At 65.9% G+C, this 56,827-nt stretch carries 57 protein-coding genes and 1 riboswitch (2 of these 58 running past the window's edge); of the genes, 34 read left to right on the top strand and 23 right to left on the bottom strand.

All coding sequences use genetic code 11. The annotated features are described in order from the left end of the window. The 4 genes from G6N42_RS17780 to G6N42_RS17765 form a co-directional block, all read right to left on the bottom strand. A protein-coding gene (locus G6N42_RS17780) for a transglycosylase family protein (RefSeq protein ID WP_163730814.1) crosses the window boundary here: on the bottom strand, positions 1 to 985 show its 5' portion. 500 nt of this gene lie to the left of the window's left edge; 985 of the gene's 1,485 nt are visible here — the first part of the coding sequence; the start codon lies at positions 983 to 985; the stop codon falls past the left edge of the window. 10 nt (positions 986 to 995) lie between these two features. Further along, positions 996 to 1,176: riboswitch (cyclic di-AMP (ydaO/yuaA leader) on the bottom strand. 253 nt (positions 1,177 to 1,429) lie between these two features. Further along, the gene (locus tag G6N42_RS17775) at positions 1,430 to 1,714 is read right to left on the bottom strand and encodes a MoaD/ThiS family protein (protein ID WP_163730812.1); all 285 of its coding nucleotides are present in this window, start codon (positions 1,712 to 1,714) and stop codon (positions 1,430 to 1,432) included. A 2-nt stretch (positions 1,715 to 1,716) separates the two neighbouring features. Continuing rightward, entirely contained in the window at positions 1,717 to 2,766 is a 1,050-nt protein-coding gene (gene moaA / locus G6N42_RS17770; RefSeq protein ID WP_163730810.1) for a GTP 3',8-cyclase MoaA, read from the bottom strand. Beyond that, positions 2,763 to 3,179: a YccF domain-containing protein gene (locus G6N42_RS17765; protein WP_163730808.1), complete on the bottom strand. Its 417-nt coding sequence runs from the start codon at positions 3,177 to 3,179 to the stop codon at positions 2,763 to 2,765. The genes moaA and G6N42_RS17765 overlap by 4 nt, the downstream gene beginning before the upstream one ends. A gap of 145 nt (positions 3,180 to 3,324) precedes the next feature. Between G6N42_RS17765 and G6N42_RS17760 the strand changes: the two genes are divergently transcribed. Then, complete coding sequence (locus tag G6N42_RS17760) at positions 3,325 to 3,735, top strand: cold-shock protein (RefSeq protein WP_163730807.1); 411 nt, start codon at positions 3,325 to 3,327, stop codon at positions 3,733 to 3,735. A gap of 25 nt (positions 3,736 to 3,760) precedes the next feature. Next, a complete protein-coding gene (locus G6N42_RS17755) occupies positions 3,761 to 4,765 on the top strand; it encodes a glutathione S-transferase family protein (protein WP_163730805.1) in 1,005 nt (334 codons plus the stop codon). Here G6N42_RS17755 and G6N42_RS17750 read toward each other — a convergent pair. Further along, the gene (locus G6N42_RS17750; RefSeq protein ID WP_163730803.1) at positions 4,750 to 5,244 is read right to left on the bottom strand and encodes a DUF2771 domain-containing protein; all 495 of its coding nucleotides are present in this window, start codon (positions 5,242 to 5,244) and stop codon (positions 4,750 to 4,752) included. The two genes, G6N42_RS17755 and G6N42_RS17750, sit on opposite strands and share 16 nt — an antisense overlap. Next, positions 5,241 to 6,833 carry an MFS transporter gene (locus tag G6N42_RS17745; RefSeq protein ID WP_163737723.1) on the bottom strand — a complete coding sequence of 531 codons (1,593 nt, stop codon included), beginning with the start codon at positions 6,831 to 6,833 and terminating at the stop codon, positions 5,241 to 5,243. The genes G6N42_RS17750 and G6N42_RS17745 overlap by 4 nt, the downstream gene beginning before the upstream one ends. A gap of 202 nt (positions 6,834 to 7,035) precedes the next feature. On the opposite strand from G6N42_RS17745, the gene G6N42_RS17740 reads away from it, so the two are divergent. Continuing rightward, positions 7,036 to 7,833 carry a DUF3027 domain-containing protein gene (locus G6N42_RS17740; RefSeq protein ID WP_163730801.1) on the top strand — a complete coding sequence of 266 codons (798 nt, stop codon included), beginning with the start codon at positions 7,036 to 7,038 and terminating at the stop codon, positions 7,831 to 7,833. Here the strand turns inward: G6N42_RS17740 and G6N42_RS17735 are convergent. Both G6N42_RS17735 and G6N42_RS17730 read right to left on the bottom strand, forming a co-directional pair. Further along, entirely contained in the window at positions 7,830 to 8,285 is a 456-nt protein-coding gene (locus G6N42_RS17735; RefSeq protein WP_163730798.1) for an SRPBCC family protein, read from the bottom strand. The two genes, G6N42_RS17740 and G6N42_RS17735, sit on opposite strands and share 4 nt — an antisense overlap. A 41-nt stretch (positions 8,286 to 8,326) precedes the next feature. After that, the gene (locus G6N42_RS17730; protein ID WP_163730796.1) at positions 8,327 to 8,566 is read right to left on the bottom strand and encodes a DUF2530 domain-containing protein; all 240 of its coding nucleotides are present in this window, start codon (positions 8,564 to 8,566) and stop codon (positions 8,327 to 8,329) included. 60 nt (positions 8,567 to 8,626) lie between these two features. Here G6N42_RS17730 and G6N42_RS17725 point away from each other — a divergent pair, with 60 nt between their 5' ends. The 3 genes from G6N42_RS17725 to G6N42_RS17715 are packed head-to-tail and all read left to right on the top strand — an operon-like array spanning position 8,627 to position 10,179. Further along, positions 8,627 to 9,058, top strand: coding sequence for an Rv0880 family HTH-type transcriptional regulator (locus G6N42_RS17725; protein ID WP_163730795.1), 432 nt, complete (start codon positions 8,627 to 8,629; stop codon positions 9,056 to 9,058). Positions 9,059 to 9,094: 36 nt separating this feature from the next. Next, the gene (locus G6N42_RS17720; RefSeq protein WP_163730793.1) at positions 9,095 to 9,910 is read left to right on the top strand and encodes a TrmH family RNA methyltransferase; all 816 of its coding nucleotides are present in this window, start codon (positions 9,095 to 9,097) and stop codon (positions 9,908 to 9,910) included. Beyond that, a complete protein-coding gene (locus G6N42_RS17715; protein ID WP_163730791.1) occupies positions 9,907 to 10,179 on the top strand; it encodes a DUF2537 domain-containing protein in 273 nt (90 codons plus the stop codon). The genes G6N42_RS17720 and G6N42_RS17715 overlap by 4 nt, the downstream gene beginning before the upstream one ends. 31 nt (positions 10,180 to 10,210) lie before the next feature. Here G6N42_RS17715 and sepH read toward each other — a convergent pair whose 3' ends face one another. Both sepH and serC read right to left on the bottom strand, forming a co-directional pair. Continuing rightward, positions 10,211 to 11,026: a septation protein SepH gene (gene sepH, locus G6N42_RS17710; RefSeq protein ID WP_163730788.1), complete on the bottom strand. Its 816-nt coding sequence runs from the start codon at positions 11,024 to 11,026 to the stop codon at positions 10,211 to 10,213. Positions 11,027 to 11,111: 85 nt separating this feature from the next. Then, complete coding sequence (gene serC, locus G6N42_RS17705; RefSeq protein ID WP_163730786.1) at positions 11,112 to 12,224, bottom strand: phosphoserine transaminase; 1,113 nt, start codon at positions 12,222 to 12,224, stop codon at positions 11,112 to 11,114. A gap of 180 nt (positions 12,225 to 12,404) precedes the next feature. On the opposite strand from serC, the gene G6N42_RS17700 reads away from it, so the two are divergent. Beyond that, complete coding sequence (locus G6N42_RS17700; RefSeq protein ID WP_232076181.1) at positions 12,405 to 12,860, top strand: CAP domain-containing protein; 456 nt, start codon at positions 12,405 to 12,407, stop codon at positions 12,858 to 12,860. Between the two features lie 6 nt (positions 12,861 to 12,866). On the opposite strand, the gene map is transcribed toward G6N42_RS17700, so the two are convergent. Next, complete coding sequence (gene map, locus G6N42_RS17695) at positions 12,867 to 13,631, bottom strand: type I methionyl aminopeptidase (RefSeq protein WP_163730783.1); 765 nt, start codon at positions 13,629 to 13,631, stop codon at positions 12,867 to 12,869. Positions 13,632 to 13,764: 133 nt separating this feature from the next. Here map and G6N42_RS17690 point away from each other — a divergent pair, with 133 nt between their 5' ends. The 5 genes from G6N42_RS17690 to G6N42_RS17670 all read left to right on the top strand — a co-directional run bounded on the left by G6N42_RS17690 (position 13,765) and on the right by G6N42_RS17670 (position 19,356). Next, positions 13,765 to 14,793: an AurF N-oxygenase family protein gene (locus G6N42_RS17690; protein ID WP_163730781.1), complete on the top strand. Its 1,029-nt coding sequence runs from the start codon at positions 13,765 to 13,767 to the stop codon at positions 14,791 to 14,793. A 7-nt stretch (positions 14,794 to 14,800) separates the two neighbouring features. After that, the gene (locus G6N42_RS17685; protein ID WP_163730779.1) at positions 14,801 to 16,492 is read left to right on the top strand and encodes an FAD-dependent oxidoreductase; all 1,692 of its coding nucleotides are present in this window, start codon (positions 14,801 to 14,803) and stop codon (positions 16,490 to 16,492) included. A gap of 72 nt (positions 16,493 to 16,564) precedes the next feature. Continuing rightward, complete coding sequence (locus G6N42_RS17680) at positions 16,565 to 17,848, top strand: HNH endonuclease signature motif containing protein (RefSeq protein ID WP_163730777.1); 1,284 nt, start codon at positions 16,565 to 16,567, stop codon at positions 17,846 to 17,848. A gap of 240 nt (positions 17,849 to 18,088) precedes the next feature. Next, positions 18,089 to 18,304, top strand: a complete 216-nt coding sequence (locus tag G6N42_RS17675; RefSeq protein ID WP_163730775.1) for a hypothetical protein — start codon at positions 18,089 to 18,091, stop codon at positions 18,302 to 18,304. A 113-nt stretch (positions 18,305 to 18,417) separates the two neighbouring features. Continuing rightward, a complete protein-coding gene (locus G6N42_RS17670) occupies positions 18,418 to 19,356 on the top strand; it encodes a hypothetical protein (protein WP_163730773.1) in 939 nt (312 codons plus the stop codon). A 352-nt stretch (positions 19,357 to 19,708) separates the two neighbouring features. On the opposite strand, the gene G6N42_RS17665 is transcribed toward G6N42_RS17670, so the two are convergent. Beyond that, positions 19,709 to 20,161: a VOC family protein gene (locus tag G6N42_RS17665; protein WP_163730771.1), complete on the bottom strand. Its 453-nt coding sequence runs from the start codon at positions 20,159 to 20,161 to the stop codon at positions 19,709 to 19,711. An 84-nt stretch (positions 20,162 to 20,245) separates the two neighbouring features. Between G6N42_RS17665 and G6N42_RS17660 the strand changes: the two genes are divergently transcribed. Further along, a complete protein-coding gene (locus G6N42_RS17660) occupies positions 20,246 to 21,823 on the top strand; it encodes a glycosyltransferase family 39 protein (RefSeq protein WP_163730769.1) in 1,578 nt (525 codons plus the stop codon). Position 21,824: 1 nt separating this feature from the next. On the opposite strand, the gene G6N42_RS17655 is transcribed toward G6N42_RS17660, so the two are convergent. The 3 genes from G6N42_RS17655 to G6N42_RS17645 form a co-directional block, all read right to left on the bottom strand. Next, a complete protein-coding gene (locus tag G6N42_RS17655) occupies positions 21,825 to 22,670 on the bottom strand; it encodes a glycoside hydrolase family 16 protein (protein WP_083127926.1) in 846 nt (281 codons plus the stop codon). A gap of 85 nt (positions 22,671 to 22,755) precedes the next feature. Continuing rightward, the gene (locus G6N42_RS17650; RefSeq protein ID WP_434059622.1) at positions 22,756 to 23,361 is read right to left on the bottom strand and encodes a maleylpyruvate isomerase family mycothiol-dependent enzyme; all 606 of its coding nucleotides are present in this window, start codon (positions 23,359 to 23,361) and stop codon (positions 22,756 to 22,758) included. 2 nt (positions 23,362 to 23,363) lie between these two features. Then, the gene (locus tag G6N42_RS17645; protein WP_163737720.1) at positions 23,364 to 24,482 is read right to left on the bottom strand and encodes a citrate synthase 2; all 1,119 of its coding nucleotides are present in this window, start codon (positions 24,480 to 24,482) and stop codon (positions 23,364 to 23,366) included. A gap of 126 nt (positions 24,483 to 24,608) precedes the next feature. Here G6N42_RS17645 and pdxH point away from each other — a divergent pair, with 126 nt between their 5' ends. The 5 genes from pdxH (at position 24,609) to G6N42_RS17620 (ending at position 29,480) form a co-directional block, all read left to right on the top strand. Next, positions 24,609 to 25,268 (top strand): pyridoxamine 5'-phosphate oxidase, encoded by a 660-nt coding sequence (gene pdxH / locus G6N42_RS17640; RefSeq protein WP_434059621.1) that lies wholly within the window; start codon positions 24,609 to 24,611, stop codon positions 25,266 to 25,268. A gap of 140 nt (positions 25,269 to 25,408) precedes the next feature. Further along, a complete protein-coding gene (locus G6N42_RS17635) occupies positions 25,409 to 26,059 on the top strand; it encodes a TetR family transcriptional regulator (RefSeq protein ID WP_163730764.1) in 651 nt (216 codons plus the stop codon). A gap of 105 nt (positions 26,060 to 26,164) precedes the next feature. Beyond that, complete coding sequence (locus G6N42_RS17630; RefSeq protein ID WP_163730763.1) at positions 26,165 to 27,460, top strand: citrate synthase; 1,296 nt, start codon at positions 26,165 to 26,167, stop codon at positions 27,458 to 27,460. A gap of 165 nt (positions 27,461 to 27,625) precedes the next feature. Next, entirely contained in the window at positions 27,626 to 29,062 is a 1,437-nt protein-coding gene (locus G6N42_RS17625) for an MFS transporter (protein WP_163730760.1), read from the top strand. Next, positions 29,052 to 29,480: a MarR family winged helix-turn-helix transcriptional regulator gene (locus G6N42_RS17620; RefSeq protein ID WP_163730759.1), complete on the top strand. Its 429-nt coding sequence runs from the start codon at positions 29,052 to 29,054 to the stop codon at positions 29,478 to 29,480. Before G6N42_RS17625 ends, G6N42_RS17620 begins: the two co-directional genes overlap by 11 nt. 10 nt (positions 29,481 to 29,490) lie before the next feature. Here the strand turns inward: G6N42_RS17620 and G6N42_RS17615 are convergent, their stop codons facing one another. Together G6N42_RS17615 and G6N42_RS17610 are read right to left on the bottom strand one after the other, a co-directional pair. After that, positions 29,491 to 31,053, bottom strand: coding sequence for a phytoene desaturase family protein (locus G6N42_RS17615; RefSeq protein ID WP_163737717.1), 1,563 nt, complete (start codon positions 31,051 to 31,053; stop codon positions 29,491 to 29,493). Then, complete coding sequence (locus G6N42_RS17610; protein WP_163730757.1) at positions 31,050 to 31,298, bottom strand: DUF2630 family protein; 249 nt, start codon at positions 31,296 to 31,298, stop codon at positions 31,050 to 31,052. The genes G6N42_RS17615 and G6N42_RS17610 overlap by 4 nt, the downstream gene beginning before the upstream one ends. 22 nt (positions 31,299 to 31,320) lie before the next feature. Between G6N42_RS17610 and G6N42_RS17605 the strand changes: the two genes are divergently transcribed. Then, positions 31,321 to 31,704, top strand: coding sequence for an FKBP-type peptidyl-prolyl cis-trans isomerase (locus tag G6N42_RS17605; protein WP_174262099.1), 384 nt, complete (start codon positions 31,321 to 31,323; stop codon positions 31,702 to 31,704). 10 nt (positions 31,705 to 31,714) lie between these two features. On the opposite strand, the gene G6N42_RS17600 is transcribed toward G6N42_RS17605, so the two are convergent. Both G6N42_RS17600 and prrA read right to left on the bottom strand, forming a co-directional pair. Further along, positions 31,715 to 33,055: a sensor histidine kinase gene (locus tag G6N42_RS17600; protein WP_163730753.1), complete on the bottom strand. Its 1,341-nt coding sequence runs from the start codon at positions 33,053 to 33,055 to the stop codon at positions 31,715 to 31,717. 4 nt (positions 33,056 to 33,059) lie between these two features. Then, positions 33,060 to 33,770 carry a two-component system response regulator PrrA gene (gene prrA / locus G6N42_RS17595; RefSeq protein WP_163737715.1) on the bottom strand — a complete coding sequence of 237 codons (711 nt, stop codon included), beginning with the start codon at positions 33,768 to 33,770 and terminating at the stop codon, positions 33,060 to 33,062. A gap of 150 nt (positions 33,771 to 33,920) precedes the next feature. Here prrA and G6N42_RS17590 point away from each other — a divergent pair, with 150 nt between their 5' ends. The 6 genes from G6N42_RS17590 to G6N42_RS17565 all read left to right on the top strand — a co-directional run bounded on the left by G6N42_RS17590 (position 33,921) and on the right by G6N42_RS17565 (position 40,984). Next, a complete protein-coding gene (locus G6N42_RS17590) occupies positions 33,921 to 34,910 on the top strand; it encodes a phospholipase D-like domain-containing protein (RefSeq protein WP_163730752.1) in 990 nt (329 codons plus the stop codon). Further along, the gene (locus G6N42_RS17585) at positions 34,903 to 35,472 is read left to right on the top strand and encodes a chromate transporter (protein WP_163730751.1); all 570 of its coding nucleotides are present in this window, start codon (positions 34,903 to 34,905) and stop codon (positions 35,470 to 35,472) included. Before G6N42_RS17590 ends, G6N42_RS17585 begins: the two co-directional genes overlap by 8 nt. A 10-nt stretch (positions 35,473 to 35,482) precedes the next feature. Beyond that, complete coding sequence (locus G6N42_RS17580; RefSeq protein WP_163730750.1) at positions 35,483 to 36,028, top strand: chromate transporter; 546 nt, start codon at positions 35,483 to 35,485, stop codon at positions 36,026 to 36,028. Positions 36,029 to 36,093: 65 nt separating this feature from the next. After that, the gene (locus G6N42_RS17575; protein WP_163730749.1) at positions 36,094 to 36,972 is read left to right on the top strand and encodes an ion transporter; all 879 of its coding nucleotides are present in this window, start codon (positions 36,094 to 36,096) and stop codon (positions 36,970 to 36,972) included. Between the two features lie 236 nt (positions 36,973 to 37,208). Then, positions 37,209 to 39,164: an ABC transporter ATP-binding protein gene (locus G6N42_RS17570; protein ID WP_163730748.1), complete on the top strand. Its 1,956-nt coding sequence runs from the start codon at positions 37,209 to 37,211 to the stop codon at positions 39,162 to 39,164. Next, positions 39,161 to 40,984, top strand: coding sequence for an ABC transporter ATP-binding protein (locus G6N42_RS17565; RefSeq protein ID WP_163730747.1), 1,824 nt, complete (start codon positions 39,161 to 39,163; stop codon positions 40,982 to 40,984). The genes G6N42_RS17570 and G6N42_RS17565 overlap by 4 nt, the downstream gene beginning before the upstream one ends. Positions 40,985 to 40,999: 15 nt before the next feature. On the opposite strand, the gene G6N42_RS17560 is transcribed toward G6N42_RS17565, so the two are convergent. Together G6N42_RS17560 and G6N42_RS17555 are read right to left on the bottom strand one after the other, a co-directional pair. Continuing rightward, on the bottom strand, positions 41,000 to 42,376 hold the full coding sequence (locus tag G6N42_RS17560) for an NAD(P)-binding protein (protein ID WP_163730746.1): 1,377 nt from the start codon (positions 42,374 to 42,376) through the stop codon (positions 41,000 to 41,002). Positions 42,377 to 42,384: 8 nt separating this feature from the next. After that, positions 42,385 to 43,518: an epoxide hydrolase family protein gene (locus G6N42_RS17555; RefSeq protein WP_163730745.1), complete on the bottom strand. Its 1,134-nt coding sequence runs from the start codon at positions 43,516 to 43,518 to the stop codon at positions 42,385 to 42,387. Between the two features lie 99 nt (positions 43,519 to 43,617). Between G6N42_RS17555 and G6N42_RS17550 the strand changes: the two genes are divergently transcribed. Further along, positions 43,618 to 45,246, top strand: coding sequence for an AMP-binding protein (locus tag G6N42_RS17550; protein WP_163730744.1), 1,629 nt, complete (start codon positions 43,618 to 43,620; stop codon positions 45,244 to 45,246). A gap of 30 nt (positions 45,247 to 45,276) precedes the next feature. After that, positions 45,277 to 45,678 (top strand): hypothetical protein, encoded by a 402-nt coding sequence (locus tag G6N42_RS17545; protein ID WP_163730743.1) that lies wholly within the window; start codon positions 45,277 to 45,279, stop codon positions 45,676 to 45,678. On the opposite strand, the gene G6N42_RS17540 is transcribed toward G6N42_RS17545, so the two are convergent. Then, the gene (locus tag G6N42_RS17540) at positions 45,656 to 46,792 is read right to left on the bottom strand and encodes an FAD-dependent oxidoreductase (protein ID WP_163730742.1); all 1,137 of its coding nucleotides are present in this window, start codon (positions 46,790 to 46,792) and stop codon (positions 45,656 to 45,658) included. The genes G6N42_RS17545 and G6N42_RS17540 overlap by 23 nt on opposite strands. A gap of 101 nt (positions 46,793 to 46,893) precedes the next feature. Between G6N42_RS17540 and G6N42_RS17535 the strand changes: the two genes are divergently transcribed. The 5 genes from G6N42_RS17535 (at position 46,894) to G6N42_RS17515 (ending at position 53,940) form a co-directional block, all read left to right on the top strand. Next, positions 46,894 to 47,436, top strand: a complete 543-nt coding sequence (locus G6N42_RS17535; protein ID WP_163730741.1) for a TetR/AcrR family transcriptional regulator — start codon at positions 46,894 to 46,896, stop codon at positions 47,434 to 47,436. A gap of 12 nt (positions 47,437 to 47,448) precedes the next feature. Then, entirely contained in the window at positions 47,449 to 47,898 is a 450-nt protein-coding gene (locus tag G6N42_RS17530) for a hypothetical protein (protein WP_163730740.1), read from the top strand. 67 nt (positions 47,899 to 47,965) lie between these two features. After that, positions 47,966 to 48,139, top strand: coding sequence for a hypothetical protein (locus G6N42_RS17525; RefSeq protein ID WP_232076178.1), 174 nt, complete (start codon positions 47,966 to 47,968; stop codon positions 48,137 to 48,139). A 141-nt stretch (positions 48,140 to 48,280) separates the two neighbouring features. Then, complete coding sequence (locus tag G6N42_RS17520) at positions 48,281 to 48,529, top strand: hypothetical protein (protein WP_350310127.1); 249 nt, start codon at positions 48,281 to 48,283, stop codon at positions 48,527 to 48,529. Between the two features lie 224 nt (positions 48,530 to 48,753). Beyond that, positions 48,754 to 53,940: a cadherin-like domain-containing protein gene (locus tag G6N42_RS17515; RefSeq protein ID WP_163730739.1), complete on the top strand. Its 5,187-nt coding sequence runs from the start codon at positions 48,754 to 48,756 to the stop codon at positions 53,938 to 53,940. A 7-nt stretch (positions 53,941 to 53,947) separates the two neighbouring features. Here the strand turns inward: G6N42_RS17515 and G6N42_RS17510 are convergent, their stop codons facing one another. Then, the gene (locus tag G6N42_RS17510; RefSeq protein WP_163730738.1) at positions 53,948 to 55,417 is read right to left on the bottom strand and encodes an acetyl-coenzyme A carboxylase carboxyl transferase subunits beta/alpha; all 1,470 of its coding nucleotides are present in this window, start codon (positions 55,415 to 55,417) and stop codon (positions 53,948 to 53,950) included. 26 nt (positions 55,418 to 55,443) lie between these two features. Here G6N42_RS17510 and G6N42_RS17505 point away from each other — a divergent pair, with 26 nt between their 5' ends. Together G6N42_RS17505 and G6N42_RS17500 are read left to right on the top strand one after the other, a co-directional pair. Beyond that, positions 55,444 to 56,178 (top strand): enoyl-CoA hydratase, encoded by a 735-nt coding sequence (locus G6N42_RS17505; protein ID WP_163730737.1) that lies wholly within the window; start codon positions 55,444 to 55,446, stop codon positions 56,176 to 56,178. Next, a protein-coding gene (locus G6N42_RS17500) for an MBL fold metallo-hydrolase (protein ID WP_163730736.1) crosses the window boundary here: on the top strand, positions 56,178 to 56,827 show its 5' portion. The gene runs 460 nt beyond the window's last position; only the first 650 of its 1,110 coding nucleotides appear in the window; its start codon is at positions 56,178 to 56,180; its stop codon lies off the right edge, out of view. Before G6N42_RS17505 ends, G6N42_RS17500 begins: the two co-directional genes overlap by 1 nt.

Here is a 56,827-nt window from a genome sequence, read left to right as displayed (position 1 = left end):
GCTGAAGCGGTGCGTCGGCGTGCAACGCCCACATCTGAGGCTGATCGGCAGGCACGGTGCCCTCGGCGACATCCCAGTCCGCCAGCTGCTGCGCGACGTCTGTAGACGGGGCCATCGGGTCGACCGGCGGCGGCGGAGGAACCGGTGCGGCCAGCGCGTCGATCGGTGCCGGGGGCGGCGGGGCCATCGGGTCGACCGGCGGCGGAGGCACCGGTGCGGCCAGCGCGTCGATCGGTGGTGGCGGCGGCGGGGCCATCGGGTCGGCCGGCGGTGGCGGAACCGGGGCGGCTAGCGCGTCGGCCGGGGGTGGCGGGGGCAGTGGTGCGGCCGGGGGTGGTGGCGGCGGAATCGGGGCGGCGAGCGCGTCGGCCGGGGGTGGCGGCGGAGGCAGTGGTGCGGCCGGGGGTGGTGGCGGCGGAATCGGGGCGGCGAGCGCGTCGGCCGGGGGTGGCGGCGGGGGCAGGGGTGCACCCGGAGGCGGCGGCGGAGGAGCCGGTGCGGCCAGCGCGTCGAACGGCGCGGGTGGCGGAGGAGGCGGCGGGGGAGCGAACGGGTTCGGCGGCGGAGGCGGCAGCAGGTTGTTCAGGTCGGCGATCGCGTCGTCGACCACATTGCGCGGCGTGGGGCCGGACAGCGGGCCACCGCACGACGGCCATGCGCCCTTGCCCTGACCGGCGAGCACACGCTCGGCGACGGCAATCTGCTCTTCCTTGCTGGCCAGGTACGCGGCAGGCGCAAACTCGCCGCCGCCGTGGCCCGACCAGGTGCTCGGGGAGAACTGGAGTCCACCGTGGTATCCGTTGCCGGTATTGATCGCCCAGTTGCCACCAGATTCGCACCTGGCGACCTGATCCCATTCGCCGTCGGTGGCGGCGTTGGCGTGTCCGGCGAGGGCAATGCCCCCAGTGCCGATGACAGCGCCTGTGAAGGCGATCTTCGCGACGTTTACGGCCGATGCAGTGGGCTTACGATGCCGTCCACTCATAGGTGCGTTGGTGTCCTCTCTTCAAGCGCCCGCGAGGTCAGCTGTCGGGTTCGGGCTGGAGAGGTTGCCCGGCCGGCGGCGTCGAGACGACGCCGGCTTCACCCCAAGGAGCCGAAATCTGCTCCAGGTCCTTCCGTTTCGGTGGACCGGTGGGTCCCCCGCCTCCGTCCAAAGTTGTTCGTTGTTGACTGGGTCCCGACTGGACGGAGCTCGGCGCGATCGGGGCACAGCGGGTCACCCGATTGAGGTCGAGGGACTTGGGAGTCGACGGTAATGGGTATGCCCGCGAGCGTCATCTTTTGCAGATAACGGCGTTTTCCCCTTGGGCAAATCCTAAAGGAGCTCTAAACCCGCAGGAGATTCTGACGTTCTTGCAGGTGCTTTGGACGCTCCACCTGTCCGTAGCCAGTCTGTGATCATTTCGTTATGTGATGCAAATCACCATCACCCGCCGGCGAAGGGCGGAAGAACGTCGATGGTCGCGGCGTTTGTCAACGCCACGTCGGCGTCGCGCACGGCCACGCCGTCGCGCAGAAACGAGCAGCGCATCAATACTTTCGCGAGATTCTGGTCGCGCGCGCTGAGTTGCGCGACCAACTCGGCGAGCGTCGTGTGCGGACGAAGCCGGATCGTCTCCACTTCGTTACCTGCGGCGGCCCTCGCGGCGGCGAAGAACCGAACGGTCACCTCGATATCGGTGGGCCTAGTGGTCCTGGAGGTAGAGGTCACGCCTACCCGCCGATTGCGCTCATCGGACGATCCGGCTGGACGAAGCCAGGGTCATTGATGCCGTGCCCGGCGGCTTTGGCCCACATCGCGGCGCGCCAGGCGGCTGCCAGGCCGTCGTCGTCGGCGCCCGTCCGCATCAGGTGACGCAGATCCGTCTCCTGTCGTGCGAACAGGCAGTTGCGAACCTGGCCGTCCGCGGTCAGGCGGGTACGGTCGCACGCCGAGCAGAACGCGTGCGAGACCGAGGCGATGACGCCCACCAAGCCGCGGTCACCGTCGACCCGCCACAGTTCTGCGGGCGCCGAACCCCGCGGCTCCGTGTTCGGCGTGAGATCGAAGTGGCGGCGCAACACGGCGAGGATGTCATCCGCACTCACGGCCCTGCCGCGCTGCCACTGATGGTCCGCGTCGAGCGGCATCTGCTCGATGATGCGCAGCTGGTATCCGTGGTCGATACAGAACCGCAGCAGTTGCACTGCATCGTCCAGACCGGTGTCCGGGTCGAGCACCGCGTTCACCTTGACCGGGTTGAGCCCTGCGGCCTTTGCGGCCGCGAGGCCGTCGAGCACGTCGCTGAGCCGGTCGCGGCGGGTGATCCGGCTGAACCGTGCGGCATCCACGGTGTCTAATGACACATTGATCCGGTCCAGCCCGGCGTCCTTCAGCTTCGCCGCGCGCCGGGCAAGCCCAATGCCGTTGGTGGTCAACGTGATCTCGGGCCGCGGCCGCAGTGCGGCGGTGGCGGCGACGATCTCATCGAGATTCTTGGCTACCAACGGCTCGCCGCCGGTGAAGCGCACGCTGGTGATGCCCAGCCGCGTCACGGCGATGCGTAGCAGCCGGATCAGCTCCGCCGGTGCCAACAGCTGATCGCCCGGCAGCCAGTCCAGCCCATCGGCGGGCATGCAGTAGGTGCAGCGCAGGTTGCACCGGTCGGTCAACGACACGCGCAGGTCGGTGGCGATCCGCCCGAAGGTGTCGACGAGTGGACCGTCTGTGGGCGCGGGATCGGCCGGGCCCAGCGACGGCACACCCAGGTCGACGACCGTCATGCGGCGGCTCCGATCGACCGGTTCGCCCCGCCGTTGAGGCTGTCAACCGGAACGATCTCCTTGCCCAGCGGCAGCAACGAGATCGGAATCATCTTGAGGTTGGCCAGCGCCAGCGGAATGCCGATGATGGTGATCGCCATGGCGGCTGCACTGACGAGATGGCCGATGGCCAGCCAGATGCCGCACAGGATGACCCAGATGATGTTCCCGATCAGCGCACCCGGACGCGTACCCGGCATGTCGACGACGGTTCGGCCGAACGGCCACAGCGCGTAGGACGCAATGCGCAACGATGCGAAGCCGAACGGGATCGTGATGATGAGGATGAAGCAGATCAACGCTGCCAGCAGATAGCCCAACGCCAGCCAGAGACCGCCGAAGACCAACCATATGACGTTCAGGATCAGGCGCATCTTTTCCCTCCAGCGGTCGTTCCAGCCTACCGAGTAAAGGGGGTGAGGGCGGTTCGAGGTCCGAGTAGGATCACCCGAGACGCGTCCCTGCGCACGGGACGCTTTCCTTTTGTTGGGCGCTTCAGAAGACAAGCAGGTGAGACCAGTGCCGACCGGCCGGGTTAAGTGGTACGACGCCGAAAAGGGATTCGGCTTTCTGTCGCAGGAGGACGGTGAGGACGTCTACGTCCGCTCGTCCGCGCTGCCGTCGGGCGTCGAGGGGCTCAAGGCCGGACAGAAAGTCGAGTTCGGCATGGCCGCCGGTCGTCGCGGCCCGCAGGCGCTGAGCGTGAAGATCATCGACTCGCCGCCGAGCCTGACGCGCACCCGTCGTGAGGCGGCTGCCGCCGAGCACAAGCACACACCGGACGAGCTGCACGGCATGGTCGAGGACATGATCACGCTGCTGGAAGGCGCGGTTCAGCCCGAGCTACGTAAGGGCCGGTACCCCGATCGCAAGGTCGCACGACGAGTGTCCGAAGTGGTGCGTGCCGTCGCAAGCGAGCTCGACGCCTGAATTTTCCTTCGGGCATGCTGGAGACATGAGCTATGTCGCCAGCGGTGGCGATTTCAACCGCGACACGAACTACATCACCACGCGAATCACCGCCGACGGTCGCGACGGGTATCCCGTCGAGGCCGGCCGGTATCGATTGGTCGTCGCGCGGGCCTGCCCGTGGGCCAACCGCACCATCATCGTGCGACGGCTGTTGGGGCTCGAAGACAGTCTCTCCATTGGCTTTTGCGGTCCCACCCACGACCAGGACAGCTGGACGTTCGACCTGGACCCCGGCGGCGTCGACCCGGTGTTGAAGATTCCGCGCCTCAAGGACGCCTTCCTCAAGCGGTTCCCCGACTACGAGAAGGGCATCACCGTGCCCTCGATCGTCGACGTGCCGACGGGCGAGGTGGTGACCAATGACTTCGCGCAGATGACGCTGGACTTCTCCACCGAGTGGACGAAGTTCCACCGCGAGGGCGCGCCGCAGTTGTACCCGGACCATCTGCGCGACGAGATCGACGAGGTCGCCAAGCGCATCTACACCGAGGTGAACAACGGCGTGTACCGGTGCGGATTCGCCGGCTCCCAGGACGCCTACGACAAGGCCTACGACCGGTTGTTCACCGCGCTGGACTGGCTCTCCGAGCGGCTCGAGAATCAGCGATATCTGGTCGGCGACACCATCACTGAGGCCGATGTGCGTCTCTTCACGACGCTGGCCCGTTTCGACCCCGTCTACCACGGCCACTTCAAGTGCAACCGCAACAAGCTCTCCGAGTCGCCGGTGTTGTGGGCCTACGCCCGCGACCTTTTCCAGACCCCCGGCTTCGGCGACACCACCGATTTCGTGCAGATCAAGCAGCACTATTACATCGTGCACAAAGACATCAACCCGACGCAGATCGTGCCGAAAGGCCCGGATCTGTCCAACTGGTTAGCCCCGCATGGGCGGGAAGCGTTGGGCGGCAGGCCGTTTGGCGATGGCACGCCGCCGGGTTCGACGCGCGACGGCGAACGGGTGCCCGCCGGTCATTCAGCGGGCTGAGGCCAGACGGTTCGCACCGACCACTCCGCATGCCATGCCGGCAACTCGTTGCCGTCCTGGTCGACGACGATCGTGGGCAGTTGCACGACGAAGCCGGTGAGCTTTCCGCGATGCGGGTCGACGGTGGGAATGGTGACCGCGAGCGTGCTGCCCGGGGTGAACTCCTCGAGCACGTCGGAGCCCTCGTACGTGCGGCCGAGTAACCAGGGTGCGTCGGAGATCGCCGACGGCACCGACAGTTGCACCGGGTGCCGCCCGTCGACGGCGAGTTCGCCTATCGTTTGCGGGGTTTCGCAGTCGTTGAGGTTCACCACGTCGCAATAGCTGTACGGCCCGATCCGTACGAGCTGTCCGTCGGTGTAAGCACTGATCTCCGGGTGCTTGGGCGGAGGGTGCTGGGCCAGCCGCCAGATCAACACACCCGTGGCCGCGGACGCGATGACGACCACGACCGCCAGGACGGCGAGAACGCGTTTCACTCCGGCGCCACCGCCGCATTGTCCGGGCGGCGTCCGCCCTCCTGCTCGGCCAGGACCGGACGGTTACCGCCGAGGCCGGGGATCAGCGAGTCGCCGCGATAGCTCACCACCGTCTGCGCGAGGCCCAGGATCAGTACCGCACTGACACCGGTGAAGCCGACCCACAATTGGGTGTAGATCAGCACGCCGATCGCGCCGCCGGCGACCCAGGCCAACTGCAACAACGACTCTGAACGACCGAAGGCGGACGCTCGGGACCGTTCGGGGAGGTCGTCCTGCAACGACGCGTCGAGCGACGCCTTCGCGATCGCGCTCGCGCCCGACGTGATCAGCGTGCCGATCGCAGCCACCAAGAGATTGCCTGCGATGGCGGTCGCCAGCGCGCTCGCGGTGACCGCGATGGTGCAGCGCACGACCATCTGGGCCGGGTGGCCGAGCTGCATCCGCGCGCTGGCCAAGTTGCCGATGAAGTTTCCGATGGCGGCGGCCGCGCCGATCATGCCGAGAATACGCAGCTGTTCCCAACCGCTGGCGTCGTGCGATTTCGCGTAAAAGGCCGGGTAGAGGAAGAGGAAGCCCACCATCACCTTGATGGTGCAGTTACCCCACAGCGCGGTGATCGTGTTGCGGCCCAACGGTTGTCGTGCCGGGGTCCACTTCTGGGGTGCTGGCTCGCGGCGCAGCTCACCGGTGCGACCGTGGTAGCTCAGCGTCGCGGGCACCTCACCCTCGGTCACCTCGACCCACTTGGGGATCCGCATCGCCAGCGCTGCGCCCGCCACCGAGACGGCGACGACGACGTACAGCGCGCCGGGCAGTTCCAGTACGCGGAAGAGATACTGGGCCGCAGCGGCAACCGCGCCGCCGACCATCGTTCCGCCAAGCAGACCGAACATCGTCAGCCGAGAATTCACCCGGACCAGGTCAATGCTCGGCGGCAGCACCCGCGGGGTCACCGCGCTGCGCAACACGCTGAATGACTTGGACAGCACCATCATTCCCAATGCACACGGGTAGAGCACCCACGGCGGGAAGCTGCCGGTGGCACCGTCGAAGTTGGCGATCAACACCACCACAAGCGCGGTGCGCAGGATGAACGACGTGGCGAGTGCGACCCTGCGCCCGTGCTGCAGCCGATCCAGTGCGGGTCCGATCAGGGGAGCGATGACGGCGAACGGCGCGATGGTGATGAGCAGGTACAGCGCGACCTTGCCCTTGCTCTCGCCGGAGGCCGCTGCGAAGAACAGCGTGTCGGCCAGTGCGACGGCCATCGCCGCGTCGACCGCGAAGTTGGCGACCACCGGCCACGTGAGCGCGGTCAGCCCGGACTTGTCGGCGCCGTCGGCCGTAGCGGCGCGGTGCACCAGGCCGTACATCTTGGAGCCCATCTCGCGGCTGCGTTGTGCGGCCGCTCTGGTCACCGTGATCCGTTCGCCCGCCCCGGCGCCGACGGAGCCGCGCGGGGGTACGGATGCGCGTGACCGTGCCGAATCGTCGAGCGGTGGCAGCCACCGGTTGGCACTCGGAGTGGGATTCGGCCGCGCCCGGCGGTGGCCGCCGTCGCCGGGATCACTGGGGTAGTTGGCCATCCCCGGGTGTTCCTGGCCGCCGGCGGGCGGGCGCGGCGGGTAATAGCTGGGCGGGCGACCGCCGAACTCACGCGAACCCGCTCGATCCCTGTTGTCACGACGCGGTCCGGTCACAGAAAAGATTCTCCCCCATCGAGGCCACAGCGCACGTGCAGCCGACCGGTGTGGCTACTTGTCGGCGGCTACGGCAAAATCAATGCCAATGGACAGCGTGACGGAATCCGCCGAGAACGGCGTGGCCTCCCCTGACGGGGATGCCGTGCCCCGGCCTGACCTGGAGACGGTGCTCCTGGGCTCCGTCGACGACGCGCGTGCCGCGATCGTCGAGTTCAGTGGTGAGGACACCGTCGGGGAGTATCTCGGCGCCGGCTTCGACGATCCGACCGCGGCCACCCACAGGTTCCTCGCCGACATGCCCGGTTACCGCGGCTGGCAGTGGGCCGTCGTCGTGGCCGCGTGCCCGGGCGCCGATCACGCCACCATCAGTGAGGTCGTGTTGGTGCCCGGTCCGACGGCGCTGCTCGCACCGAAGTGGGTGCCCTGGAACGAGCGCGTCAAGCCTGGCGACCTCAGCCCCGGCGATCTGCTCGCTCCCCCCGCCGACGACCCCCGGCTCGTACCCGGCTTCATGTCCAGTGGGGACCCCGAGGTCGACGAGGTAGCCGCGGAAGTGGGCTTCGGCCGCAGGCAGGTGCTCGGTCCGTGGGGTCGCGCCGACGCCGCGCAGCGCTGGCACGACGGCGAGTACGGGCCCGGTTCCGCGATGGCACGGTCGACGCGCCGCGTGTGCCGCGACTGCGGGTTCTATCTCCCGGTGTCAGGATCGCTCGGGTTGATGTTCGGAGTGTGCGCCAACGAGATGTCCGCCGACGGCCACGTGGTCGACGCCGAGTACGGCTGCGGTGCTCATTCGGATACGCCCCAGCCGCCGGGCAGCGGTTCGCCGCTCTTCGATCCCTACGATGACGGCGTCCTGGACCTCGCCGAACCGGCCGACTAGCGTTCGGCCGCGGCCTTGATCCGCGACAGCGACTCGTTCATTCCTTCGACGAGTTCGCGCTCGAAGTTGGGCACGCCACCCATCAACGCGTTCACCGTCGCGTTGGACAACGGCTTCACGCCGTTTTCCGCATGCCGCGTTTCGATCAGCCGGGTTCCGGTTTCGGTGGGTTCGAGCTCGTAGCTCCAGATCGTCCCGTTCTCGTTCACCCGGAAGGCCAGCTTCTTGTCGGGAATGAATTCGGTGATGCGGCTGGTGGTCGGCCACATGAGGTACTTGCGCCGGTTGAGGTTGATTGTCCGACTGCCTTGGCGCAGTGGACCGCCCAGAGTCTTCATCAGCCGGCACTGCGGGCTCCACTGCGGCATCTTGCTCAGATCGGAAACCAGCGACCAGACCTTCGTCACCGGAGCGTTGATTTCAACTTGAGCTTGCAATAGCGGCTCTGCCATCGCTACCTCCTTGGGTGTCAGACCTTGGGTGTCAGACGAATTCAGTCGAGTCCGCTCTGCGCGCCGCGCGACCCGCGGCGCACCGCCCGACGCTGCCACAGAAAGATCGATGTGCCAAGCACGCCGACGCCGAGCCCGGCGATCGCGAATGGCCGACAGCCGTGCAGTGCGGGCACCGTGAAGGCCAGCAATGTCGCGATCAGCCAGCCCGTCGTGATCACAGCGATCACCGGCCACGGCTTCAGCAGGGCAGGCGGCAGGGCGGGTGGTTGCGGGGTCATCGATTGAAACCTAACCCATAACCTTCCTTTTCTTCAGCACTGCTATGTACTCTTTGCCTCGTGAAAGAACCCGACGGTCGCTTGGCGAGCGATCTGTCGCTCGCGGTCATCCGCCTGGCCCGCCAATTGCGCTTCCGACGACCGGATTCGCATGTATCGCTCTCTCAGCTGTCGGCGCTGTCGACCCTTGCCAAGGAGGGTCCGATGACGCCGGGCGTGTTAGCCGAGAAGGAACGCGTGCGTCCACCTTCGATGACTCGGGTGATCGGAACGCTTTGCGAACTAGGCCTCGTCGCGCGGATGGCGCATCCCGACGACCGGCGCCAGGTCCTGGTGTCGGTGTCGCCGGCGGGGGTCGAGTTGATCGAGGCCGAGCGCCGCGCGAGCCAGGAGTGGCTGTCGAAACGGCTGGCTAAACTCGCTCCGGAACAACGGGAGGCACTGCTGACCGCCGCCGACCTGATGTCGGCGATAGTCGACGAAAGCGCGTGAGCGGTATCCGGCGGGCACGAGCGTAGCGAGCGGGGATTGTCAGAAGTAATCGACGTCTCCGACCCCGCCGATCCGCGGCTGGACGACTTTCGCGATCTCAACAGCGTGGACCGCAGACCCGACCTGCCGACCGGGAAGGGCTTGGTGATCGCCGAGGGTGTGCTGGTCGCGCAGCGCATGCTCGTTTCGCGGTTCACGCCGCGGGCCCTGCTGGGCACGGACCGGCGCCTGGCAGAACTGGCCGCCGACCTGGACGGCGTCGCGGCACCGTACTACCGCGTGAGCGCCGACGTGATGGCCGACGTGGTGGGTTTCCATCTCAACCGCGGAGTGTTGGCATCGGCGTCGCGCCCACCCGAGCTGACGGTGTCGCAGGTGATCGAGACCGCCAGGACGATCGCAGTGCTCGAGGGCGTCAACGATCACGAGAACCTCGGATCGATTTTCCGCAATGCCGCCGGCCTCGACGTCGACGCGATCGTGTTCGGCATGGGGTGCGCGGATCCTCTGTACCGACGTGCCGTCCGCGTGTCGATGGGACACGCCCTGCTGGTGCCCTACGCGTGGGCGGCTGATTGGCCCGGGGATCTGGAGATGCTGCGGGACAGCGGCTTTCGGCTGCTGGCGATGACACCCGATCCGTCGGCTCGCACACTGTCCAACGCGATGACCGATATGGCCGATCATCGCGTAGCGGTGCTCGTCGGCGCGGAGGGACCGGGGTTGTCAGAACGTGCGATGCGGGCCAGTGACGTGCGCGTGCGCATCGCGATGTCGCGCGGCACCGACTCGCTCAACGTGGCCACCGCCGCGGCGCTGGCCTTCTATGAGCGGGTTAGATTGAACCGGTGACCGACGATTCGACTCCGTGGGCGATGGGCCTGACGGTGTCCGCGTTCGTCGCCGCGGTTGTCGGTGCCGCCATCGTCGTGCTGAGCGTGGGACTGATGAGGGTGCACCCGATGTTGGCCGTCGGCCTCAATCTGGTCGCCGTCGGTGGGCTGACGCCGACCGTGTGGGAATGGCGCAAGCGACCCGTCTGGCGCTGGTTCGTTCTGGGTGCCGCCGTCGGGGTGGCCTGCGCATGGATCGGCGCCATCGCTATCGGCCTTGCGGGATAACGGGATTCACCACGGAAGGTGAGGTCAAGCGTCAGCGCTGGCCGCTGGACCGCACGCCGAGCAGCACGTCCTCCCACGCGGGCACTGCCGGCTTGCCCTTGCGTGCGCGTGGCTTCGGCGCGGCAGGCTGTGTCGGCTCGGGCTCTGGCTCGGACTCCGGCCTGAGGTCGAGCTCAGGTTCGGCGACCGGCTCCGGCTCGTCCTCCTGCTCGAAGTGTGGCACCGCGGCGACCGGTCGCAGCGGACGCGCGAAGTTCGGGTCGATGAGTTCGGATGCCGAGTCGTCGGCCGCAGTCACCGTGCCGCCGTGTGCGCCCGGGGTGAACCGGAAATGCGCAACGTTGTCGGACAGGCCCGCTTTCCATGCCATCTGGACGGTCCAGCGTCCGTCTTCGTTGCGCCAGGCGTCCCAGTTGGTGGCCTCGGCGCCCAGACCGCGGGCGATCAGGGACGTCGTCACCGTCTCCAACAGCGTCAGCACCGAGGGGCCGTCGGCCAGCACCGGGTGCGCGGCCGTCGCCAGCTCGGCCGCTCTCGACCGCTCCAGCAGGACCGGATGAGCAAATCGCTCGACGCGGCTCAAGTCGACGCCGGAGGCCGCGGCGACCTGCTCGACGGAAGCACCTGCGCGGATCTTGGCTTGAATCTCTTTGGGACGCAGCACGCTTGGACCCTCGTCGTTGGTTTGAGAAGTTTCCCGGGATGGCGTGGACCCGGTCTTGTCGCCGCGCGCGGCGGCCCGCAACCGGTCATCGGGGACCAGGAGGAACTTCTCGCCGGAGTCGTCGGCCTCGCAGATGATTTGTCTGCCGTCGACGTCGAGTCCAACGACTTTGAGTTTGCGCATGTCGACCTCCTCCGGACGGATACGATGCCCGATCAAGCGACCCTACTGCGTTATCCGCCTGTTACCAGGTAGACACGCGGGCAGGTCAGAGGCGTTCGACGACCCAATCGATGCACGCGGTCAACGCGCTCACGTCGTCCGGCTCGACGGCCGGGAACATGCCGACGCGCAGCTGGTTGCGACCGAGTTTGCGGTAGGGCTCGGTGTCGACGATGCCGTTGGCTCGAAGTGCCTTCGCGATCGCTGCGGCATCGATCTCGTCTGTGAAATCGACGGTGCCGACGACCTGCGACCGTAGCTCGGGGTCGGCGACGAAGGGCGTGGCCACCTTCGACGCCTCGGCCCAGCTGTACAGCCGCTGCGACGAGTCGGCGGTGCGCTTGACCGCCCAGTCCAGGCCGCCGTTGCCCAGCATCCATTCGAGCTGATCGGCAAACATGATCAGCGTGCCGATCGCCGGGGTGTTGTAGGTCTGGTTTTTGAGGCTGTTCTCGATCGCGATCGGGAGCGACAGAAACTCGGGCACCCAGCGGCCCGACGCCGCGACGGCCTCCACGCGGGCGAGCGCAGCGGGGGAGAGGATCGCGATCCACAGGCCGCCGTCGCTGGCGAAGTTCTTCTGCGGTGCGAAGTAGTAGGCGTCGGCGTCGGCGATGTCGACGGGCAGGCCGCCGGCTGCGGAGGTGGCGTCGATGGCAATCAACGCGCCGTCTGAGCCTTTGGGTCGCTGCACGGGAACCGCTACGCCCGTTGATGTTTCGTTGTGCGCCCACCCGATGAGGTCCACCGACGGATCCGACTGTGGTTTGGGTGCGCTGCCTGCTTCGGCCTTGATGACGACCGGGTCCCCGACGAACGGATTCTTGGCCACCGCCGAGGCGAACTTGCTGCTGAATTCGCCGTAGGTCAGGTGCAGCGAGCGCTTGTCGATCAATCCGAACGCGGCCGCGTCCCAGAACGCGGTGGTGCCGCCGTTGCCGAGGATGACCTCGTAGCCGTCGGGCACCGAAAAGAGTTGACGCAGCCCGTCACGCACTCGACCGACGAGGTTCTTGACCGGCGCCTGCCGGTGTGACGTCCCGAATACGTCGCCCGCTGCGGCGAGGGCCTGCAGCTGTTCGGGGCGCACCTTGGACGGTCCGCAGCCGAAGCGGCCGTCGCGAGGTTTGAGGTCGGCGGGAATCGTGAGGTCGGCCATGGGGACAAGAGTAGTGACCCCCGCTGTGCGCTTTCAGCGGGGAGGGGATGCAGAAAATGCTGAAAAAGTGGGTAAAGAACACACAGTGGAACCAATTTGTATCCATAATGTGATCTGTCGGGGACTGAGCCCATTGGGGGGCACGTGATCAGTCATGGGAAATTTTCGACCCTCATGCCGATGTGTGCTGCGGCGATGGTGGCGTTCGGTTCGATAACCGCTGCGGCGCCGGCGCAGGCCTCCGGAGACGAGGGCGGCGCGGTGCTCAACGAGATCAACGCGACGCGCGCGGCGAGCGGATGCGGTCCGGTGGCGCCCAATCCGCAGCTGACTGCGTCGGCGGCCCGGCACGCCAACGACATGCTCAGGAGCGGAGTTCAGGCGCATACCGGTTCGGACGGCTCCTCTGTCGTCCAGCGCGTCACCGACGCCGGCTATACGTCGTTCGAGGATCTCGGCGAAATCGTGTTCTGGGCCAATGGCCCCGGCGGTTCGCCTGCTGCCGCGGTGAATTGGTGGATGAACAGTCCGGGCCACCGCGCGGTCATCACCGACTGTGACATGACCGATGCGGGATTCTCGGCCGTCAGAAGCGGCAGCATGTTGACAGTGGCTGGCGACTTCGCGAAGAGGTAGCTGTCGCTAGTTGGTCAGGATGCGAGCCCCGTCGGGGGTGACGGCAACGGTGTGCTCGCTGTGCGCGGCACGCGCGCCGGACAAGCTTCGGAGTGTCCACCCGTCGGGGTCGTGGCGGTATTCGTCGGTGCCGTCGCCGATCAACATGGGCTCGATCGCGATGACCAAACCGGGAAGTAACTTCATTCCCTTGCCGGGACGGCCTTCGTTGGGTACGTCCGGGTCCTCGTGCATGGTGCGGCCGATTCCGTGCCCGCCGTGGTCGGCGAGCAGACCGAAGCCCCTCTCATGCACCGTCGTCGAGATCGCATGGCCGACGTCTCCGAGCCTGTTGCCCGGCCGCGCCGCCGCGATGCCCGCCGCGAGCGCGGCGTCGGCGGCCTCGATCAGCGCGGCGTCCCCGTCGCGCGGGGTGCCGACGATGAAGCTGCGCGCCGCATCACCGGTCCAGCCGCGCAGGGTGGCGCCGAAGTCGACCGACACCAGATCGCCGTCGGCGAGTACGTACTCATTGGGGATGCCGTGCACAACGGCGTCGTTGACGCTGACGCACAGCACGCCGGGAAACGGGGTCGGCGCCCACCGCGGGTGGTAGTTCAGGAACGGTGACGACGCGCCGTGCCGCGACAAGACCTCAGCGGCGATGCGGTCCAGGTCCAAGGCGGTCATCCCCGGCTTCGCCTGCTCGATGACCGCGCTCAGCGCCTCGGCCACGACGGCGCCCGCGTCGGCCATCAACTCGATTTCGTCTCGGGTCTTCAGCTCAACCATGTGTGGCCTCCGTCACAAAACTAGGTTCCGGGCCCGGTGTGCCACATGCCGGAAAGGGGTATTCACGGTATGCGATACCTGCGGTACCGTGTTTGACAATCAAGGCTCGTAGACCTCACCGAGGAGGTGTCGAATGGCAGTCAAGGAAGCCCGGACACGCATGGTCCGGCGCTGGCGGCGCAATATGGATGTCACCGATGACACCGCATACGTCGACATGCTCACCACATTGTCCGAGGGGTCGGTGCGACGCAACTTCAATCCGTACACCGACATCGACTGGGACTCGCCGGAGTTCAAGGTCGTCGAGAATGACGAGCGCTGGATCCTGCCGGCGACCGACCCGATAGGAAAGCACCCCTGGTATCAGTCGCAGCCAAAAGAGCGCCAGATCGAGATCGGCATGTGGCGGCAGGCCAACGTCGCGAAGGTCGGTCTGCACTTCGAGTCCATTCTGATCCGCGGGCTCATGGAGTACGCCTTCTGGACGCCCAACGGCTCCCCGGAGTACCGGTACTGCCTGCACGAGGCGGTCGAAGAGTGCAACCACACGATGATGTTCCAGGAGATGGTCAACCGCATCGGTGCCGATGTGCCCGGTATGCCGCGCTTGCTGAAATGGATTCAGCCAACCATCCCGCTCGTCGCGGGGCCGCTGCCGATCCCGTTCTGGTTCGGCATTCTGGCCGGCGAGGAGCCCATCGACCACACCCAGAAGAACGTGCTGCGCGAGGGCAAGACGCTGCATCCGATCATGGAGCGCGTGATGGCCATCCACGTGGCCGAAGAAGCGCGGCACATCTCGTTCGCGCACGAATACCTGCGCAAGCGAGTTCCTGACCTGCCGCGGCGGAAGCGGTTCTGGTTGTCGCTCTATGTTCCGGTCGTGATGCGCGTGCTGTGCTCGGCGATCATCGTGCCGCCGCGGGCGTTCTGGAAGGAATTCGATATCCCGCGGTCGGTCCGCAAGGAGATCTTCTTCAAGTCACCCGAATCGCGGCAGATGCTGCGCGACATGTTCGGCGACGTCCGGATGCTTGCCCACGACACCGGGCTGATGAACCCGCTCGCGAAACTGATCTGGCGGATGTGTCGGATCAGCGGCCGCCCCAGCCGGTATCGCAGTGAGCCTGCCCGCCAGCATCTGGTGTCGGCCGCGTAGGGCACCCATGCCTCACGTGATAACCCAGTCGTGTTGCAGCGACGGGTCCTGTGTCTACGCCTGTCCGGTGAACTGCATCCACCCGTCACCGGACGAGCCGGGCTTCGCCACCGCCGAGATGCTCTACATCGACCCGATCGCGTGCGTCGATTGCGGCGCGTGTGTGTCGGCGTGCCCGGTCGGCGCGATCGCACCCGACACCAAGCTCGAACCCGAGCAGCTGCCGTTCATCGAGCTGAACGCGTCGTTCTATCCCAAACCCGAGGGGAAGCTGCCGCCAACGTCCAAGCTGGCGCCGGTGCTCGAGGCGCCGTTGGTCCGGCCACGCTCCGGTGGACCGTTGACGGTCGCGATCGTCGGCTCGGGGCCGGCGGCCATGTACGCCGCTGACGAACTGCTGACGCAGCGCGGTGTGCGGGTCAACGTCTTCGAGCGGCTGCCGACCCCGTACGGGCTCGTGCGTGCCGGGGTGGCCCCCGACCATCAGAGCACCAAACGGGTGACAGCGCTCTTCGACAAGGTGACGAAGCTGCCGGGCTTCACGTTCTATCTGAACGTCGACGTGGGATCGGATGTCACGCATGCCGATCTGCTGGCTCACCATCACGCCGTGCTCTACGCCGTCGGCGCGCCCAACGATCGCCGCCTCGAGATCGACGGCATGGGCCTGCCCGGCACGGGAACCGCCACCGAGATGGTTGCGTGGATCAACGGCCACCCTGAATTCACTGATCTGCCAGTCGATTTGAACCACGAGCGGGTGGTTGTCATCGGCAACGGCAACGTGGCGTTAGACGTCGCTCGCATCCTGACCACCGACCCCGATGTGCTGGCGCGCACGGACATCTCCGACCACGCGCTGGCCGCGTTGCGCGGCTCGAAGGTCAACGAGGTCGTCGTCGCCGCCCGGCGAGGTCCGGTGTACTCGGCTTTCACACTTCCGGAACTGATCGGGCTGACCTCGGTGTGTGATGTGGTGCTGGACAGCGCAGATCATGATCGGGTCATCAGCGACCTCGCGACGGTCACAGATCCGTTGACGCGCAACAAGCTCGAGATCCTGTCGAAGCTCGGGGATTCTGGATCGTGCGGGCGGCCGCCCGCGCACAGACCCCGCATCCGGTTGGCTTTTGAGTTGACGCCGGTACGCATCCTCGGTGAGCAACGCGCGACGGGAGTCGAGTTCGCGGTGACTGGTACCGACGAGGTTCGCCACATCGACGCCGGTCTTGTGCTGACCTCGATCGGCTACCGCGGCAAGGCGATTCGCGGCCTTCCGTTCGATGACGACGCTGCGGTGGTGCCCAATGACGGCGGCCGGGTCATCGATCCGGCGTCGGGTGAGACCGTGCGCGGCAGCTACGTGGCGGGCTGGATCAAGCGTGGCCCCACCGGCTTCATCGGCACCAACAAATCGTGTGCCGGCGAGACGGTGCACAACCTGGTCGCCGACTACAACGCGGGCTTACTCGCGGATCCGGCGGGCAAGCCGGCCGCACTGGACAAGCTCGTGCGTAGCAGGCGGCCCGACGTGATCGGCGCTGCGGGATGGAAGGCCATCGACGACGCGGAGATCGCGCGCGGCGGCGAGCATCGGCCCCGCGACAAGTTCACGACGGTTGCCGACATGCTCGCCGCGGCGGCCGACGCACCCGCGCGGTCGATGCGGGAGCGTGTGCTCGCTGGCCTACGCCGCTAGGTCCACTAAGCGACGTTGTCGTTAATTTGTTGCGGCCCAGGACTTGTCGGACCCCTCTGTTTTGATGGGGTCATGTCCTCGATCGCCGCCTCCGACGCGGCGGTCGTGCGTCCGAAGGACCGGCTGGAGGTGTTGTTCGGCGAGCTGGGTGAGTTGATGGGTCAGCGCAACGCCATCGACGCGCGCATCGTGGACATCGTGGCCGAGATGGACCACGACAACCTGGTCGGCATGACCGGGTGTCGCTCGCTGTCGGCTTTGGTGGCGTGGAAGACCGGCTCCTCGACCAGAAACGCCGGGAAGATCGCCGCGATTGCGCACCGGGCCCGACAGTTTCCGCTGTGCATGGCGGGCCTGCGCGAAGGCCGGTTGTCGCTGGATCAAGTCGGCATCATCGCCGAGAAAGCCGGCGAGGGTTCTGATGGGCACTACGTGACGTTGGCCGAGGTCGCCACCGTCAGCCAACTCAACACCGCCCTCAAGGCCGAACCACCCCTGCCATCTGAACCCGACCCCTGGCGCGACACCCCACCAGAACGGGAACCCGAGCCGCCGCGGCCCACGATCACCACCATCCACAGCGACGAGCAGACCACCACCTGGACATTCACCCTGTCGCACCTGGACGCCGCAACCTTCGACGCGGCCGTGCAGTCCCATCTGGATGCTGCGGTCGCCGCGTGGAAACGCGACCACGACACCGACACCCTGCCCGCCGCGGTAGCGTCGCCGTTTCCCACCAAGGGTGAGGCGTTCATGAGCCTGGTCGAAGCCGGCTGGGACGCCGACGCTACCCGCCGCCCCCACGGCCAGCACACCACCGTCGTGGTGCACCTCGACATCAAAGAACAGGTGGCTGCCCTGCACCTGGGGCCGTTGCTCACCGACGCCGACCGCCGATACCTCACCTGCGACGCCACCTGTGAGGTGTGGTTCCACCGCAACGGACAACCCCTCGGTGCCGGACGCGCCACGCGCACCATCGGCCGCCGGCTACGCCGCGCCCTAGAACACCGCCACCCCACGTGTGCGGTGCCCGGCTGCGGAGCCACCCGCGGACTGCACGCCCACCACATCCAGCACTGGGAAGACGGCGGCCCCACCGACCTGGACAACCTCGTCCTACTGTGCCCCTACCACCACCGCGCCCACCACCGCGGCGTCATCACCATCACCGGACCCGCCCCCAACATCACCGTCACCGACAGCCATGGCCGAACCCTCAGCCCGGGATCACTCGCCCGCCCACCCACCCGACCCCCACCCGACGCCGCGCCCTACCGCGGACCCACCGGCGAACGCGCCCAATGGAAGTGGTACACCCCCTTCCAACCCACACCACAGAACGACAACTAGGTCTGGCAGTCGAGGCTGAATCATGTTGGCCTAGTGCCGGATCGCGGAGGTCAGCCGATCCTCTGCCTAAAGTTCTGATTCGCACCATTCGGGCATGTCGCGATGCGAGTGGTGAGAAGCGCTGTCCACTCGCTGAGATATCGATCGTCGGGTACTCGCGCCTGCGATCGGCGAAAGGGTGGGGCGAAGCGGGCTCCGAGTATGCCGTCGACACTGAGTGCGGCGAGAGCGGCTGTCCTGGTGGCAAGTGACGGCGCCCAGGCGGCGATCCAGTCGGCGAGTTCAGCGTTCAATCCGTCGATGAGCGCTGCGGATGCGGTGTCAACACGTGCTGATCGGCCCGCAGGTGTGCGTACGGCGATCTGCAGCAGGTCGATTTCCCTGTCAACGATGCGAGCAAGTAACGCCGAGGACGGTGAGTTCCGCTCGGAGACCTCCGAGGTCGGCGAACAGTGACCCGATGTCCTGCATCACGCGACGGCGACCCAAATGACGGTTGATCGCGTCCCGCTAGCGGAGTGTGTTCGAACGGGCTTCCGGATATCAGACTGCGTCTAGCATTCACCGCTATGGCGGTGTTTCCCCTTCAGAACGTTTCAATCTGGTCTGAAGATTACTTGCTGGAAACCTACCCACGCTTGTTACGGCGCTTCTGCCGCCGACCGCTATTCCATGCAGCTTCAGCTGTATTAATCTTGGTGTTAGTATTCGCCATAGCGGGGTCACTATTTGGCGACTTCAGGACGGGCGAACCTGCTAATTTCCCACCAGATCCTGGATTCATCGCTAGCGTAGCTTTTGCATCTACATGTTTCTACTATTACCTCAAGATGCCAACGCATTTCAGTAGTTCCATGAGAACGTTGCGGACCAACGGAATCTTCACTTCTGACGACATCGAGATCAGTGACCGCACGATCGAACTTGCACGAGATCGTCGAATCATCGCGATTCCGTCGATCTCCGCTGCGCTTGCTGGACTCGCGGTCATAGCCACGGGCATCGTCGGTATATCGGGTCCGCCTGAAGTGACCCACTGGTCTCACAGGACGATCATCACGGGCACCCTCGTGGTTTTCAATTGGACGCTGATCTGGCTTGCCTTGTCAGGATTGATCGTGAGCATGGCCGTCGCCGCTGCGGCCCTGAATTCGATCTTCGACAACAACCGGATCGTGGTGCATCGCCTGCATCCCGACAGGGGCGGCGGCTTCAGCCCAGTGGGCGACTTTTCGTTGAAGCTGACCCCGATGGCGATACTTCCCGGGCTCATCATCGGATTCTCCGTCTGGGAATCAATCAATCAAGGGACGTTCCGTTACGACTCTCCGCAATTCATCGTTTCCGCCGCCATTTGCCTCGGAATCATTCCAGCACTGTTCTATCTACCAATTCGCAGTGCACGCAAGGCGATGTTGCGATATCGCGACGGTCTCATCCGAGAGACGTACGAAAGGTACTCCGCCGAGCATCAGTCGAAGCACGAGGCGCAAACGAGGGAGCCTTAAAGAACATCAAGGACTCGGTGGAGCAAATGGATGTTCTCGAGAGGCTCGCGAAACACGAATCGTCATATCCAGTCTGGCCGTTTGGCTATAGATCGCGAGTTGGGGTGTTCCTAAACTCCACGTTTCCGCTCACGTGCACGCTCGCCGGTGTGGTCGTCGACAACATGATCGGAATCTAGCCCCGGCCTCCATGCCGAGTTGAGTCATTAAGAATCGCCTCGGCTTGCAGGTCGAGCGACGGAGGGTATGCGGCGATGATCGCCGTTGATGTCGATGATGGCTGAGCGCAGGGCTTGAGACACCCCGGCGATCCCAGGGGTTCACAGACGCTGCCCTGCGCTCGCCCGAGCCGTTACTGGCTCTGCTTCATCGCCGCTTCGATCTCCTCCATGCTGACCTCGCGCATCGGCTGGCCCATCGACCACAGATGGCCGAACGGATCGCGCACGACGCCGTACCGGTCGCCCCAGAACGCGTCCTCCAGCGGGTGCACCACCGTGGCGCCGGCGTCTATGGCCTGCTGGAATTTGGTGTCGACCTCGGTGACCGTCAGGTGAATGGTCACCGGGCTGCCGCCGAGCGCCTTGGGGGTCGTCGACTTGCCCTCGGTCATCTCAGGGAAGTCGTCGTTGAGCATCACCGTGGAACCGTTGATGTTCAATGCGGCGTGAACGAGCTTGCCGTCGGGGCCCGGAACTCGGCCGTACTCCTGGGCGCCGAAGGCCTTGACGTAGAAGTCGATGGCCGCCGCAGCATCGTCGACGACGAGGTGGGGGGATACGGCGGGCTGGACGTCGATTGCCATGAGCAGTCTCCTAGAGAGTTGAATTTCCCGTGCGGGCAACGAGTACGACTCGGCCTGCGAGCCAAACTCATCGCGCCGGTCCTCATGCAAGCACCGAGCACCGACAAGTGCTTCTGGCAACATAGCGGCGTGCCTGGCCAGGAAGTCCCGACGAAGTCGAGGGTGGCGGTATTCGATCCCCTCGTCGTCGGGGTGTTCGCCGCCGCGCTCAGCATCGTCGGCGCCGGCCGCCCGTCCTTCTGGTACGACGAGGCGGCGACGATCTCGGCTTCGTACAGCCGCTCGCTGGGTCAGCTGTGGCACATGATGGGCAACGTCGACGCTGTCCACGGGCTGTATTACGTGCTCATGCACGGCTGGTTCACGATCTTCCCGCCGACAGAGTTCTGGTCGCGCGTGCCCAGCGGTCTGGCCGTCGGCGGTGCGGCGGCGGGCGTCGTGGTGCTGGGCAGACAGTTCTCGTCGCGCACTGTCGCACTGAGCGCCGGTGTCCTGTGTGCGATCCTGCCGCGCGTGACATGGGCGGGTATCGAGGCCCGTCCGTACGCGCTGACGATGCTGGCCGCCGTGTGGTCGACTGTTCTGCTGGTCCACGGTGTGCGCCGCAACAACGACTGGATCTGGCTCTGCTACGCGGCGGCCATGGCGGCGTCGATTCTGCTCGACGTGTACCTCGCGCTGATGTTCCTGCCACACGCCGTCTTCCTTTGCTTTCATCGTCCGGCCCGGACCGTCGTCGTGCGGTTCGCCGTCACCATGGTGTGCACGTGTCTGGCAGTGGCGCCGTTCGTGCGGCTGGCCGTCGGTCAGGCGCACCAGATCATCTGGATCTCACCGGTGGGCAGCCGGACCGTCGAAGACGTGGCCGTTCAGCAGTACTTCGAGAGAAGTCCGTTGTTCCTGATCGTCTCCTGCTGTGTCGTCGTCGCGGCGATCGTCTTGTGGCGCTTCACGTCTGCGAAACTTTCCGGGCCGGATCGTCAGCTGTTGGCCATGGCGATCGCATGGCTGGTGGTCCCCACCGCGTTGATCCTCGGCTGGTCGGCTCTGGTAAATCCGATCTACACACCGCGGTATCTGTGCTTCACCGCACCGGCGATGGCACTCGTGCTGGGGGTGTGCGTTGGCGCGTTGGCGGTCCGGCCGTGGGTAGTCGCCGTCGTGCTGGTCGTCTTCGCGGCTGCGGCAGCACCTAATTATCTTCTGGTGCAACGCAGTTCGTATGCGAAGTACGGAATGGACTACAGTCAGGTCGCCGACCTCATCGAAGCGAAGTCCCAGGGAGAGCCGGGTGAGTGCCTGCTGGTGAACGACACCGTGACCTTCATGCCCGCGCCGATGCGTCCCCTGCTCGCGGCCCGCCCCGACGCCTACGACAAAGTCGTCGACATCAGCCTGTGGCAGACGGCGGTCGAACGCGACGACGTCTTCGACACCAACCTCATACCGGAAGCGTCGGTAGGTCCCCTGAACGTCTGCCGCGTGCTGTGGATCATCACGCAGGCCGACCCGACACGGCCTGCCTCCGAACAGAATCCGGCGATGGAGCCGGGCCCGCTATTCGGCGGCACCCCGGCCTTCGCCATGACGCGTGAAACCGGCTACCGGCTGGTGGAACGCTGGCAGTTCAACCTGGTTCAGGTCATCAAAGCGCAACGATGAGTTACCAGACGCGGAGATAGTCGACGAGCATGGACGCCGGGAACACACCCGCGGCCGGGTTGCCGCCACCGGGCCCACCGACCGCGAGGGTGAACATCGGCTGCATCCAGTAGCCGGGAATGCTGAAGGGCCACCTGAGGTCACCGGGCCGGCCCGACACGGGGATCGGGTTGGGCGGCACATGGAAGTACGGTTCGGCACCATCGACGTAATCCCGCCAGAACGTGAAACCGTCCTCGCCCCAGTGCATTCGCCAGGTGTGCCAGGCGGTGTCGACCATGCCTGGGATCGACTTGCCCTCCCAGGTCTTGCCGTTGGACGCCGCGTGCACCGTGGTGCCCGGCGGCCATTGGTTGTTGCCGTACCACTCGAAGACGTCGACCTCACCGTCGGGCAGCGGGTCCTCGTTGACGGCCCAGAACGCCGGCCAGCAGCCGGGGGTCAGGCAGTCGAGCTTGATCCGCGCTTCCCACGTCTGGTTGATCATGCCGCGCCAGATACCGCGCAGCTTGGCGCCGTAGTAGGTGCCCATCTCGTTGGTGGCCATCATCACCAGATTGGAGTTGCCGTCCTGGAAGATGTTGCGGCGATCGTTGCGGTAGATGCCCTGGACCGGCGGGTAGACCTCGTCCTGCCAGGTCTGGATCAACCACTTGGCCGGGTCGGGCGCCGATCCGGCCGGACCGTCGAACTCGTCGTGGAAGATGTAGGTTCCCGGGTCGGCAGTCGGCGGCTGCGTCGGTAGCGGCGCGCGCTTCATCGGGCTTGCCTGGGCTTGGGCGACGGGGATCGTGGCTGCCAACACGCCAAGACCCGCCATCATCGTCATCATGTTGCGGCGATCCATCTGGTGCACCCGCTCACCCTAGAAGGAAGTTGACAGGTTTAGGTTCATTTCCGGGTCGCACGTGTTGTATCTAACCTTTGCCGGCTCACACCACGGAGAACGACGGCGGCAACGCGGAGCGACCCGTCAGCGCCATTAGCAGCGACTCCCCGCGGCCGGTCGCAATGGCCGTTCGCGTCGCGATGTCTAGCGCCTCGGCGAGTATGTCCTCGGACAACTGGAACGAAATGTCGACCGCCCTGGCGATATCCACCCCGTGTACAGCCAGTTCGAATACCCGGGTCGGCAAGTACGTGCGCAGCCGAATCCCCAGGCCGCCAATGATCTTGATCAACGGATCGCCGTCGATCTCTGTGAGCGCGCCAAGCACTTCTGAGACCAACGCGTCGACGGCGGTCGCCGGATCTTCGCCGAGATCCCGGCCCGCCTGCCTGCCGCGCTCGGCGACATCGGTCGGATCGATGCCCAGCGCGGACGGTGTCACCCGCACGTAGTACTCCTGCGGAGTCGCGACGTCCTCCCGGTCCGCGGTGGTCTGCAGGTAGCTGAGCACGGTGGTCAGCGAGCGCGACGTGTGACCCACCAGCGCGCGGACGTCCCAGTCGCCCAGTCCGGGCTGGCCCCACGCGCCGGCCGGAATCTCGCGCACCAGCGCGGCGAGACTCGTCGCCGCCGCACGATAGGTCTCGATCGTCACGACCGGGCGACTTGGTCCCAACCCTCGACGGACTCCGGGCTGCGGGGGCCGGGGCCGACGTAGATCGCGGCCGGGCGCACGAGCTTGCCGAGACGCATCTGTTCGAGGATGTGGGCACACCAGCCGGCGGTGCGACCGCAGGTGAACATCGCGGGCATCATCTGGGTCGGTACTCCGGCGAAGTCCAGGATCACCGCTGCCCAGAATTCGACGTTGGTTTCGATCGCGCGGTCGGGACGGCGTTCACGTAGCTCGGCGAGTGCGGCCTGCTCCAGCGCCGACGCGACCTCGAAGCGGGGCGCCCCCAACCGCTTGGCGGTGGCCCGCAGCACCCGCGCCCGCGGGTCCTCGGCGCGGTAGACGCGGTGGCCGAAGCCCATCAGCTTTTCCTTGCGGTCGAGGATGCCCTTGACGACCGTGCGCGCATCGTCGGTCTTCTCGACTTCCTCGATCATCGGCAGCACGCGGGCCGGGGCACCGCCGTGCAGCGGTCCGCTCATCGCGCCGATGGCTCCGGACAACGCCGCCGCGACGTCGGCACCGGTCGATGCGATCACGCGGGCGGTGAACGTGGACGCGTTCATGCCGTGCTCGGCGGCCGACACCCAGTAGGCGTCGATCGCCTCGACGTGCTTGGGATCGGGCTCACCCTGCCAGCGGGTCATGAATCGCGCTGTCACGGTGGAACATTCGTCGACGACCCGCTGTGGGACCGCGGGTCGGTAGATGCCACGTGCGGACTGTGCGACGTAGGACAGGGCCATCACCGACGCGCGGGCCAGTTGGTCGCGCGCAGTTTCTTCGTCGATGTCGAGCAGCGGCGCATATCCCCAGATCGGGGCGAGCATCGCCAGGCCGGCCTGCACGTCGACGCGGACATCACCGCTGTGAATCGGCAGCGGGAACGGTTCGGCGGGCGGCAGGCCGCGGCCGAACTTGCCGTCGACCAGCAGCGCCCACACATCGCCGAAGGTGACGTGCTGGCTGACCAGATCGTCGATGTCGACGCCGCGATAGCGCAGCGCGCCGCCATCCTTGTCCGGTTCGGCGATCTCGGTGGTGAAGGCGACCACGCCCTCGAGTCCGGGTACGAAATCCTCAGGAACCGTCGACACCGTAGTCATGGGCAAAATTCTCGCACCCGCTCCTGCGCCTTTTACTACCGGTCGGTAATGGGTCGGCGAACCGCGCAGGCGTAGCGTGAGCGCGTGGAACCTCGCGACGACGACCATCTGGCGAGAATGCGGGTCGAGTACGGCTCGGTGGAGAAAGACGGCAGCGGCGACCTCGACGCGGATTGGCTCGCCGACGGCTGGGTTGCGCTGCTGCACAAGTGGTTAGCCGACGCCGAACGCGCAGGGGTGGCCGAGCCCAACGCGATGGTGGTGGGCACCGTCGACGCGCGCGGACGCCCGTCCACCCGCTCGGTGCTCTGCAAGAGTGTCGACGCCGACGGCATCACCTTCTTCACCAACTACGACTCCGCCAAAGGTGAAGACCTGGCCCGGACGCCGTACGCATCGGCGACGTTCCCGTGGTACCTGCTCGGGCGCCAGGTCCACGTCCGGGGACTGGTGAGCAAGGTTTCCGCCGAACAGACCGCGGACTACTGGTCCAAGCGCCCGCGGGGTTCGCAGCTGGGCGCCTGGGCGTCGCACCAGTCCGCGCCGATCGCCTCGCGTGCCGCGCTACTCGAACAGCTGGCCGAGGTGACCCAGCGGTTCGCTGATCTCGACGCGGTGCCGGTGCCGCCGAATTGGGGCGGGTACCTCATCTCTCCCGAGGTGGTGGAGTTCTGGCAGGGCCGGGAGAACAGGGTGCACAACAGGATTCGTGTCGTCACCGATGCCGAGCTGCCAGCGAGCATGCACAACAGCCGCATCGAGCGGTTACAGCCGTAACTGCTCGGCCGAATTCCCCGCTCACGGGGGCGCATCTCTGCCGACATCGATGGCACCAAACCGTGACCTAGGGGGCCAATTGTCGGAGGGTGCCACTTTTCTCAGCGGCCTCTTACCTTGGCTGGCTAGCATCCGAGTTCGTGTCTGATCTCAGCGGGGAGGCAACCCTCGGGCTGCGGGAACGCAAAAAGCAACGCACCCGTGCCACCCTCATCGACGCTGCGGTCGACCTGTGCGAACGCCAGGGGTTCGATCGCACCACCGTCGACCAGATCGCCGCCATCGCCGACGTCTCGCCGCGCACCTTCAGCCGGTACTTCGCCACCAAGGACGCGATTGCGCTGGCCCTCATCGATGAGGTGCTGGAGAAGACGGCCGTCGAACTGGCCCGCCAACCGCTCGACGTCAACCATTTCGAGGCGCTGCTGAACGCCTACCTCGCGATGGCCAACGCGTCTAAGGTCGCGCCGGCCGGCGAGCTGTCGGCGGACCGGGTGATGTGCATCGTGCGGATCATCTTGTCGTCGTCGGCCTTGCGGCAGTCCGCACTGGAGTACCGCGGGAACGCCATCGACGCGGAACTCGCCCGGCGGATGGGACTGGCCATCGGCGATCGCGCGCCACGGCTGGTCTCCGCGGTGTGGGGTTCGATGCTCATGACCGCGCTGACCGGTCTGGCCGCAGGCGGCCGGGACGGTACCCAGCTGACGATCGACGACGTGGCCACCTATCTGGAAGACACATTTGCCGAGTTCACCGGCCTCGTGACGGGCAATCGGCAGCCGGTCTGACCGTCTGGCGGCCCCCCCTCGGGCGGGATCGTTGGAATGGGACTACCTTTTGAGGGACAGACACGACATGTTCTCGATATTCCTTGCAACGTAGAAGGGATCCCCGTGGCCGAAAAAGACGAGCATGCCACCCTCAACTACCCCGGTGGCGAGCTTGAATTGGACGTCGTCAAGGCCACCGAGGGCTCCGACGGCATAGCCCTGGGTTCGCTGCTGGCCAAGACCGGCTACACCACCTACGACGACGGCTTCGTCAATACCGCCTCGACCAAGAGCGCCATCACCTACATCGACGGCGACGCCGGGATCCTGCGTTATCGCGGTTATCCGATCGACCAGCTCGCGGAGAAGTCGAACTTCATCGAGGTCAGCTACCTGCTGATCTACGGTGAGCTGCCGACCCCGGATCAGCTCGAGGCGTTCACCACGCAGATTCAGCGGCACACCCTGCTGCACGAGGACCTCAAGCGGTTCTTCGACGGCTTCCCGCGCAACGCACACCCGATGCCGGTGCTGTCCAGCGCGGCGAATGCGCTGAGCGCTTACTACCAGGACTCCCTGGATCCGTTCGACGACGAGCAGGTCGAGCTGTCGACGATCCGGTTACTGGCCAAGATGCCGACGATCGCGGCGTACGCGTACAAGAAGTCGGTCGGCCAGCCGTTCCTCTACCCGGACAACTCGATGAGCCTCGTCGAGAACTTCCTGCGGATGACGTTCGGTCTGCCGGCCGAGCCATATGAGGTCGACCCGGAACTGGTCCGCGCTCTCGACATGCTCTTCATCCTGCACGCCGACCACGAGCAGAACTGCTCGACGTCGACGGTGCGGCTGGTCGGCTCGTCGCAGGCCAACCTCTTCACCTCGATCTCCGGCGGCATCAATGCGCTCTGGGGTCCGCTGCACGGCGGTGCGAACCAGGCCGTGTTGGAGATGCTGGAGAAGATCCGTGTCGGCGACGACGACGTGCAGACCTTCGTCAAGAAGGTCAAGAACAAGGAAGACAACGTCAAGCTGATGGGCTTCGGCCATCGGGTCTACAAGAACTACGATCCGCGGGCGCGCATCGTCAAGGAACAGGCCGACAAGATTCTCGGCAAGCTCGGCGGCGACGACGAACTGCTCGACATCGCCAAGGAACTCGAAGAGTTCGCGCTCACCGACGACTTCTTCATCGAGCGCAAGCTGTATCCGAATGTCGACTTCTACACCGGCGTGATCTACCGGGCGATGGGCTTCCCAACCCGGATGTTCACCGTGCTCTTCGCGTTGGGCAGGCTGCCGGGATGGATCGCGCACTGGCGCGAGATGCACGACGAGGGCGGCGGCAAGATCGGCCGTCCGCGCCAGATCTACACCGGGTACACCGAGCGCGACTACGTCGACACCGGCTCACGCTAAGCCCCCCCGCGTCTGCCGAACGTGGGTTACCCGCACGCTTCGGGCGGCCGGAGCGTGTCACAACTCCACACTCGGCGTCGTAACGCATTTCACTCGCGGTAGGGCTTGCCATCGCAACAGTTGTAGTTTCACAATAGTTGTGTGAATGAAACTGTCGTCCGATCAATGAGCAGTCGGCGCAAGGCCATCATCTTGGTGTCCTGCTGCCTGAGCCTGCTGATCGTGTCGATGGATGCGACGATCGTCAACGTCGCCATTCCGAACATTCGCAAGGATCTCGGCGCCACGGCCTCGCAGCTGCAGTGGGTCATCGACATCTACACGCTGGTGCTGGCGTCGCTGCTGCTGCTCGCGGGCGCGGCGGCGGACCGGTTCGGCCGTCGCCGCACCTTCCAGATCGGGCTGACGGTGTTCGCGATCGGCTCCCTGCTGTGCAGCCTCGCGCCCAACATCGAGACGTTGATCGCCGCGCGATTCTTGCAAGCCGTCGGCGGTTCGATGATGAACCCGGTCGCCATGTCGATCATCACCCAGGTGTTCACCGGCCGCGTCGAGCGCGCCCGCGCCATCGGTGTGTGGGGCGGTGTCGTCGGCATCTCGATGGCGTTGGGCCCGATCGTCGGCGGGGCGCTCATCGAGTTCTCCAGCTGGCGTTCGGTGTTCTGGATCAACCTGCCGATCTGTGCGCTCGCGATCCTGCTCACCGCGATCTTCGTGCCCGAGTCCAAGTCGGTCACCATGCGCGACGTCGACCCGATCGGTCAGGGCCTCGGCATGGCCTTCCTGTTCGGCATCGTCTTCGTCCTCATCGAAGGACCGAACTTCGGCTGGGGCGACGCCCGCACCATCGTCGTGGCCATCGTCGCGGCTGCCGCCCTGGTCGCCTTCCTCCTCTTCGAGTCCCGACGCCACGACCCGTTCATCGATCTCCGCTTCTTCCGCAGCATTCCGTTCGCGTCCGCGACCGTGATAGCGGTGTGCGCCTTCGCCGCGTGGGGCGCCTTCCTGTTCATGATGTCGCTGTACCTGCAGGACGAGCGCGGCTTCTCGGCCATGGAGACCGGGTTGATCTATCTGCCGGTAGCCATTGGCGCGCTGGTGTTTTCACCACTGTCCGGCCGGATGGTCGGACGATGGGGGAGCCGGCCGTCGATCGTCATCGCGGGCGTGCTGATCACCGCGTCGACGGTGCTGCTCACCTCGCTGAACGCGACGACGCCCGTGTGGCAGCTACTGGTGATCTTCGCGGTGTTCGGCATCGGCTTCTCGATGGTCAACGCCCCGATCACGAATGCTGCCGTCAGTGGCATGCCGACCGACCGGGCCGGCGCGGCATCGGCCGTCGCGAGTACCAGCCGCCAGGTCGGCGTCAGTCTCGGTGTGGCGGTGTGCGGTTCGATCGCCGGGTCGGCGCTGGCGACGGCGGGCGCGGACTTCGCCGTGGCGGCGCGACCGCTGTGGGTCATCTGCGCGGTGCTCGGGGTGACGATCGTCGCGCTCGGCGTGTACTCGACCTCACCGCGCGCAGTGCGTTCGGCCGAGCGACTCGCGCCTCTGATCGTCGGAACCGAAGCCCAGCGGGAGGTCGCTGATGTCCGATAACCCATTGGCCGACGAGGTCTGGCGCACCATGGCCGAGGTCGTGATCGACAACCGCGACTCGTGGAAGCGAGCGGTGGTCGAACGATCGGGCCTGCCGTTCAGCAGGATTCGCATCCTCAAGCGATTGGGGCGGCGCTCGATGTCGGTCAAGGAGTTGGCGCATGCGGCAACCATCGACGCGCCTGCGGCGACCGTGGCGATCAACGACCTCGAGGGTCGCGGACTCGTCGTGCGCGAGATCGATCCGGCGAACCGACGCTGCAAGATCGTGTCACTCACCGAAGACGGCCGCGCGATGCTTCGCGTGATCGACGCGACCGAGGACCCGGCACCCGAGGCGCTGGCATCACTCGACGACGCCGAACTCCAGTCGCTGCATGCGATTTTGGCGCGCTTACAGTCGCTCAGCGGTCGCTAGCGCACCGAAATCACATTTCCAGCACGGCCATCGCGGCGTTGTGTCCGCCGACGCCCGACACCGCGCCACCTCGGCGCGACCCCGAGCCGCACAACAGAATACGGTCATGCGCGGTCGCCACACCCCAGCGCTGCGCCGGGGTGTCCAGCGGCTCGTCGTCCTCGACGAACGGCCACGACAACGCGCCGTGGAAGATGTTGCCCGCCGTCATGCCGAGCGAGTGCTCCAGGTCGGCTGTCGTCTTCGCCTCGATGCACAGCCGTCCGGCGGAATCCTGCATCAGCACATCTTGAATGGGTTCGGCCAGAACGGAGTTCAGCGAGTTGAGCACCGCCGAGGTCAAAGTATCCCGCATCCGGTCGGGATCGCCGGCGGACACCAACGAATGCGGGGTGTGCAGACCGAAGACCGTCAACGTGTGCGCGCCAGAGGCGCGAAGGCTGTCGGACAGGATTGTCGGATCGGTCAGCGAGTGACAGTAGATTTCGCACGGTAGCGGGTCGGGCACAACGCCGTGATCCGCCCGCGTGTAGGCCCTGTCGAGTTGGCGGTAGGTCTCGTTGATGTGGAACGTCCCGCCGAAAGCCTGTTCCGGCGAGACGGTTTGGTCGTGCAGCCGCGGTAGTCTCTGCAGCATCAGGTTGACCTTCACCTGCGCGCCTGGTGCTTGCGTGGGTGCGGTTTCGCCCAGCAGCGTGGCGAGCACGGTCGGCGTGACGTTCGAAAGGATGTGTCCCGCGTGGACGCGGTGGTCGCGGCCGTCCCGACGGTAGCGCACCTCCCCGTCGGGGCTGATCGCGTAAACCTCGGCATCACATATGATTTCGGCGCCGTATCCGGTGGCTGCGGCGGCCAGTGCACCGCTGACCGCGCCCATACCGCCGATCGGGACGTCCCAGTCGCCGGTGCCACCGCCGAGCAGGTGGTACAGGAAGCAGATGTTCTGGCTCAGCGCGGGATCGTTGAGGCGGGCGAATGTGCCGATCAGTGCATCGGTGGCCATCACGCCGCGCACGAGGTCGTTCGACACGGCGGCGGTGATGGCCTGTCCGATCGGCTCGTCGACCATCAGGTGCCACGCCACGTCGTCGCCGACGTGCTTGCGCGCCTGGTCGCGGGTGCTCAGCGGTCGCAGCAGCGTCGGCCACATGCGCGACGTCAGTGCGCGACAGCGTTGGTAGAACTCTTCGAAACCTGCCTCGTCCGACGCCGCGCCCACCGCGCCGAATGTCGACGGCGGCCCGATCAGCAACCCGGTCCGCCCGCCCGCTTCCGGATCAGGTGTGTACGACGAATAACGGCGGCGCACCAGCCGAACCCGGGCGCCCAAGTCCTCGACGATGCGCCGCGGCAGCAGGCTCACCAGATACGAGTAGCGCGACAGCCGGGCGTCCACACCCTCGAAGGCGTGTGCAGACACCGCCGCGCCGCCGACGTGGTCGAGCCGCTCCAGCACCTGTACCCGTCGACCGGCGCGGGCGAGGTAGGCCGCAGCCACCAGCCCGTTGTGCCCGCCGCCGACGATGACGACGTCGGATGTCGCCGACCTCGCGGCTCCGGTGTCGGAGGTCAGTTGAGGTAACCCTCGACCTCGTCGGGCGGACGGACGCTCGCCGCCCCCGGATCGCCGCCGGTCTCACGAAGTGCGCGGCGCTGGCGCAGCAGATCCCAGCACTGGTCCAACTGCACCTCCAGGGCGCGTAGACGGTCATGCTCCTCGGACTCGTCGATCTCGCGGTGCTGCAGTTGCGCGCGCAGCTCCTTCTCCTCGGCAACGAGCTGGTTCACCTGATCGAGAATGTCTTGGTCCTTCGCCATTGCTTCAGTGTGCCCGACTACGGTGAATACGGTGACTTCCAATTCAGGACAGAAGCCCGAGATCGAGTTCATCGACGGTCCCCCTCCGACCGAACTGGTCATCAAGGATCTGGTGGTCGGCGACGGTGCCGAGGCGGTGCCCGGTGGCAACGTCGAGGTGCACTACGTCGGCGTCGAGTTCGACACCGGCGAGGAGTTCGACAGTTCGTGGGCGCGTAACGAGTCGATCGAATTCCCGCTGCGTGGCCTGATCCAGGGCTGGAAAGACGGCATCCCTGGCATGAAGGTCGGCGGCAGGCGCCAACTCGTCATCCCGCCGGAGCAGGCCTACGGACCCGCGGGCGGCGGGCACCGGCTGTCCGGCAAGACGTTGATCTTTGTTATCGACCTACTGGCAACCCGATAGAGGGGGCGCGTCAGCTCGGGCCGGGCAGTCTCAGCAACAGCCGGGCGCCGCCGAGCGGACTCTCCTCGAGAGCGGCTGTGCCGCCGTGCAATTCGGCCTGCTGCGCGACCAGCGCCAGCCCCAGCCCCGAGCCTGAGTGCGACGCTGTCGAACCGCGGGAGAACCGGTCGAACACGAGCTTGCGTTCCTCTTCGGGGACGCCGACGCCGTCGTCGTCGATCGCGATCTCCACACCGGCGCGCGAACTGACCGCCGACAGCTGCACACGGGATGCACCCCCGTGTTTGACGGCGTTGGCGATCGCGTTGTCCACCGCCAGCCGCAGCCCGGCGGGCAGCCCGACGATGATCACGGTCGGCGCGGGCACCAGCGACACGTCCAGCTCCGGGTACACGCGCATCGCGTCGTGAGCGGCGCGGTCCAGCAACTCGGTGATGTCGACGGTCACGTGGTCGTCCGCCGTCGACAGCTCACCCTGGGCCAGCCTCTCCAGTGCCCCGAGCGTGGCCTCGATGCGTGACTGCGTGCGGATGACGTCGTTGACGACTTCCTTGCGCTGTTCCTCGGGCAGATCCAACGTGGCCAGCACCTCGAGATTGGTCCGCATCGCGGTCAGCGGTGTCCGTAGTTCGTGCGCCGACACCGACGCGAAGTCGCGGGCCGACGTCAACGCCGCCTTGGTCTTGTCCTGTTCGTTCCACACGCGTTCGACCAGTCCCTGCACCGCCTCGGCGATCTCGACGGCCTCGGTGGCGCCGGCGACGTCGATGTCGGGATCCTCGTCGCCCGCGTCGATCTGCCGGGTCTGCTGGGCCAGTCGTTTGAACGGGCGCACGGCGAACGCGGCGAGCACCCACCCGCCCACGGTCGCGGCGCCGATCGCCAGGGTGCAGATGATGATCACCCGGCGATGCAGGTTGTTGATGTCGGCGATGGTCCCTTCGTAGGTCGCGCCCACGGCCACCGACATCGGTTCGGGCAGGCGGATGTCGACGGTGCGGACGCGGTAGCGCACGCCGTCGATGTACGTGTCGGCGTAGCCCGGCTCCAGCTCCGGCAAGACGATGTCGGAGTTCGACGTGACCTGACCGTCCTTGCGGACGGTGATGATGGCGTCCTGATCGTTCGGCGACTTCGGGATCTCGTCGAGCCCGCGGGGGACGAACGGGATCGCGAAGCCGGCCGCCTCGTCCAGCCTGCGGTCCAGCCGCTCGTTCCACGCGTCGGTGATGCCGAACCAGACCACGGTGCCCGCGATGACGACGACGATCGCGCCGGCGATGGCGCTGGTGAACGCCACCCGCTGTCGAAGTGAGGGGGTCCGCCGGAAGACGCGCGTCAGAATGCTCATCGGACTACTGCGTGCGCAGGACGAAGCCCACTCCGCGCACGGTGTGCAGAAGCCGGGGTGCGCCGCCTGCCTCGAGCTTGCGGCGCAGATAGCCGATGAAGACGTCGACGACGTTGGTGTCGGCAGCGAAGTCGTATCCCCACACCAGCTCGAGCAGTTGAGCCCGCGACAGTACCGCGGTCTTGTGCTCGGCGAGCACGGCGAGCAGATCGAACTCGCGCTTAGTGAGGTCGACGTCGACGCCGTTGACGCGGGCGCGACGGCCGGGGATGTCGACCTCCAGTGGACCGACCTGGATGGTCTCCGATGAGAACGTCGCTGTGGAACCGCGCCGGCGCAGCAGCGCCTTGACCCGGGCCACCAGTTCCTGGAGCACGAATGGTTTGACGAGGTAGTCGTCGGCGCCGGCTTCTAGACCAGCGACCCGGTCGTCGACCGAACTGCGCGCCGACAGGACACACACGGGCACGTCGTTGTCCATCGCGCGCAGCGCGGTCACCACGCTGACGCCGTCGAGCACGGGCATGTTGATGTCGAGCACGATCGCGTCCGGGCGGGTCTCCGTCGCACTGCGCAGCGCTTCGGCGCCGTCGATCGCGGTGGACACATCGAAACCGGAGAGCCGCAGTCCGCGCTCGAGTGAGGCGAGCACGTCGGGGTCGTCGTCGACCACGAGCACCCGCGGGGAGGCTGCTCCACTGTCCATGGCCACAATCTTGCCTGATGGCACCCCCGGCATGTGTCAGGCGCGTACGTCGGGCGGTCTCACCGCAGCCACGGTCTTGTCACCGCCGCGTCACGGCCCCCGAAACGATCGGCTGATAGCAAAGCGGGCAAACACGCGCGCTGCTAGCATCCGACACTTGTGCCAGCTCCTTCACCCCGGTTGATCGTCGAGCCCGATGACGGCGTGGAACCGGTCCGAGAGTTGATCGCCTCGGCACAGAATTCACTGCTGATCAAGCAGTTCACGTTCACCGAGGACATCTTGATCCAGACGGTGATCGACCGGCGCAACGCGGGTGTCGACGTGCGCGTGATGCTCAACCCTGCCCGGTCGGGCGGCGACCGGGCCAACGACGAGACGTTCCAGAGATTCGCCGACGCCGGTATCACCGTGAAGTGGTCCAACCCGAAGTTCTATGTCACGCACGAGAAGTCGATCGTCGCCGATGACAGGGCCGCGCTCGTCGCCACCTTCAACCTGTGCACCAAGTACTTCACGATGACCCGTGACTACGGCGTCATCACTCATGACCCGGTGCACGTCGCACAGATCGTCGAAGTCTTCAATGCCGATTGGCACGAGCAGGATTGGACGTGTTCGGCGTACGAAGGACTGCTCTGGAGCAATTCCAATTCGCGCTATCACATGGCGCAATTCATCGACACCGCCACATCCCGGCTCGATATTCAGCACCCGAAGTATGTCGACGCCGTCATTCTCGAGCGAATCGCGGCGGCCGCCGATCGCGGGGTCAAGGTGCACGTTCTCTGCGGCGGCAAGCACGGCATCAGCGAATGGGACATCCTCGACACCTTCGCGTCGCTGCGCACCCTGCGCCGCTTCGGCGTGAAGGTGCACAAGCAAAAGAATCTGCGGGTGCACGCGAAGCTGTTGCTCGTCGACGACGAACGCGCGCTGGTCGGTTCGATGAACATCGACCGCAGCGCCTTCGACCTGCGTCGTGAGCTGGGAATCCTGGTGTCAGACGCGCCGACGGTGGCACGCCTGAAGGAGGTCTTCGCCGCGGACTGGGAGCTGTCGCACCACTACGAACCGCCGGATCCGCTGCAGCCTGCCCACCACCACGAGGACGACTTCCCGCACGATCACGAACTGATGCATGAGTGAGCCCGAGCCCGGGCTCGACAAGGTCCCGCTGACCGAGCTGGCGTGGACGTTCAACCACATCGCGCTGGCGTCCTTCGGCGGCGGTCTGTCCGCGTGGTCGCGTGAGGTGCTTGTCGTCGAGAAGAAGTGGCTGGGCGAAGAGGAGTTCCTGTCGGCGATGACGATGTGCCGGATCTTGCCCGGTGCGAATCAGGTGAACATGGCGGTCTTCGCGGGCAGCAAGATGCGTGGGCTTGCCGGTGTGCTCGCGTCGCTGTTCGGGCTGTGCTTCCTGCCGGTGGTCATCGTGCTGGTGATGGCGTTCCTGTATTTCCGCTTTAAGGAGCAGGCCGCGGTCAAGGGGGTTCTGCATGGGGCGTCTGCGGCGGCTGTGGCGCTGACCATCGCGATGGTGATCCAGACGGGTAAGAAGTGCCTGACCGGGCTCGTGCCGATCGCGCTGTTCCTGGCGGCGTTCGTGCTGAATGGCCTTGTGCGGCTGCCCTTGCCGCTGACGTTGCTGATCGTCGCGCCGCTGGCGCTGTTGTGGGCGTGGCCGCGAAATCGTGCCGCGCAGACATGAAGACCTCGCTATGAACACCTACCTAGAGCTCGCCGGTATGTTCGCGGGTTTGTCGCTGCTGTCGATCGGCGGCGGCAACGCGGTGCTGCCCGACATGCATCGCCAGGCCGTCAACGGTCATCACTGGATGACCAACGCGCAGTTCGCCGACATATTCTCGATCTCCCAGACCGCGCCGGGTCCGAGCATCCTGATCGTGACGCTCGTCGGTTATGGCGCCGGGTTGTCGGTGGGGGGCGTGCCCGGCGCGATTGTCGGGGGGCTCATCGCCACGGTCGCGATGATCGTCCCGGCGGCGTCGCTGATGTACACGGTGACGCTGTTCTGGCAGAAGGCGCAGAAGTCGAAGTGGCGGGTCGCCGTCGAGAAGGGCTTCGCGCCGTTGACCGTCGGTCTGATCATGGCGACCTCGCTGGTGATGAGCCGGACCGCCGACCACGACTGGCGGGCCTATCTGCTGACCGCCGTGTGCACGGCGATCTTCGTCTTCACCAAAACCAACCCGTTGATCGTGGTGGTGGCGGCCGGTGTCATCGGCTACTTCGGAATTGTTTGACGCGGACGACAAAAAAGACTGCATTTCGCCGGGCGGATAGGCGTGCGTACTGCTATCCACATAAGGTGACGGTCAAATCACCCGACGCTGTCGGGGCTCCACCGCCTGAACAGGCACCTGAACCGCAGTCGAACTCGGGCTCGATCCCGGACCAATGCCGCGCCCTTGTCAACAGTCGCACGTTCGAGCTCTTCATCGTCGGCGTGATCGTCTTCAACGCAATCGTGCTGGGTTTGGGGACATACGCGGACATCGCGAGTCGCTATGAACCCCTGTTCGCCACGATCTACAACGTCATCCTCGGCATCTACGTCGTCGAATTGCTGATTCGCCTCACGGCTTATCGCTGGAATCCTCGCGAGTTCGTCAAGGACGGCTGGAACGTCTTCGACTTCATCGTCGTCGTCGCCTCCTTCATCCCCGCGTTGCGGGCGAACGCGATGCTGCTTCGGTTGGTGCGACTGCTGCGCATCGTGCGCCTTGTGCGATTCCTGCCCGACCTCCGGATACTCGTCTCCGCGGCGGGCAGGAGCGTGCCGGGCATCGCGTCGCTGGCGGCGGCGACGTTCGTCCTGATCTTCATCTACGGGATGCTCGGCTGGGTGCTGTTCAGCGGCCACGATCCGGCCAACTACGGCAACGTCGGCTTGGCGATGCTGACGATGTTCGTCATGCTCACGCTGGAGAACTTTCCCGACAATGTCGCGATGGGCCAAACGGTTTCGCCGTGGTCGATCGTGTACTTCATCAGCTACGTGCTGCTGGCCAGCTTCCTGATCTTCAACCTGTTCATCGGCATCGTGCTGAACGCCATGGAAGAGGCCAGGGGTGCCGACCGCAAAGAGCACGAGACCGACGACCTGCTCACCCGGTTGCGAGACGCGCGAGAAGCGTTAGAGCAGGCCGAAGAGGAGCTGCAGAAAGCGCATCGCGACGACCGTTAGGTGTCGCATGCCGCGCAGCCCACTGGCTCCGGGGACCACGTCCTGCCTGGCAAAGAGGGCTCTGTAGCAGTCGAGCGACATTGTCGCTGAGACGACGGCACGCAGGGTATATGCCTCGCTGACCTGATCACGACGCCGGGCGGCCGTGCTCGGAAGCAATTGACCTCAATGTTTGTTGAGGTTTTACGGTGCGTCCAGCACGTTAACAGTTTGCATGTAATGGGAAGATCTACTAAGTGACTGACTCCTCGAACGCGCTTCGCGCGGCGCCGGCGATAGCGCCGCCGCCCAAACGCGTCAGAGCGAGCTCGGATCTATGGCGCATCCTGCCCTATCTCATGCCCTACCGCGTCCGCTGGATCGCGATGGTCGCGACCGCGCTCCTTTCTCTGGTCGCCACCGTGGCGATCCCGCTGATGACCAAGGCCGTCATCGACGGCCCGGTGCGTCGTCAGGATCAGCAGGGGCTGTGGCTGCTCGGCGCCGCGGCGATGGGCGTCGGCATCTCCGAGGCGGTGCTGTGGTTCATTCGGCGGTGGCTGGTCGCGCGCGCGACCATGGGTGTGGAAGCCGACATCCGCAAGGACCTCTACGCACGCCTTCAGATCCTGCCGATGAGCTTCCACGGCCGCTGGCAATCGGGTCAGCTGCTGTCGCGAATCATGAACGACCTCGGCACGATTCGCCGATTCATGTCGTTCGGCATGGTCTTCCTGCTGCTGTCCACCATCCAGATCACCGCGGTGACCATCATCCTGCTGACGATGTACTGGCCACTCGGTGTGGTCGTGCTGCTGTCGATCGTGCCGATCGCCGCGACGGTGCTGCATTTCCAGCAGGAGTACGTGCGGTTGTCGCGGTTGGCTCAGGATCAATCGGGCCACGTCGCCACCCACGTCGAGGAATCCGCGTTGGGTCTGCGGGTGGTCAAGTCGTTTGGTCGCGAGGACTACGTCTACAAGAGGTTCGACGAACAAGTCACCGACCTCTACGACACCCAGATCAACAGAGTGCAGGTGTCCGCGAAGTTCTGGACGCTGCTCGAGGTCATCCCCAACCTGACGCTGATCGTGGTGCTCGGCTTCGGTGCGTACGCCGCGGGGCACGGTCTGGTCACCATGGGCACGCTGGTCGCGTTCATCACGATGATGCTGTCGCTGGTCTGGCCGATCGCGTCGCTGGGATTCCTGCTGTCGATGACGCAGGAGTCGTTCACCGCCGCCAACCGCATTGCCGAGATCTTCGATGCGCCGGTGGAAATCGTCGACGGGCCCAGTGACGTCGTGCCGTCGCGCGGCAAGCTGGAGTTCATCGACGTCGGATTCCGGTTTCCCGACGCCAAGGACGACGGGCTGGCGCCGTCCGGCGAGCCGGACAAATGGGTTCTGCGGCACGTCACCGTCACCGTGGAACCGGGGGAGACGCTGGCGCTCGTCGGTTCGACCGGATCGGGCAAGTCCGTGCTGGCGTCGCTGGTGTCGCGGCTTCACGATGTCACCGAAGGCGCGATTCGTATCGACGGCACAGACATTCGCGAGCTGACGCTGCCCACACTGCGCAAGACGGTGGCCACCGCGTTCGAGGATCCGACGCTGTTCTCCATGTCTGTCGCCGAGAACCTGAGGTTGGGCGCCCCGGATGCGACCAACGAAGAGATGGCTCAGGCGATCGACGTCGCGGCGGCACAGTTCGTTTACGACCTGCCGTTCGGTCTGGACACCCGCATCGGTGAGCAGGGGATGAGCCTGTCCGGCGGTCAGCGGCAACGGCTTTCGCTCGCGCGCGCCATCCTGGCGGCGCCGAAGATCCTTGTCCTCGATGACACGCTGTCCGCGCTGGACGTGCACACCGAGGCCGTCGTCGAGGAGGCTCTGCGTCGGGTCTTGCATGCGGTGACCGGCATCGTCGTCGCCCATCGCGCATCGACCGTGTTGCTCGCCGACAAGGTCGCACTGCTGGACGACGGCGTGATCACCCATGTCGGCACCCACGCCGAGTTGCTTGCCGCCGTCCCGCAGTACCGCTATCTGCTGGCCGCCGACGACGAACTCGACGACGGCCGCGAGCGTGCCTGCGAGTGGCAGGAGGACGACGACCGTCACCGGCTCGATCACACATACAGCGAGCAGGAATCACTGGAACGCGAGCGCGTCGGGTCCAGGTTCGTCACCTCGGAGGCCGAGGGCCGATGAGCACCACAGAGTGGCGCGGCAGGTTCGACGAGGACCAGGACGACGATCTGCCGATCGATGAAAGCCTTCCGCGGCGCCGCGAGGCCCGCGCGCTGCTGGGCTCGTTGCTGCGGCCGTACAGCAGGACTGTGGCCCTGCTCGCGCTCGTCGTCGTGGTGGAAAATGCTGCACGCCTTTCTGTTCCGATTCTCGTGCAGCGAGGCATCGACCGGGGTATCCCGCCGATCGTCGACGGGGGCTCGGCACACACCCTGATGCTGGTGGTGGCTGCCATGGCCGGAGTGGTGCTGGTGCAGGCCGTCAGCAGAGTCTTCTTCCTGCGGCGGTCGGGCCGTGTCGGGCAGAAGGTCCTGACGGAGTTGCGGCGCAGAGTGTTCCGGCACTTCCAGCGACTCGACATCAGGTTCCACGACCGCTACACCTCGGGCCGGGTGGTGAGTCGGTCGACCAACGACGTCGAAGCCATCCAGGACATGCTGGAGACGGGTTTCGACAGCATGATCACCGCGGTGCTGACCCTGGTCGGCACGTCGATTCTGCTTGTGACGCTAGATGTTCGGCTCGGCCTGATGTGTCTGGTCGCCGTGCCCGTCCTGGTGGCGCTGGTGTGGTGGTTCCGCAACGAGTCGGCCAAGGTCTACCGCAAGGTGCGCGAAAGCGCGGCGCTGGTGATCGTGCAGTTCGTCGAGACGATGACCGGTATCAAGGCGGTGCAGGCGTATCGGCGGGAACCCCGCAACCAGGAGATCTTCGAGGACGTTGCCGACGACTACCGCGAGATCAACGAAAAGACCTTCAGGTTGCTCGCGATCTTCATGCCCGGTGTGAAACTCGTCGGCAACCTGACCACCAGCGTGGTGCTGCTCTATGGCGGCTACCGCGTCCTGCACGGCGAGATGACCATCGGCACGCTGGCGGCGTTCCTCCTCTACCTGCGGATGTTCTTTGAACCGATGCAGGAGATCTCGCAGTTCTTCAATACGTTCCAATCCGCGTCGTCGGCGCTGGAGAAGCTGGCGGGTGTGCTGGCCGAGCGGCCGAGCATCAGCGATCCGCAGCAGCCCGTCGAACTCGACACGGTTCGCGGTGACATCGCGTTCAACGATGTGCAGTTCTCGTACGTCGAGGGACGTCCAGTGCTGCCGGATCTCAACCTCGAAGTGCCTGCGGGTCAGACCGTCGCGCTTGTGGGCACCACGGGTGCGGGCAAGACGACGATCGCGAAACTCATTGCGCGCTTCTATGATCCGTCGTCGGGATCGATCACCTTGGACGGTGTCGACTTACGCGACCTCGCCCAGTCCGAACTGCGCCGCCACGTCGTCATGGTGACGCAGGAGAACTTCATGTTCGAGGGCACCGTGGCCGACAACATTCGCTTCGGCAGGCCCGACGCCACCGACGAAGAGGTCGTCGAAGCGGCCGCGGCCGTCGGCGCCGACCGATTCATCGACGCGCTGCCCGAGGGGTACGACACCGACGTCGCCAAGCGCGGTGGTCGGCTGTCGGCCGGCCAGCGGCAGTTGGTGGCGTTCGCCAGAGCCTTTCTGGCCGACCCCGCGGTGCTGATCCTCGACGAGGCGACGTCGTCGCTGGACATCCCCAGCGAGCGGCAGGTGCAACGCGCGCTGGAGACGGTGCTCGCCGACCGGACCGCACTCGTCATCGCGCACCGGCTGTCCACCGTGCAGGTCGCCGATCGGGTGTTGGTGGTCGAGAACGGGCGCATCATCGAGGACGGCCCTCCCGACGACCTGATCGGTCGCGCCGGCGGCCGGTACGCGGCGCTGCACCAGGCGTGGGAAGACTCGCTCGCCTAGTGCTACTTCGCGACATCAGGCCTGCGCGATCAGCTTCTCCAGCTTGTCGTTGATGACGGGCATGTTGGAGTTCAGCACCGAGATGATCTTCTCCCGGGCACGCTCGCTGACGCCGGCCGACACGTGATGCAGCACGTTGAGCCGAGACGCGTCGACCCACGCCATCATGTCCGGGTCGGAGAACCACTGCAGCTGGTTCTTGTTGAACGCGAGCATCATTCGCAACCAGTCGATGGGATCGGACGGATACGGTACTGGGTTGCAGTACGCGTTCTTGGTCTCATCGTCGGGGTACGTCGCTTCCACATGGCCGATGACGGCCGCGCTGAACGCCGGTTGGCATGTCCGCACCGCCTGCAGGGCGATACCCTCGTCGGTGAAGATCGTCGCCGGCGCGATCCGCGCGAAACCGTCTGCGCTGCAGTCGATGTACAACGCTGAGTCGTCGATGTCGCGGGTCCCTCCCTCGAGCGTGATACGGCCCGGCTCGATCGACTGGACGTGACCCGTCCGGACGACATCGGAGATTCGTCGCAACTCCTCGAGTTCTGCCTTCGACAGGATCGCGCACCGGTACATCGTCGGCTCGATCGAGGTGTCGATGCGCTGCAGACAGCCTTTGTCCTCCAGAATCGTGAACAGATCCGGCAGCGACTCGGCCTCCAGCACCGCGTTGAGCTGATTGGAGAAGTCGCGCAACACACCGCGCGCGAACTGCGAGCCGGGCTGGATCGCCGCGCGGTCCAGCAGCCACGAGTCGCGCGGCTTGATCCACGTCAACCGCGCCGGCGCCACGCCGTGGCGCAACAGCCACAGGCAGGCATCCATCGCGGTCTTGCCCGCACCGACGATCACGTACCGGCCCCGCGCCTCGCGGAGACGCGGAAGGGCGTTGGGCGGTACGCATTCGACGCCGGCGGCGACGTCGTAGGACGGCCCGCGCATCGACGGCACGATGATCTCGACGTGCGTGGTGACGACGCGGCGCGCGGCCACCTCGATCTCTTCGCCGCCGAGCGTGCGCACGCGCCGGTCGCCGAGGTATTCGCTCATCGGCAGGTATGTCACTCGACCCGTCGGCAGCAGATGCTGACGCATCACCGCGTCGAAATAGGCGCAGACCTCCGCGCCGCTGGCCAACTCGTAGTAGCCGGCGTTCAGGCCGCTGTGGTCGATGGTGTCGCTGCCCAGACTCCGCGAGTTCACGCCGTAGTAGGCCGACGGCTGATGCAGGCGAACGAACGGGTACGCCGCCGTCCAGTGGCCTCCCGGCTGGTCGTTGCGATCGACCACCACGACCGTCGCGTCCGTTTCGGCCACCAGTGTGTCGGTGAACGCGAGTCCCATCGCGCCCGCGCCGACGACGAGGTAATCGGCCTCGATCGTTCGCATGGAATCTCCTAGCGCAGCGTGGTGAAGAACTTCTGGACGTCGTCGACGAAAAGGTCCGGCTGTTCGAACGCCGCAAAATGACCCCCGCGCGGCATGTCCGTCCAGTGCGTGATGTTGTACCCAGCTTCGCACCAACTACGCGGCGCCTTGAGGATCTCCCTGGGGAACGCCGCGACGCCGGTGGGGAGCTCGACGCGGTCGAAGCTGCCGAACGCGTTGAAGCTCTCCCAGTACAGCCGCGCCGACGACGCCCCGGACGCGGTCAGCCAGTACAGCATCACATTGTCGAGCATCTCGTCGCGGGTCAGCACATTCTCCGGATCGCCGTCGCTGTCCGTCCAGGACCAGAACTTCTCGACGATCCACGCCAACTGGCCCACGGGGGAGTCCACCAATCCGTAGCCGACGGTCTGCGGCCGCGTCGACTGCTGTTTGGAGTAGCCGGAGTCCCACTTCTGGTAGTACTGACCCCGTTCGAGCGCCGCCTTCTCCTCGTCGGTCGGATTGTCGAGTTTGCCGGGCGGGAAGCCGAGCGGCATGTTCAGGTGGATGCCCGCGCAGCCGCTGATGTCGCCGCCGGGGCGGCTCCGGGACCCCGCGTTGCGGCCGATCTGCGTGGTCACGGCTGCGCCCCAGTCGCCGCCCTGTGCGCCGAAGCGTTCGTAGCCGAGCCGGCCCATCAGGGTGTCCCACGCCGTCGCGATCTTCTCGACACCCCAGCCCGTCGTGGTGGGCTTGGCGGAGAAGCCGTAACCCGGCAGCGACGGGCACACGACGTCGAAGCCGCGTTCGGTCAGCGGCTCGATGACCTTGTGGAACTCGACGATCGAACCGGGCCAACCGTGGGTGATCAGCAGCGGGAACGCATTCTTCTCATTCGATCGCTGATGAATGAAATGAATGTCGAGACCGTCGATTTCCGTCGTGAAATGGTCGAACCGGTTCAGCGCCGCTTCGCGTGCCCGCCAGTCGTATTCGGTGGCCCAGTAGTCGGCCAGTCGCCTGGTGTAGGCCAGCGGGATGCCCTGGCTCCAGTCGTCGACGCATTCGGCCTCGGGCCAGCGGGTGCGGGCCAGCCTGGCCTGCAGGTCGTCGAGATCGGAGTCGGGAATCGCGATGCGGAAGGGAGAGATCTGGCCCATGCCCCCCATCCTTACCCCCTCGGACACCGAGCCTGCGCAGAGTGCACGAATTTCGGCCGATTCGCGATCTGTGCGCAGTTTCGACGCGACGATGAGCTGATGAAGTCGCAAGACGCGGGTCGCACCGACATCCCCATCCTCGAGGAGACCATCGGGCAGAACTTCGAACGCACCGTCGCGGCCAACCCCGACGGCGATGCGTTGGTCGACATGGCAAGCAGTCGGCGGTGGACGTACACCGAACTCAACGACGACGTGGACCTGATCGCACGCGGCCTGATGGCGCTGGGCATCGAACGCGGTGAGCGCGTCGGCATCTGGGCGCCCAACTGCCCCGAGTGGACGATCGTGCAGTACGCGACCGCGAAGATCGGCGCGATTCTGGTCAACATCAACCCGGCCTACCGCACCCACGAACTGGCCTACGTGTTGCAGCAGTCCGGGATCCGGACGCTGATCTCCGCCACAACGTTCAAGACGTCGGACTACGTGAGCATGGTCGACGAGGTGCGCGCCGAGGCACCCGAGCTGCGGGACGTGTTGTACCTCGGCACCGATGACTGGCGTGCCCTGTTCGACAAAGCGGAGGGCGTCTCCGTCGACGAGTTACGCACCAGAACGGACTCGCTGGACAACACCCAACCGATCAACATCCAATACACCTCGGGCACAACGGGTTTCCCCAAGGGCGCCACGCTCTCGCATCGCAACATCCTCAACAACGGCTACTTCACCACCGAGCTCATCAACTTCGGCCCGAACGACCGGCTGTGCATACCGGTGCCCTTCTATCACTGCTTCGGCATGGTGATGGGCAACCTGGGATGTACGAGCCACGGCGCCACCATGGTGATCCCGGCGCCTGCCTTCGAACCCGCGCTCACCCTGGACGCCATCGAGAAAGAAAGGTGTACAGGCGTTTACGGGGTGCCGACGATGTTCATCGCGATGCTCGGCCAGCCCGACCTGGCGCAGCGCGATCTGTCCTCGCTACGCACGGGCATCATGGCCGGATCGGTCTGCCCGGTCGAGGTCATGAAGCGCTGCGTCAGCGACATGCACATGACCGAGGTCGCGATCGCCTACGGCATGACGGAGACGTCGCCGGTGTCCTGTCAGACGCTCATCGACGACGACCTCGAACGTCGTACCAGTTCGATCGGCCGGGCCCATCCGCACGTCGAGATCAAAATCGTCGACCCCGAAACCTGCGAGGTCGTCGAGCGGGGCCGGCCCGGCGAATTCTGCACGCGCGGTTACTCGGTGATGCTCGGCTATTGGGAGGACGAGGCCAAGACCGGCGAGGCGATCGACGGCGACGGCTGGATGCACACCGGCGACCTCGCCGTCATGCGCGACGACGGCTACTGCAACATCGTCGGCCGCATCAAGGACATGGTGATCCGTGGCGGTGAGAACATCTATCCGCGCGAGATCGAGGAGTTCCTGTACACCCATCCCGATGTCGACGACGCGCAGGTCATCGGTGTGCCCGATGCGAAGTACGGCGAGGAAGTCTGTGCGTGGGTGCGAATGAAGCCGGGCAAGGACCCGCTGGACGCCCAGACTCTGCGGGAATTCGCCGACGGAAAGCTGGCCCACTACAAGATCCCGCGCTACGTACACGTTGTCGACGAGTTCCCGATGACGGTCACCGGCAAGGTGCGCAAAGTCGAGATGCGCGCCGAAACGGTCAAACTTCTCGGTCTCGACTCCACGGAGGGATGAGTTCTGGTCGCCGCCGGAGTCTGCACCTACGTGACGTCCCCATCGATTCTCGCCCGACGGGCGTGCGCGGTGCTGGCAGCCGTGTCAGCCGGCTTGCACGCGGCGATGCTCGGCCACGCGTCCAGCCTGGTCGCGACGGCGCTGCTCGCGGCGATGATCATCACCTGCCTGTATTGCGCACACGATCTGTGGTGTGACGGTTCTGCGCGGGCGTGGGTGGTCGTCGCGCTGATGAACCTCGCCATGATCGCGCTGCACCTGCCCGCTCCCGCGCATCAGCACGGCGCCCCACACGTTGCCGCGCCGACGCCGTCGACGCTCATGACGGTGGCGACGCTGCTGGCGTTCACCGAGGTCGTTGCCGCGACCGCGGCGCTGTATGTCGGCAGCCGCGGCCGCATGGGCGCGCTCAGCGGTACACCAGACCGCTGAGCCTGCGGGCCAGCGCCAGCCGAATCGACGGCACCCGCCCGGCCAGACCGATGACCGCATTGCGGACCGGGCGTGCCGCGCGCGGCAGCGTGGCCAATCGGGTGAGCCGATCCGTCATCGCCACAACGTCTTTGGCGATCGGGCGACGAGTATCGCTGTATTCGTCGAGCAGGCTGTCCGGCGCTCCGTCGAGGACGGCGGCGAGCGCATGGGCCAATGCGACGGCGTCCTGAATGCCCAGATTCATGCCCTGCCCGCCGGCGGGGCTGTGCACGTGCGCGGCGTCGCCGGCGAGTAGCAGACGGCCCGCGCGGAAGGTGTCGGCGACGCGGTGGTGCACGCGGAACCGCGAACCCCAGATGACGGCGGTGACCTCCAGGCGGTCCGCGCCGACACGGGTGTCGAGAATCTGTTGTACGAACTCCGCGGACGGCGCCTCGGGGGCGTCGGCGACGGGTGCGACGATGCGGTACGTGCCATCCGGCAGGGGAGCCACCACGGTCAGGCCGGCCGTCGCCCAGTACAGGATCACTTGGTCATGTGGCGCGTCGCCCGTCAGCTTGACGTCGGCGAGCACGAACGATTCGTCGTACACGCTGCCCTCGAAATCGATCCCCGCCTGCTGGCGCGCGATGCTGCGAATGCCGTCCGCGCCGACGACATAGCGCGCGCGAATGACGTCACCGTCCTCGAACGTCGCCGTCACTCCGTCGGGATCCTGATCGATCGCGGTGACGCTCCGCGGCCGCTGCACGGATCCGCCGAGTTCTTCGAGGCGTTCGAGCAGCAGCCGTTCGGTGGTCGACTGCGGCACCATCAGCGAGTACGGATATTCGGTCGGCAACCCGCTGAAGTCGATCGGGATCAGCGTGCGGCCCCGGTCGCGGATCGTGAACCGCGGCGCCTCGACGCCTTCCTTGACCAGCCGTCTGGACACGTCCAGGTCTTCCAGCACCTCGAGCGTGCGGGCGTTCACCACGGCGGCGCGGGAGGTGTTGGTTCCCGCCGCCTGCTGGTCGACGACCGTGGTCGTGACTCCGCGTGCGACCAGTGAGGCGGCCAGGGCCAAACCCGTCGGACCTGCGCCGATAACCAGAACGTCGGTGTCATACATTGCCTTCTCCTTCTCTCGAACTGCCTATGCCAACACTTGTTGGCATAACTATCGTCCGAGTCGTCACCAATGTCAACACCTGTTGGCATACACTTGTTGGCATGCGTAGATCTTCGGAGGAGACCAAGGCCGTGATCCTGGCGGCAGCCAGGGAGCAGTTCGCCAAAGCCGGGTTCGAGCGGGCGACCATCAGGGCCATCGCCGCGGACGCGAACATCGACCCGTCGATGGTGATGCGCTACTTCGGCAGCAAGGACCAGCTGTTCGCCGCGGCGGCCGACTTCGACCTGGAACTACCCGACCTCTCGGATATCGACCGTGACCAGTTGGGCGCAGCCCTGGTCGACCACTTCATGAAACGGTGGGAACGCGACGAGGTGCTCATCGTGCTGCTGCGGGCCAGCGCCACCAATGCCGAAGCAGCGCAACGGATGCGGGCGATGTTCGCGACTCAACTGTTGCCGGTGATCACGAAGATCAACCCCGCCGAACCGGAACGTCGCGCCGCGTTGATCGCCACGCAGACGCTCGGTCTGGCCCTGTGCAGGTACGTCCTGCAGTTGCCGCCGATCGTCACGATGCCGCACGACGAGGCGGTGGCGTGGCTGGGACCCACCGTTCAGCGCTATCTGGACGCGCCCTGATAATTGGCGGTGATGTGGACACCGACGCTCGTCCTGATCGCCACAACGACCCTTGTCGCCTGTGTTCTGCTCGGCGGCGGACTCTATGAAACCGTCGTCGTCGACCCCGCCTGGCCGAAGCGACCCGGCATCATCCAGGCGCAGAACGGTGGCATCTCGCGGCGCCGATTCTGGATTCCGGCGCACACCCTCTTCGAGGTGCTGCTGATCGTCGCGCTGATCGCCTCCTGGGGTGACGCCGACATACGGCTTGCGCTGCTGGTGGCGTTGGTCAGCCACGCCGTGATGCGGGTGTGGTCGTTGGTCGACTTGGTGCCTAAGGGGGTCCAGTTCGAGAAGGCGGATCCGGCCGAGGTCGACGAGGCGGCCGCGGTGGCCTGGACCCGACGGAGCCTTTTGCGACTGCCGCTGGATCTCGTCACGTGCGTGGCGTGTCTTGGGGCGCTGGCTGGGTATGGCTAGTCCGCGGGCGTCATTTCGACCGACGACCTACGTCGGTTACTGGGAGCCCAGCAGAAGGGTGCCGTCCTTGTTCTCCGAAGGCCGCATCGAGGTGATCGAGGGCGGCCAGCTGGCTTCCGGCGAGTTCAGAGGCGCACTGGAAATCGTGTCGCAGGATGATCTGTTCAGGCGGCTCGGGGAATCGCCCTCCGACCATGATTTCGCTGAGCAGGCGGCGGCGCTCGACACGGCGATAACTTGATCTCGGCGGGTGACCCACGTTCGAGCCGGGAAGTCGACATTCGGCAAACTTCCACGCTCGATGGTGCTGCAGTGGCCCGATGTTGGTGCCCGGCGACGATGACGACGGGGAAGCGCCGAGCCTGAGCCGCCAGAGCCTGCGGTGAGCGCGCGGGGGATCCGGATGAAGGGTCCGTGGGGACCCGTTCGCCCCGTCGGTTCCGGTCGCACCGCCCTGCTGATGACGCTCGCGGGCCGCATGCGTCCGATGTCAGGAGTTCTCACGGTGCTGGGCCGGCACCGGACGGGGGAGATCTTCGCCCACCTGGGTATCGACGAACTCGACACCGTGGCCGAGTTCGTGACAGTGCGCGACCTCATCTCCGAGCAGCTTCGCTGGGATGCCCCGTAGTACCGGTTGATACCGCGCCGACGCGGCCGACCTGTCGCGGGTTTGCGGTCCGGTCTTCGTGAACCTGGACATGCCTGCATGCCTTCGCACTTGTTGCGTCCGCAAGAACATTCGCGCCGGTGGGCGGACGATCCGCTACGAAACCTAGGGAAATCCCCGATTCCTCTGGGGCGGCCAACCGTTAGATTTTGACTTAGGTGTCAAGGGCGAGCCAGGGGGATGGCATGGGCTACTCGAGGTATGTCGGTCGGGTCGGTGCGTTGGCAGTAGTGCTGGGCGTGGGTGCCGCGGTGGGGACAATCCCCGGAATGGCGTGGGCCGAGGATGGCGAGGGCGCGGCGCCGGGCGGCGGCGCGGGCACCTCGCAGGAGTCGTCGAACACGGCGCAGGATCCCGGTGCCGCTGTGCAGGATCCTCCGCCAGCGGGCGTGCCGTCGAGCGATTCGGTGCCCGACGAAGGACCGCAGCCGTTGTCTTCGGCTGACGCTGACGCTGAGGAGGCGCCCGGGTCTGCGGTGACTGTCGATCTGGGTGGCGGCGTGGTGGTGTCGTCGAGCGGCGGATCGCTCCCCGACGAGGAAGACATCGACGAGGACGAGGACGTCGCGCCACCTGCCGAGGACGAGGGAGACGAGGTTGACGGTCTAGAAACTGCAATCGAGCAGCCGAAGCCGCTGCAGGACAACGACTCCTACGCCTCAGCGGCACCGAACGAGCCGGAAGTTGCCGACGTCGATACTCTCGCGGCGACCACCGTCGAATCCCCCGCGGGTCCTGCTGCGCCGTCGGCGGAAACCACCCCACAGCCCGAAGTCGAACAGTTTGTAGCCGTCGTAACGACCGACCAATCGGTCGTCGAGACCGCCTCGGCGCCCGCAGTTGGGCGGGCCGAACCCACGTCCGAGTTCACCACGGTGTTGACAACGTTGTTCTCGCCGTTCGCCACCGATGATCCGGAGGCGCCCGTGGAGAATCCGTTGGTGTGGGTGTTGGCCGCGGCGGCTCGTCGGGAGGTCGGCACGGGTCTGCAGACCGAGGAGGCCGCGACATTCGGCATCACTGGCGATGTGAACGCCAGCCTGATGGCCGCCGCGACCAACAGCGTGCCAACGGCCACGCTGACCAGCCAGAAGCCGCCAACATCCACTGGAACGGTCACCGGCAAGGTAACCGCCGCCGACCCCGACGGCGACAAGCTCACCTACAGCGCATTGACTACCCCCAAGGGCACTGTCACGGTCACTTCGACGGGTTCGTTCACCTACACGCCGACCGCTGTGGCACGCCACGCCGCCGCGGCCGCCGACGCAGATCCTGCCGCCAAGACGGACACGTTCACCATTCGAGTCGACGACGGTCGTGGCGGAACGGCCGACGTCGACGTGAACGTTTCCATCGTGCCCGCCAATTCGGCACCGACCACCACCACGCCGACCGTTGGCAAGCCCGATCCGGTAAGCGGGCTGGTGACCGGAAAGATCACCGCCGTCGACAAGGACGGCGACACTCTGACCTACACCCCATCCACCTCTGCGAACGGCACGCTGCACGTCAACCCCGACGGCACGTTCACCTACATCCCCACTGCGGCCGCGCGCGAAACCGCGCGGGCCACCAGCACCGCCGACACCGACAAGTTCACCGTCACCATCACGGACGGTCACGGCGGCACGAAGACAGTCGCAGTCACGGCGGCCATCGCCCCCCGCGACGCCGCACCCATCGACGGCACCTACACGCTCGGGGCGCCTAGCGCCACCAGTGGTGCGTTGAAGGGCACCGCGACCGCCACCGACCCCGACGGCGACACGATGACGTTCACCGCGGGCACCAAACCCGCCAAGGGCAGTGTGAATGTCACCAGCACCGGTGGATTCACCTACACCCCGACCACCGCGGCCCGCCACGCAGCGGCCACCGGAGCACCGGGGACCGGCACCGACACGTTCACGATCAACGTCAAGGACAAGTACGGCGCGATCACACCAATCACGGTCAACGTGTCGATCCTGCCGAAGAACGCCGCCCCGACCAACGGCACAGTCACTGTGGGACAACCGGATTCGGCGACGGGAACCGTCAACGGCAAAGTCACCGCCAACGACGCGGACCGCGACATCCTGACCTACAGCGGATCGACCTCCACATCCAAGGGCGCCGTCGTGGTCAACTCGAATGGCACATTCACCTACACCCCGAATCCCGTCGCACGCCATGCCGCCGCGGCCCTCAACGCGCCGGCCGCTGCCAAGATCGACACGTTCACCGTGATGGTTGACGATGGGCACGGTGGCGCCCCGCTCGCAGTGACCGTCAAGGTCACGATCAGCCCCAAGAACAGCGCGCCGACCAACGGCAGAACCAGTGGCGTACAGACGAATACCTCCACCGGCATGGTCACCGGCACGGTGCTCGCCGACGACGTCGATGGGGACGCGCTGACCTACGCGGGACCGACCAGCACCAGTGCGGGTTCGTTGGTGGTCAACCCGAACGGCACCTTCGCCTTCACGCCGACCGAGGCCGCGCGCCAAGCCGCAGGCGCGGCCAACGCTCCCGCATCGGCGAAGACGACCACCTTCAGCGTGACGGTCAACGACGGCCACACCGGCGGCACCACCACGGTAACGGTGCAGGTCAACATCGCTCCGCCGGCGGCGTCGGCCAACCCCTCACCCATCGCCGGCCTTCCCGTAGGTAACGCAGTCGTCGGCAAGACGGGCATCATCTATCAACCCATAGCGCGAACAGACGCCCAAGGCCGCGCGTCCTGGTTCGTACGGGCCTATCACCCCTACGGCGGACTCATCGGTGACACCGCCGCCTTCTCGGGCGAACCGTCAGGTCCGATTGTGCGCACGGACGGCGGCATCACCATCGTCTCCTATGACAGCGCCGCGCAAACCGCGACGGTGCGGGTGATCAACGCCAAGTCCGTCAGCACCACCACCACCGTCCCGGCAAGCTCGGCACTACAGGTGGTTGGGCAAAACGACCGGTACTACTTGGCCGCGGCGGGTGGTTTCGACGCGCAAGGCCGACCGATCGTGAAGTTGATTCCCCTCAGCGCGGGCGCTGCGACCGCCTACCAGATCAATTCGGATCCCGTATTGGGACCGGACGGCAGCATCGCTGCGTTCCAAGTCTCGGGTACCACCCCGGCGACTCTGAAGGTCAAGATCCTCGCCATCAACGCCGGCGGCGTGAGTCACACGGCGTCAGTGCCAAATCCAGGTTCGCTCGTACCCGGCGCCGAGATAAGCGTGGGGCCGCAGGGCACCGTCTACCTGCCGACCATCGACGAGTCTTTCAACACCAAGGTCTTGGTGTTCAGCCCGAGCGGCGCGCTCTCCACCCGCCAGGTTGCCGGCTTCCCGGTGTCCGACGTGATGGTCGCCCCGGACGGAACGGCGTATCTGGTGACCAGGAGCAATGATAACCCGAACGAGGTGAGGGTTTCGGTCATCAACAACGGGGTCATCACCAGCTCCGCCGTCAACACCTTCTTCGATCCCACATTGCTCGACACCGCCAGCAACGGAACTCTCTTCCTGCTCAACAGCGACTCCGAAACCGATGCGAACCAGGTGATCGTCGTGCGGCCGAACGGCTCCCTGAGTTTCGTACCTCTCGGCGATTTCGCCTTCTCGGTCGATCACGTGAAGGATCCTCTGAACAACCTCTGGGTTTCCTACAGCGAAGGTGGTAACCCAGTTCGCGCCGTCATCAGCCCGACCGGTCAGAAGACCGTGATTCCCTTCGACTTCGACAACCTGACGTTCGGTGCCGATGGCACGGCGTACGCCACCGTCGCCACCCCTAACGGAGTCGTTGTACGGATCTCCACCAGCAAGTTCGCCGGGTACAAGGAAAGTGCGCCGGTCGGCGACGATTCCTTCCTGAAACTGACAATTGGTCCGAACGGCAACGTCGCCGTCGTGTCCAGCGGCCCCGCCAACCCGTTGACGGTGCTCGACCGCAACGGCGACGTCGTGGGATTCATCACGAGCGACGACGGGCAGGTTGTCGGTCAGGTCGTCTTCGACGACGCAGGGAATGCCTATTTCACGGTGAAGGACATCGCCGCCGACGGCACCACCATCACGACCGTGTGGAGAGTCACGTCGGCGGGGGCCGAGAAATACGCGGTGTACAGCGGTGCGCCGGTGACCGAGGAGTCGGGCGTCACCGCCACGTCTTCGTCTGTGGTCATCGGTGAAGGCGGCAGGCTGCTGGTGACCACAGTCGACACCAGCGGACCGACACCGACGACGAAGGTCCATGTGGTGGCGCCGCCGGCCGGCGACAGCCGTGTCACGATCACCAACGAGCCGACCAATACGACGACCAGTGTCACCAATGGGAAAGTCACCGTCCACCCCGCCCCCGGTGCTCCCGCGAGCGACGTCCAATACGAGGGCTCGAACAGTGGCCAGCTCGGCACGGTCGTGGTCAACCCGGACGGGACTTACACCTACACCCCAAGCGCCGCTGCACGCCAGCTTGCTGCCGAGTCGGGCCGGGTGCTCGGCGTGATGTTCCTCATCAAAGCGACGGACAGCCTGGGTAACTCGACCGCGATTCCGGTGACGGTGCAGATATTGCCTGCCGGTTATCCGACGGATCCCGAGCCCGCGCCGCAGCGCTTCCTGGACTTCATCGCTCTTCCCGGTGGCATAAATCCCCGCGGAAATTACTCTGTACAAAGCCTGTTCACCGGGGACTTGGAAGCAGAACTCGGACCCGATGACGAGTGGTTGTACCACCACGGCGAGTGGACGATGGCCAATGCTCCCGATAAAGTCGTCGATCCGCGCACCGGTCAACTCGTCACGCCAGATGTCTACGTTGTCACCGGCGTGAACCTGCCCGGCGAAATGGGAAACCCGTTCATCACCGGCTTCCGCAAGATGACGGTGGGCGATGCCATCGACATCAAGATTGACGTCTACTCGGATGAGCATCCCTATACCACCTACAGCGTGATGGAATTCCTGCCCGGCACATTCCCGGAGGGATTGTTCTACGAAAGAATTCCCGGCCAAGTCGGTGGTTACATCTTCAACAATGAGATACCCCAAGCGATCTACGACATGTGGCAGCAACAAATCGAATCGGAAGAGCTGGAGAAGGCCTTTGCCGAGGAAATGGCGCGGCGGGAGAGAGTCGAGGGCGTCATTCATTGGGTCGGTGAGAACGGCCAAACCATCCTGGAGACGATCTACACGCCACAACTGAAGATTGCCGACATCGCCATCGGTGCCGTCGAGGTCGGCGCCAACGGAGGCCTCGAAATTGTCACGGATCTGAACGAGGTTCGCGAAATCCAGGGCAGCCAGCCATACGGACAATGGATTGTCGTCGGCCCCGAATTGCAGGCCGCGCCGCTCATCGGCATCCCGTCCGATTAGATCGCCGCTACAACCCGATCCGGCGATACCGCGCCAGCCTGTCGGACAGTCGCTCGTCGTCGGAAACTGAACGCAGCGAATGCAGTTCGTTGGCGATCGTCGCCGACAACCTCTGGGTGAACGCCAGCGGCTCGTCCGCGGCATCCGGACGCTCCGGCACGATCGCGTCGACGATGCCGCTGCGCAACAGGTCGGCCGATCGGATGCCCTGCGCCGCAGCGAGTTCCGGTGCGTGGTCGGTGTCGCGAAACACGATGGCGCTCGCGCCCTCCGGTGGCAGCGGGGCGAGCCAGCCATGCAATGCGGCCAGTACCCGGTCCGCGGGCACCATCGCCAGCGCGGGCCCCCCGCTGCCCTGGCCGAGCAGGATCGACACAGTCGGCGTGTCCAGCGTGACGAGATCGGCCAGGCAGCGCGCGATTTCGCCGGCCAGGCCATCCTGTTCGGCCTCGACCGTGAGCGCAGGTCCCGCCGTGTCGATGACGAGCACCAGCGGCAACTTGAGTCCCGCAGCCAGCGCCATGCCGCGTCGCGCCTCACGCAGCGCCGCCGGGCCGACCATCCCGCCCAGCACCCGCTGCTGGCCGAGCACGACAGCCGGTTGACCGCCGAACCTGGCCAACGCCAGCAGTGTGGTGGCATCCTCGCCGCGGCCGGTGCCCGACAACAGGACCCGGTCGGATGTGCCGTGCCGCAGCAGATATCCCACGCCGGGGCGGTCCGGCCGACGCGAGGCCACCACCGAATCCCACGCGGGCACGTCGGGTATCGGCACGGACGCCGGCGGTGGCGGTGGTGGCTCGGGCGCATCGGCGAGGACCTTCAGCGTGCGGTCGAGCGTTGAGCGCACCGCCTCCAGCGGCACGACGCCGTCGATCACGGCGTGGCGCTCCAGGTTCTCCGCGGTCTGCACACCCGGAGGGAAGGCTTCACCGTAAAGGTGCTCGTACACCCTCGGGCCGAGGAAACCGATCAGCGCGCCCGGTTCGGCCGCGGTCACATGGCCAAGTGACCCCCACGAGGCGAACACCCCACCGGTTGTCGGATGACGCAGGTACACCAGATAGGGCAGATGCGCCCGCTTGTGCAGGTCGACGGCCGCCGCGATCTTGACCATCTGCAGGAACGCGACCGTGCCCTCCTGCATGCGGGTGCCACCTGAACTCGGTGACGCGACCAGCGGCAGGCGCTCGGCCGTCGCGCGGGCCACCGCGCGGGTGATCCGCTCCGCCGCCGCCACCCCGATCGAACCCGCCAGGAAATCGAACTCGCAGGCCACCAGGGCCACTCGTCGCCCGAACACGGTGCCCTCACCCGTCAGTACCGACTCGTCAAGGCCGGTCTTGGCCGCCGCGTCAGCCAGCTCGCGCCGGTACTCCTCGTTGCCGCCGACGTCCAGCGGTGGGGTGTCCCAGCTGCGGTACGAATCCGCGTCGAGCACGGCATCGCGCAGGTCAAGGGCACCGATCCGGCTCACACTCAGAGGGTATATAGGGTGGCGCCATGATTGGTGTGACCCGCGACGGCGACGTGATGACACTGGAAATGCAGCGTGCCGACCGCCGCAACGCGCTCAACGCTGCGCTCGTCGACGGCCTGCGCGAGGCGGTCGAGAAAGCCGCGAGCGAAGACATCCGGGCCATTGTGCTGACCGGTGCCGGCCACGTGTTCAGTGCTGGCGCTGATCTGTCGGACGCCGCGGGGGTCGCCGAGGAACTGCCCGAGAAGGCGAAAGCACTGAACATCGCGATCGATAAGGCGCCGGTCCCCGTCATCGGCGCGATCAACGGGCCCGCAATCGGGGCCGGTGTCATTCTCGCGATGATCTGCGACCTGCGGGTCGTTGACCCCGACGGTTACTTCCAATTCCCAGTCGCCAAATATGGTCTGGCGCTGGACAACTGGAGCATCCGCCGACTCACCTCGCTGGTGGGCGCCGGCCGCGCGCGGGGAATGCTGCTCGGTGCCGAACGGCTCACCGCCGAGGCCGCGCTGCACACGGGTATGGCCAACCGCATCGGCACGCTGGCCGACGCGCAGGCCTGGGCCGCTGAGCTCGCCGGCTATGCACCGTTGGCGCTGCAGCACGCCAAGCGGGTGCTCAACGACGACGGTGCCTACGAAGAGCCGTGGCCTGAGCACACGGAGCTCTTCGATCGGGCGTGGGCAAGCCAGGACGTCATCGAGGCTCAGGTGGCGCGCATCGAGAAGCGGCCGCCGAGGTTCCGGGGGGCCTGATGATCGGGGCGACGCTGCGCATCGGCCTTGGTACGGCTTCGTTGCTGGCCGGGGGATGGGCATTGCGCGCGCTGCACGGCACGCCGTCGGCCCTCGGCGCGTCCCCGGGGGAGATCGACGGTGTCGCCAAGAGGTCCCCGAACTACCAGGACGGCGTCTTCGTCAACATCGAGGCGGCCAGCCCGGTCGAATTGACTCGTCAGGAGCAGTTCCTGCTGGTCCGTGAGGTCATCGGCGGCAGTTCGAACCAACAGCCGTCCTCGGCCGTCCCGTTGGTCACACCCGACCCGAGTGTGGCGGTCGGAGATCTCGCTGTCACCTGGTACGGCCACTCGTCGGCCGTCATCGAGGTCGACGGCTACCGCGTGCTGGCAGATCCGGTGTGGAGCGACCGCTGCTCGCCGTCGAGGACAATCGGTCCGCGGCGGCTGCACCCGGTGCCGGCTCCGCTGGAGGCGCTGCCCGCCATCGACGCGGTCATCATCAGCCATGACCACTACGACCACCTCGACATCGACACCGTCAAACAGCTGGCGCGCACGCAGCGAGCCAAGTTCTTCGTCCCGCTCGGCATCGGCGCCCATCTGCGGTCCTGGCACATCCCGGCCGACCGGATCGTCGAACTCGACTGGAACGAGAGTGCCCGCCT

Source organism: Mycobacterium gallinarum (assembly GCF_010726765.1).
In the GTDB taxonomy this organism is placed as follows: domain Bacteria; phylum Actinomycetota; class Actinomycetes; order Mycobacteriales; family Mycobacteriaceae; genus Mycobacterium; species Mycobacterium gallinarum.
Note: the sequence above shows the minus strand (reverse complement) of the source record. Positions and strands in the feature narration are given on the sequence as shown.

Coding starts and splice junctions, on each gene's coding strand:
- moaA (WP_163730810.1), bottom strand. CDS start 2,766: ATGACGGTCGTCGACCTGGGTGTGCCGTCGCTGGGCCCGGCCGATCCC.
- G6N42_RS17765 (WP_163730808.1), bottom strand. CDS start 3,179: ATGCGCCTGATCCTGAACGTCATATGGTTGGTCTTCGGCGGTCTCTGG.
- G6N42_RS17755 (WP_163730805.1), top strand. CDS start 3,761: ATGAGCTATGTCGCCAGCGGTGGCGATTTCAACCGCGACACGAACTAC.
- G6N42_RS17745 (WP_163737723.1), bottom strand. CDS start 6,833: ATGGCCAACTACCCCAGTGATCCCGGCGACGGCGGCCACCGCCGGGCG.
- G6N42_RS17740 (WP_163730801.1), top strand. CDS start 7,036: ATGGACAGCGTGACGGAATCCGCCGAGAACGGCGTGGCCTCCCCTGAC.
- G6N42_RS17735 (WP_163730798.1), bottom strand. CDS start 8,285: ATGGCAGAGCCGCTATTGCAAGCTCAAGTTGAAATCAACGCTCCGGTG.
- G6N42_RS17730 (WP_163730796.1), bottom strand. CDS start 8,566: ATGACCCCGCAACCACCCGCCCTGCCGCCTGCCCTGCTGAAGCCGTGG.
- sepH (WP_163730788.1), bottom strand. CDS start 11,026: ATGCGCAAACTCAAAGTCGTTGGACTCGACGTCGACGGCAGACAAATC.
- serC (WP_163730786.1), bottom strand. CDS start 12,224: ATGGCCGACCTCACGATTCCCGCCGACCTCAAACCTCGCGACGGCCGC.
- G6N42_RS17700 (WP_232076181.1), top strand. CDS start 12,405: ATGTGTGCTGCGGCGATGGTGGCGTTCGGTTCGATAACCGCTGCGGCG.
- map (WP_163730783.1), bottom strand. CDS start 13,631: ATGGTTGAGCTGAAGACCCGAGACGAAATCGAGTTGATGGCCGACGCG.
- G6N42_RS17690 (WP_163730781.1), top strand. CDS start 13,765: ATGGCAGTCAAGGAAGCCCGGACACGCATGGTCCGGCGCTGGCGGCGC.
- G6N42_RS17685 (WP_163730779.1), top strand. CDS start 14,801: ATGCCTCACGTGATAACCCAGTCGTGTTGCAGCGACGGGTCCTGTGTC.
- G6N42_RS17680 (WP_163730777.1), top strand. CDS start 16,565: ATGTCCTCGATCGCCGCCTCCGACGCGGCGGTCGTGCGTCCGAAGGAC.
- G6N42_RS17670 (WP_163730773.1), top strand. CDS start 18,418: ATGGCGGTGTTTCCCCTTCAGAACGTTTCAATCTGGTCTGAAGATTAC.
- G6N42_RS17665 (WP_163730771.1), bottom strand. CDS start 20,161: ATGGCAATCGACGTCCAGCCCGCCGTATCCCCCCACCTCGTCGTCGAC.
- G6N42_RS17660 (WP_163730769.1), top strand. CDS start 20,246: ATGCAAGCACCGAGCACCGACAAGTGCTTCTGGCAACATAGCGGCGTG.
- G6N42_RS17655 (WP_083127926.1), bottom strand. CDS start 22,670: ATGGATCGCCGCAACATGATGACGATGATGGCGGGTCTTGGCGTGTTG.
- pdxH (WP_434059621.1), top strand. CDS start 24,609: ATGCGGGTCGAGTACGGCTCGGTGGAGAAAGACGGCAGCGGCGACCTC.
- G6N42_RS17625 (WP_163730760.1), top strand. CDS start 27,626: ATGAGCAGTCGGCGCAAGGCCATCATCTTGGTGTCCTGCTGCCTGAGC.
- G6N42_RS17620 (WP_163730759.1), top strand. CDS start 29,052: ATGTCCGATAACCCATTGGCCGACGAGGTCTGGCGCACCATGGCCGAG.
- G6N42_RS17610 (WP_163730757.1), bottom strand. CDS start 31,298: ATGGCGAAGGACCAAGACATTCTCGATCAGGTGAACCAGCTCGTTGCC.
- G6N42_RS17600 (WP_163730753.1), bottom strand. CDS start 33,055: ATGAGCATTCTGACGCGCGTCTTCCGGCGGACCCCCTCACTTCGACAG.
- G6N42_RS17585 (WP_163730751.1), top strand. CDS start 34,903: ATGAGTGAGCCCGAGCCCGGGCTCGACAAGGTCCCGCTGACCGAGCTG.
- G6N42_RS17580 (WP_163730750.1), top strand. CDS start 35,483: ATGAACACCTACCTAGAGCTCGCCGGTATGTTCGCGGGTTTGTCGCTG.
- G6N42_RS17565 (WP_163730747.1), top strand. CDS start 39,161: ATGAGCACCACAGAGTGGCGCGGCAGGTTCGACGAGGACCAGGACGAC.
- G6N42_RS17560 (WP_163730746.1), bottom strand. CDS start 42,376: ATGCGAACGATCGAGGCCGATTACCTCGTCGTCGGCGCGGGCGCGATG.
- G6N42_RS17555 (WP_163730745.1), bottom strand. CDS start 43,518: ATGGGCCAGATCTCTCCCTTCCGCATCGCGATTCCCGACTCCGATCTC.
- G6N42_RS17550 (WP_163730744.1), top strand. CDS start 43,618: ATGAAGTCGCAAGACGCGGGTCGCACCGACATCCCCATCCTCGAGGAG.
- G6N42_RS17540 (WP_163730742.1), bottom strand. CDS start 46,792: ATGTATGACACCGACGTTCTGGTTATCGGCGCAGGTCCGACGGGTTTG.
- G6N42_RS17535 (WP_163730741.1), top strand. CDS start 46,894: ATGCGTAGATCTTCGGAGGAGACCAAGGCCGTGATCCTGGCGGCAGCC.
- G6N42_RS17530 (WP_163730740.1), top strand. CDS start 47,449: ATGTGGACACCGACGCTCGTCCTGATCGCCACAACGACCCTTGTCGCC.
- G6N42_RS17515 (WP_163730739.1), top strand. CDS start 48,754: ATGGGCTACTCGAGGTATGTCGGTCGGGTCGGTGCGTTGGCAGTAGTG.
- G6N42_RS17505 (WP_163730737.1), top strand. CDS start 55,444: ATGATTGGTGTGACCCGCGACGGCGACGTGATGACACTGGAAATGCAG.